General features: G+C 55.5%; 46 protein-coding genes and 1 pseudogene. 27 read left to right on the top strand and 20 right to left on the bottom strand.

Annotated features, from left to right (window positions below):
* Positions 1–232: 232 nt before the first annotated feature.
* The 3 genes from L977_RS06430 to L977_RS06420 all read right to left on the bottom strand — a co-directional run bounded on the left by L977_RS06430 (position 233) and on the right by L977_RS06420 (position 3556).
* Positions 233–946 carry a phosphatase PAP2 family protein gene (locus tag L977_RS06430; protein WP_014884583.1) on the bottom strand — a complete coding sequence of 238 codons (714 nt, stop codon included), beginning with the start codon at positions 944–946 and terminating at the stop codon, positions 233–235.
* 33 nt (positions 947–979) lie between these two features.
* Positions 980–1966 carry a CobW family GTP-binding protein gene (locus L977_RS06425; RefSeq protein ID WP_014884582.1) on the bottom strand — a complete coding sequence of 329 codons (987 nt, stop codon included), beginning with the start codon at positions 1964–1966 and terminating at the stop codon, positions 980–982.
* Positions 1967–2089: 123 nt separating this feature from the next.
* Positions 2090–3556 carry a mannitol dehydrogenase family protein gene (locus tag L977_RS06420; RefSeq protein ID WP_047625342.1) on the bottom strand — a complete coding sequence of 489 codons (1467 nt, stop codon included), beginning with the start codon at positions 3554–3556 and terminating at the stop codon, positions 2090–2092.
* Between the two features lie 205 nt (positions 3557–3761).
* Between L977_RS06420 and uxuA the strand changes: the two are divergent.
* A pseudogene (gene uxuA / locus L977_RS06415) lies at positions 3762–4952 on the top strand (mannonate dehydratase).
* A gap of 117 nt (positions 4953–5069) precedes the next feature.
* Here the strand turns inward: uxuA and yeiP are convergent.
* Complete coding sequence (yeiP, locus tag L977_RS06410) at positions 5070–5642, bottom strand: elongation factor P-like protein YeiP (RefSeq protein ID WP_014884579.1); 573 nt, start codon at positions 5640–5642, stop codon at positions 5070–5072.
* Between the two features lie 161 nt (positions 5643–5803).
* On the opposite strand from yeiP, the gene L977_RS06405 reads away from it, so the two are divergent.
* Complete coding sequence (locus L977_RS06405) at positions 5804–6058, top strand: YkgJ family cysteine cluster protein (protein WP_023330932.1); 255 nt, start codon at positions 5804–5806, stop codon at positions 6056–6058.
* Here L977_RS06405 and setB read toward each other — a convergent pair.
* Positions 6055–7236: a sugar efflux transporter SetB gene (gene setB / locus L977_RS06400; RefSeq protein WP_047625341.1), complete on the bottom strand. Its 1182-nt coding sequence runs from the start codon at positions 7234–7236 to the stop codon at positions 6055–6057. The two genes, L977_RS06405 and setB, sit on opposite strands and share 4 nt — an antisense overlap.
* A gap of 361 nt (positions 7237–7597) precedes the next feature.
* On the opposite strand from setB, the gene fruB reads away from it, so the two are divergent.
* Genes fruB through fruA form a run of 3 tightly spaced genes read left to right on the top strand, consistent with a single transcriptional unit; the run spans position 7598 to position 11374 of the window.
* Positions 7598–8728, top strand: coding sequence for a fused PTS fructose transporter subunit IIA/HPr protein (gene fruB / locus L977_RS06395; protein WP_047625339.1), 1131 nt, complete (start codon positions 7598–7600; stop codon positions 8726–8728).
* Positions 8728–9666, top strand: a complete 939-nt coding sequence (gene fruK, locus L977_RS06390; RefSeq protein ID WP_008500936.1) for a 1-phosphofructokinase — start codon at positions 8728–8730, stop codon at positions 9664–9666. Before fruB ends, fruK begins: the two co-directional genes overlap by 1 nt.
* Positions 9667–9682: 16 nt before the next feature.
* Entirely contained in the window at positions 9683–11374 is a 1692-nt protein-coding gene (gene fruA / locus L977_RS06385; RefSeq protein WP_047625337.1) for a PTS fructose transporter subunit IIBC, read from the top strand.
* A 45-nt stretch (positions 11375–11419) separates the two neighbouring features.
* On the opposite strand, the gene nfo is transcribed toward fruA, so the two are convergent.
* Together nfo and L977_RS06375 are read right to left on the bottom strand one after the other, a co-directional pair.
* Positions 11420–12277 (bottom strand): deoxyribonuclease IV, encoded by an 858-nt coding sequence (nfo, locus tag L977_RS06380; protein WP_014884574.1) that lies wholly within the window; start codon positions 12275–12277, stop codon positions 11420–11422.
* A gap of 64 nt (positions 12278–12341) precedes the next feature.
* The gene (locus tag L977_RS06375; protein ID WP_047625336.1) at positions 12342–13388 is read right to left on the bottom strand and encodes a YeiH family protein; all 1047 of its coding nucleotides are present in this window, start codon (positions 13386–13388) and stop codon (positions 12342–12344) included.
* 97 nt (positions 13389–13485) lie between these two features.
* On the opposite strand from L977_RS06375, the gene yieE reads away from it, so the two are divergent.
* Positions 13486–14352, top strand: a complete 867-nt coding sequence (gene yieE, locus L977_RS06370) for a DNA-binding transcriptional regulator YeiE (protein ID WP_047625335.1) — start codon at positions 13486–13488, stop codon at positions 14350–14352.
* Positions 14353–14522: 170 nt separating this feature from the next.
* On the top strand, positions 14523–15992 hold the full coding sequence (lysP, locus tag L977_RS06365) for a lysine-specific permease (RefSeq protein ID WP_014884571.1): 1470 nt from the start codon (positions 14523–14525) through the stop codon (positions 15990–15992).
* A gap of 54 nt (positions 15993–16046) precedes the next feature.
* Here the strand turns inward: lysP and L977_RS06360 are convergent, their stop codons facing one another.
* Positions 16047–18032: a ligand-gated channel protein gene (locus L977_RS06360; RefSeq protein WP_047344814.1), complete on the bottom strand. Its 1986-nt coding sequence runs from the start codon at positions 18030–18032 to the stop codon at positions 16047–16049.
* A 259-nt stretch (positions 18033–18291) separates the two neighbouring features.
* Positions 18292–19119: an S-formylglutathione hydrolase gene (gene fghA / locus L977_RS06355; RefSeq protein ID WP_014884569.1), complete on the bottom strand. Its 828-nt coding sequence runs from the start codon at positions 19117–19119 to the stop codon at positions 18292–18294.
* A 138-nt stretch (positions 19120–19257) separates the two neighbouring features.
* Here fghA and L977_RS06350 point away from each other — a divergent pair, with 138 nt between their 5' ends.
* The 7 genes from L977_RS06350 to mglC all read left to right on the top strand — a co-directional run bounded on the left by L977_RS06350 (position 19258) and on the right by mglC (position 27451).
* Positions 19258–20406: a YbfB/YjiJ family MFS transporter gene (locus tag L977_RS06350; RefSeq protein WP_047625332.1), complete on the top strand. Its 1149-nt coding sequence runs from the start codon at positions 19258–19260 to the stop codon at positions 20404–20406.
* 102 nt (positions 20407–20508) lie between these two features.
* Positions 20509–21177, top strand: a complete 669-nt coding sequence (folE, locus tag L977_RS06345) for a GTP cyclohydrolase I FolE (protein ID WP_014884567.1) — start codon at positions 20509–20511, stop codon at positions 21175–21177.
* Positions 21178–21195: 18 nt separating this feature from the next.
* A complete protein-coding gene (yeiB, locus tag L977_RS06340) occupies positions 21196–22353 on the top strand; it encodes a DUF418 domain-containing protein YeiB (RefSeq protein ID WP_023337545.1) in 1158 nt (385 codons plus the stop codon).
* A gap of 155 nt (positions 22354–22508) precedes the next feature.
* Positions 22509–23531 carry an HTH-type transcriptional regulator GalS gene (gene galS, locus L977_RS06335; protein WP_047625330.1) on the top strand — a complete coding sequence of 341 codons (1023 nt, stop codon included), beginning with the start codon at positions 22509–22511 and terminating at the stop codon, positions 23529–23531.
* Positions 23532–23826: 295 nt separating this feature from the next.
* A complete protein-coding gene (gene mglB, locus L977_RS06330) occupies positions 23827–24825 on the top strand; it encodes a galactose/glucose ABC transporter substrate-binding protein MglB (protein ID WP_014884564.1) in 999 nt (332 codons plus the stop codon).
* Between the two features lie 79 nt (positions 24826–24904).
* Entirely contained in the window at positions 24905–26425 is a 1521-nt protein-coding gene (mglA, locus tag L977_RS06325; protein WP_014884563.1) for a galactose/methyl galactoside ABC transporter ATP-binding protein MglA, read from the top strand.
* 15 nt (positions 26426–26440) lie between these two features.
* Positions 26441–27451: a galactose/methyl galactoside ABC transporter permease MglC gene (mglC, locus tag L977_RS06320; RefSeq protein ID WP_013097952.1), complete on the top strand. Its 1011-nt coding sequence runs from the start codon at positions 26441–26443 to the stop codon at positions 27449–27451.
* Positions 27452–27490: 39 nt separating this feature from the next.
* Here the strand turns inward: mglC and L977_RS06315 are convergent, their stop codons facing one another.
* The 6 genes from L977_RS06315 to L977_RS06290 form a co-directional block, all read right to left on the bottom strand.
* Positions 27491–27928 (bottom strand): helix-turn-helix transcriptional regulator, encoded by a 438-nt coding sequence (locus L977_RS06315; RefSeq protein WP_047625327.1) that lies wholly within the window; start codon positions 27926–27928, stop codon positions 27491–27493.
* Positions 27925–28212, bottom strand: coding sequence for a hypothetical protein (locus L977_RS24435; protein WP_047625326.1), 288 nt, complete (start codon positions 28210–28212; stop codon positions 27925–27927). Before L977_RS24435 ends, L977_RS06315 begins: the two co-directional genes overlap by 4 nt.
* Before the next feature lie 296 nt (positions 28213–28508).
* The gene (gene sanA, locus L977_RS06305) at positions 28509–29222 is read right to left on the bottom strand and encodes an outer membrane permeability protein SanA (protein WP_032636024.1); all 714 of its coding nucleotides are present in this window, start codon (positions 29220–29222) and stop codon (positions 28509–28511) included.
* A gap of 127 nt (positions 29223–29349) precedes the next feature.
* Entirely contained in the window at positions 29350–30234 is an 885-nt protein-coding gene (gene cdd / locus L977_RS06300) for a cytidine deaminase (RefSeq protein ID WP_047625325.1), read from the bottom strand.
* Between the two features lie 129 nt (positions 30235–30363).
* Entirely contained in the window at positions 30364–31059 is a 696-nt protein-coding gene (locus tag L977_RS06295; protein ID WP_014884559.1) for a CidB/LrgB family autolysis modulator, read from the bottom strand.
* A complete protein-coding gene (locus L977_RS06290) occupies positions 31056–31451 on the bottom strand; it encodes a CidA/LrgA family protein (RefSeq protein WP_014884558.1) in 396 nt (131 codons plus the stop codon). Before L977_RS06290 ends, L977_RS06295 begins: the two co-directional genes overlap by 4 nt.
* Before the next feature lie 168 nt (positions 31452–31619).
* Here L977_RS06290 and dusC point away from each other — a divergent pair, with 168 nt between their 5' ends.
* The 3 genes from dusC (at position 31620) to L977_RS06275 (ending at position 34937) form a co-directional block, all read left to right on the top strand.
* Positions 31620–32552 (top strand): tRNA dihydrouridine(16) synthase DusC, encoded by a 933-nt coding sequence (dusC, locus tag L977_RS06285; RefSeq protein ID WP_023330920.1) that lies wholly within the window; start codon positions 31620–31622, stop codon positions 32550–32552.
* 151 nt (positions 32553–32703) lie between these two features.
* On the top strand, positions 32704–34122 hold the full coding sequence (gene mdtQ, locus L977_RS06280) for a multidrug resistance outer membrane protein MdtQ (protein ID WP_047625323.1): 1419 nt from the start codon (positions 32704–32706) through the stop codon (positions 34120–34122).
* Positions 34123–34172: 50 nt separating this feature from the next.
* Entirely contained in the window at positions 34173–34937 is a 765-nt protein-coding gene (locus L977_RS06275) for an SDR family oxidoreductase (RefSeq protein WP_080286613.1), read from the top strand.
* Positions 34938–34997: 60 nt separating this feature from the next.
* Here the strand turns inward: L977_RS06275 and L977_RS06270 are convergent, their stop codons facing one another.
* Positions 34998–35570, bottom strand: coding sequence for a DedA family protein (locus L977_RS06270; protein WP_047625321.1), 573 nt, complete (start codon positions 35568–35570; stop codon positions 34998–35000).
* A gap of 157 nt (positions 35571–35727) precedes the next feature.
* Between L977_RS06270 and L977_RS06265 the strand changes: the two genes are divergently transcribed.
* Both L977_RS06265 and pbpG read left to right on the top strand, forming a co-directional pair.
* Positions 35728–36315, top strand: a complete 588-nt coding sequence (locus tag L977_RS06265; protein ID WP_014884553.1) for a Yip1 family protein — start codon at positions 35728–35730, stop codon at positions 36313–36315.
* Between the two features lie 167 nt (positions 36316–36482).
* Positions 36483–37406 carry a D-alanyl-D-alanine endopeptidase gene (gene pbpG, locus L977_RS06260; protein WP_014884552.1) on the top strand — a complete coding sequence of 308 codons (924 nt, stop codon included), beginning with the start codon at positions 36483–36485 and terminating at the stop codon, positions 37404–37406.
* 93 nt (positions 37407–37499) lie between these two features.
* Here the strand turns inward: pbpG and L977_RS06255 are convergent, their stop codons facing one another.
* Both L977_RS06255 and dld read right to left on the bottom strand, forming a co-directional pair.
* Positions 37500–38054 (bottom strand): GNAT family N-acetyltransferase, encoded by a 555-nt coding sequence (locus L977_RS06255; protein WP_047625319.1) that lies wholly within the window; start codon positions 38052–38054, stop codon positions 37500–37502.
* Positions 38055–38166: 112 nt separating this feature from the next.
* Positions 38167–39915, bottom strand: coding sequence for a D-lactate dehydrogenase (dld, locus tag L977_RS06250; protein WP_047625317.1), 1749 nt, complete (start codon positions 39913–39915; stop codon positions 38167–38169).
* A gap of 187 nt (positions 39916–40102) precedes the next feature.
* Between dld and bglX the strand changes: the two genes are divergently transcribed.
* The 5 genes from bglX (at position 40103) to L977_RS06225 (ending at position 46299) form a co-directional block, all read left to right on the top strand.
* Positions 40103–42400, top strand: coding sequence for a beta-glucosidase BglX (gene bglX / locus L977_RS06245; RefSeq protein WP_023337541.1), 2298 nt, complete (start codon positions 40103–40105; stop codon positions 42398–42400).
* Between the two features lie 147 nt (positions 42401–42547).
* Positions 42548–43465: a glycine betaine ABC transporter substrate-binding protein OsmF gene (gene osmF, locus L977_RS06240; RefSeq protein WP_014884549.1), complete on the top strand. Its 918-nt coding sequence runs from the start codon at positions 42548–42550 to the stop codon at positions 43463–43465.
* Positions 43466–43477: 12 nt separating this feature from the next.
* Positions 43478–44635 (top strand): ABC transporter permease, encoded by a 1158-nt coding sequence (locus tag L977_RS06235; protein WP_014884548.1) that lies wholly within the window; start codon positions 43478–43480, stop codon positions 44633–44635.
* The gene (locus tag L977_RS06230) at positions 44628–45578 is read left to right on the top strand and encodes an ABC transporter ATP-binding protein (protein ID WP_047625316.1); all 951 of its coding nucleotides are present in this window, start codon (positions 44628–44630) and stop codon (positions 45576–45578) included. Before L977_RS06235 ends, L977_RS06230 begins: the two co-directional genes overlap by 8 nt.
* Positions 45562–46299, top strand: coding sequence for an ABC transporter permease (locus L977_RS06225; RefSeq protein ID WP_014884546.1), 738 nt, complete (start codon positions 45562–45564; stop codon positions 46297–46299). The genes L977_RS06230 and L977_RS06225 overlap by 17 nt, the downstream gene beginning before the upstream one ends.
* On the opposite strand, the gene L977_RS23620 is transcribed toward L977_RS06225, so the two are convergent.
* A complete protein-coding gene (locus L977_RS23620) occupies positions 46274–46387 on the bottom strand; it encodes a protein YohO (protein WP_010433613.1) in 114 nt (37 codons plus the stop codon). The genes L977_RS06225 and L977_RS23620 overlap by 26 nt on opposite strands.
* A gap of 69 nt (positions 46388–46456) precedes the next feature.
* Positions 46457–47197, bottom strand: a complete 741-nt coding sequence (gene mlrA / locus L977_RS06220) for an HTH-type transcriptional regulator MlrA (protein WP_014884545.1) — start codon at positions 47195–47197, stop codon at positions 46457–46459.
* Between the two features lie 217 nt (positions 47198–47414).
* On the opposite strand from mlrA, the gene L977_RS06215 reads away from it, so the two are divergent.
* Genes L977_RS06215 through L977_RS06205 form a run of 3 tightly spaced genes read left to right on the top strand, consistent with a single transcriptional unit; the run spans position 47415 to position 50330 of the window.
* Positions 47415–49100: a sensor histidine kinase gene (locus L977_RS06215; protein WP_047625315.1), complete on the top strand. Its 1686-nt coding sequence runs from the start codon at positions 47415–47417 to the stop codon at positions 49098–49100.
* A complete protein-coding gene (gene btsR, locus L977_RS06210; RefSeq protein WP_014884543.1) occupies positions 49094–49813 on the top strand; it encodes a two-component system response regulator BtsR in 720 nt (239 codons plus the stop codon). The genes L977_RS06215 and btsR overlap by 7 nt, the downstream gene beginning before the upstream one ends.
* A gap of 46 nt (positions 49814–49859) precedes the next feature.
* Complete coding sequence (locus L977_RS06205; protein WP_014884542.1) at positions 49860–50330, top strand: DUF1456 family protein; 471 nt, start codon at positions 49860–49862, stop codon at positions 50328–50330.
* The last annotated feature ends 82 nt before the right edge of the window (positions 50331–50412 follow it).

The following is a 50412-nucleotide window of genomic DNA, read 5'->3' as shown; positions in this document are numbered from 1 at the left end:
CGATTGCCTGGGGTATTGCGAGTAAAAAAACCGTTTTTTTTATAAGAAATTGTGATACAGAAAGTAAAAATGGGCAATTGCTCAAAATAGCGGCAGATCCGCAGCGTTATCGCGCAATTGCTTCATTTTTATCATGAATACGATGACGAGAATATGACAGCGTGAAAGGATCGGGGGACGTGATCTATCAGGGATCGCAATGATCCCTGACGGTTAACGTTAAAAACGGTAGTTATTTGTTTAATACTTGTTGCTTTCTGCGCGGGAGATAGCGATCAAAAACGGCAATCAGGCGATCGCTCAAGGGGGTCATCAGCACCCACGGCAGACCAATCAGCACTGCTGAAAGAGAACCCACGACAATATCCGTCAGCCAGTGAGCGCCAATCATCACGCGCGGGAAGGCAAATATCACCACAATAAGCAGGGCAATAGTGAATGCCTTCTTGCCGAAATAGCGCAGCATGAAACCCGAAAAAATAAGCAGCATCATGCCGTGATCGCCCGGAAAACTGTCTTTCGACGCATCTTTCGTTGGAATATGCAGCAATTCGCTGACGCGGTAAATATTCGGGAAAGAGAGCGACGGGCTGGCGCGTTTTACCGGCATCAGATGTTGCGCCAGCTGATTAATAACCACCGCAGCCAGAAGCATCACCAGACCGATGATCAGGATACGGCGACGCCCTGTGCCATCCTCTTTGAGCCAGAAAGAGAGCATCAGACCACCCATCGCCAGCAAGGAAATGCCGTCGAAGGCGCGGTTGTTGGTGATTGCCACCAGCCACAGGAACGCATCGCTCTTCACCAGCGCCTGGTTGAAGAAATGAAACAGGCCTGAATCCAGCGGGAACCAGAAACCGTGATTCGCCGGGATATACCAGGAGAAAAAGAGCGCCAGACCGGCGACATTAAGCAGTAATATCAGGGGAAATCGAGTTGTCATAACGTTCAGCATAGAGTGAAAACTGGGGCAACGTTAGCCGCCTGAACTTAAACGAAGCTTCAACAGGCTGGACTGCAGGGCATTCCAGTCGGCGTTAACCGCACTAATTAACTCTATTCGGCTATCCGGCGGCGCGACGTTTTGCGTTTCGATAAAGAAATCCTCGCCCTGACGGTTGATCCGCACCAGCCCGTCTGGCGTGCGCATAATGCCTTTTACGCGATCAACCGGCGCAAGTCTGGCCCACTCAAGGATGCCTATGGTGTCGAAAACCGTATCGGCATCGAAAATCCATCCGCAGGCCTGATATCCCTGGCCGCTGTTCAGATTACGTCGCCAGCGCTGGTGCTCTGGCAGGCTAAGCGCCGCCAGTCCCTGTTTAACGGGATGGTGATGAGCATGCTCTGCGCTGGCCGGGAGTTCCGCCAGATTCTGGCGAGGCAGGTCGAGCAGGGCGCTATCGATTTTTCCCTGGGTGGTCTGCACGCGGGTACGATTGCCGCCGAAATGTTGCCACCACGCCTCAAGCGCGGCCTGGCTTTCCGCCGTGGCGCGATCTTCTTTATTAGCGACAATAACGTCCGCCGAGGCGAGCTGATCGCGGAAGTTCTCATTGGCCACCGCTTTTTCATCAAGCAGCAGACGCGGGTCGAGCAGGCACAGGGTGGCGCGCAGATCGATCCACGGCTCGTAGACCGGTGCGGTCAGCAAATCGAGGATCTGCTTCGGATGGCCCAGACCGGTAGGCTCAATCAGCAGGCGGTCCGGTTTACCCTGACGCAGCAGCGTATTGAGCCCGACCTGCATCGGCAGGCCATTGACGCAGCACATGCACCCGCCGGGGATCTCTTTAATCATTGCGCCACTCTCTGACAGCAGCGCACCATCAATGCCCACTTCGCCAAATTCATTGACCAGTACGGCCCATTTCTCTGCAGGATCTTTATTCGCCAGCAGATGGAGAATTGAGGTGGTTTTACCGCTGCCGAGAAAACCGGTGATGAGGTTCGTTTTGGTCACATGCACTCCAGACGAGAATTGTGATGCTATAACACTATTCTCTTATCCTGGCGAAAAACGTACCCAATGAGAAGGGGAAGGGCGAACGGCGGCGACGTCCGTTCGCGTTAAGCGCAATAATCGTTAAAAATTTAACGTTTCTATAACAGCATGACGGGCGCCGCGGCGGGTGATGCGCGCGTATGCCTCGCTTACCGCCTCAACAAATACGCTATTCTGGGGGAGATCGTGGCCAAAGACCTCGCTCAGCCCCAGCAGCGCGTTAACGCGGTCAGCGTCGTGGCTGGCCCCGACAATCGCGCGAATTTTATCGCTGAGGGGATCGCGAACATCAATCGCGTTGCCGCGTTCGTCGGTACCGCTGACGTACCGTATCCAGCCGGCAACGCCCAGTGCCAGAAGAGGCCAGTCGGTATTTCGCTCAAGGTGGATGCGGATGCCATCCAGCATCCGTTGCGGCAGTTTCTGGCTACCGTCCATCGCAATCTGCCAGGTCCGGTGTTGCAGCGCCGGGTTGGCGAAGCGCGCAATCAGGCTGTCGGCATAGGCGGTCAGGTCCACATCCTTTATACGCAGCGTAGGCGCCTGCTCCTCCAGCATTAACCGCCGGGCGGCTTCACGGAAGGCGGCATCCTCCATACATTCATTAATATGCGCGTACCCGGCGAGGTATCCCAGATACGCCAGGAAAGAGTGGCTGCCGTTGAGCATGCGTAATTTCATCTGTTCCCACGGCAGAACGTCCTGCACCATCTGGACACCTGCCACTTCCCACTCCGGACGCCCGGCAACAAAATTATCTTCCACCACCCACTGAATAAACGGCTCGCAGCTGATGGCACACGGATCGTCGACGCCGAGCGCATCGGCGATTTCTGCAAGCGAGGCCTCCGTCGCCGCGGGAACAATTCTGTCGACCATCGTGCCCGGAAAACTCACGTGGCCTTCGATCCACTCCGCCAGGGCCGGGGAACGTTTCTGCGCCATGCCAAGCACGGCATTTTTCACCACGTGGCCATTGTCAGGAATATTGTCACAGGAAAGCACGGTAAACGCTGGCAAACCTCGCTCGCGGCGGCGATGTAGCGCCTCGACCAGGATCCCAGGCGCAGAATGCGGTTCGGCGGGGTTGTCCAGGTCGTGCTGGATCCGCGCGTTTTGTCGATCCAGCTTACCGGTCGCGGGATCGATGCAGTAGCCTTTCTCGGTGATGGTGAGCGATACAATCGCCACCTGGGGCTCACAAAATTTCTCAATAATGGCGGACAGGGAATCAAGCTTTGCATTCAGGCATTCATGAACGGCGCCGACAATGATTGGCTGATTTCCTTCAGCACCTTTCTCCAGCACGGTAAACAGATGATCCTGCGCGCGCAGCTGGCCCATCAGCACATCACCGCTAAAGAGGCTAATCTCACAAATCCCCCAGTCGCCGCCTTTTTCATTCAGCACCCGGTTTGTTAACAGCGCCTGGTGCGCGCGGTGAAATGCGCCAAAGCCAAAATGGACGATCCGGGAGCGTAATTGCTTGCGATCGTAGCGAGGTTGCTGAACATGGGCAGGAAGCGAGGTGGAGGCAATTGTCTTCATGAAATACACACCTGATTAACCATTAATTAACAATGCCAGTGTAAAGTTATATGACAGCAAATAAAATTGGTGAGCCGTAAATATCCCCGTTCTGTGAGTTGGATCAATCAACGTGTGGCGGTATGTTGACCCTGTACGCTAAACATGTATGGTAGTCGTCATTGCGGTAACACATATTGGTATAACAACTTTAGAGGGTGAGGCAATGGAACAAACCTGGCGTTGGTACGGGCCGAACGATCCGGTTTCTCTTGATGATGTGCGTCAGGCTGGCGCAACGGGTGTCGTGACGGCGCTGCATCACATTCCTAACGGCCAGGTCTGGCCGGTTGAGGAAATTCAACAGCGCCAGGCGCTGCTGGCGGAGAAGGGATTAACCTGGTCTGTCGTGGAGAGCATTCCGGTCCACGAAGATATCAAAACCCATTCCGGGGATTACCAGACCTGGATTGCGAACTACCAGCAGAGCATTCGCAACCTGGCGGCCTGCGGCATTGATACGGTTTGCTATAACTTCATGCCTATTCTGGACTGAACGCGGACCGATCTGGAATACCCGATGCCGGACGGCTCAAAAGCGCTGCGTTTCGACCAGATTGCCTTTGCGGCATTTGAGCTGCACATCCTGAAACGCCCTGGCGCCGACGCGGATTACACCGCTGAAGAGCAGCAGCAGGCGCTTCAATGGTTTAATGACGCGAGTGCAGCGGATATTGAAAAGCTGACCCGCAACATCATTGCGGGCCTGCCGGGCGCAGAAGAGGGATACACGCTGGACCAGTTCCGCGCGCGTCTGGCGGAATACGGCGATATTGATAAGAACCAGCTGCGTGAAAACATGGCTTATTTCCTGCGCGCTATCGTACCGGTTGCGGAAGAAGTCGGCGTGCGTCTGGCCGTGCATCCGGACGATCCACCGCGTCCTATCCTCGGTCTGCCGCGCATCGTTTCCACTATCGAAGATATGCAGTGGCTGAAAGAGACGGTCAACAGCATCTATAACGGCTTTACCATGTGTACGGGTTCCTACGGTGTTCGCGCGGATAACGACCTGGTGCAGATGATTGAAGCCTTTGGCGATCGCATTCACTTCACGCATTTGCGCGCAACCTGCCGGGAGGATAATCCTAAGACCTTCCACGAAGCCGCGCACCTGGGCGGAGACGTCAATATGGTCGCGGTGGTCGATGCCATCCTGGCAGAAGAGGCGCGTCGTAAGCAGGCTGGCGATGTCCGTCCTATTCCGTTCCGCCCGGACCACGGGCACCAGATGCTGGACGATCTGCGCAAGAAAACCAACCCAGGCTATTCGGCCATAGGCCGACTGAAAGGGATGGCGGAAGTGCGCGGCGTTGAGCTGGCGCTGAAGATGACGAAATACCCGGAGCTTCTTTAAGTTCTGTTGCCCGGTGGCGCTACGCTTACCGGGCCTACAAAAAAACCGGCCTGAGAGCCGGTTTTTGTGTTTTTGTAGGTCGGGTAAGGCGAAGCCGCCACCCGACAAACGCCGCGATCAGTCAGCGCGACCCATATAGCGTTTTTCTTCGATATGGATGCGGATTTTCTCGCCTGCGGAGAGGTATTCCGGCACCTGCACAACCAGACCGGTGGTCAGAGTGGCAGGTTTGTTGCGGGCACTTGCGGATGCGCCCTTGATGCCAGGTGCCGTCTCAACGATTTCCAGATCGACGGTCTGAGGCAGTTCCAGCGCCAGCAGCACGCCATCCCATGTCAGAACCTGCATGTCAGGCATACCGCCTTCAGGGATGAACAGCAGCTCTTCTTCAATCTGATCTTTGGTGAAGATATACGGGGTGTAATCTTCTTTATCCATGAACACGTACTCGTTGCCGTCGACGTAAGAGAAATCAACATAGCGACGGGTCAGGGTCACGGTATCGACAATATCGTCACCTTTAAAGCGCTCTTCCACTTTCAGGCCGGTACGCACATCGGCAAAACGCATTTTGTACAGCGTGGCAGCACCACGGGCGCTGGGAGCCTGAATGTCGATGTCTTTCACAATCAGCAGTTTGCCGTTGTAATTCAGTACCATACCTTTCTTAATTTCGTTCGCTCTTGGCATTGCAATAATCCTGTTTACGGGAGGTAAAAAATATCGCGCCAAATTACTCGTGCGCGGCCTTTCAGGCAAGCGGAATTCGTGGCTTTTGCTATCAACGCACAAAAGGTGTTACTGTGCGCCCGATGCCCGACTGCACGGGCTTCGTCACTGAGAGAGCATGTATGGATTGTCGTCCAGATTGCGGCGCGTGCTGTACCGCTCCGTCCATTTCAAGCCCGATACCCGGAATGCCGGAGGGCAAGCCCGCCAATACCCGCTGTGTTCAGCTCTCTGAATCCAACCTGTGTATGATCTTTGGTTCGCCCCTGCGCCCGAAGGTCTGCTCCGGGCTACAGCCTGGGGTCGAGATGTGCGGCAGTTCGCGTGCGCAGGCGATGCTCTATCTGCTTGAGCTGGAAGCGCTCACCGCGCCTTAAACGTCTTTGATTCTCGCCAGACAGCCAATGGTCAGCGTACACATCACCAGCGCAATCCAGAACACCGTGTGGTAGTTCCAGATCTCAGCAACGACCCCGGCCATGGAGCCTGCAATAATCCAGCCCACGCGCGTGGTATTAGTATAAAGGGTGGTCGCTGAGCCTGCCTGGCCCGGCATCAGATCCTGGAAGTAGAGCATGCCAATCCCCGCCAGAATCCCGATATAGATGGCGTTCAGCAGCTGTAAAGCCAGCAGCAGCCCCGGCGTATGGACCGTCAGCATACCAACGTAGAACAGCAGCCCGGCGACGGCCGCGATGCGCATCAAAAAACGTTTTCCGAAACGCTTCGCGTAATAGCCCGCTATCAGCATGGTCGGGATCTCCAGACCGGCAGCGGTGCCCATCATTATGCCGGCCAGTTTCTCCGGCAGATGCAGTTCATCAATAATAAACAGCGGCATGTTAATGATATACAGGCTGTTGGTGCCCCACATCAGCGTGCAGATAACAAACAGCAGCAGGGCATCGCGTCGATTACGGCGCGGGGCCTCCAGGACGCCTGTCGCCACTTTGGGCTCTTTGCGCATTGACGGCAGGAAGCACCACACCATCGCACCGCACGCCACAAACGCGACCGCCGCGCTCAGGTACATCACCGTAAAGCCAAACCCCATCGCCAGCGCGTAAGCCAGCGGCGGGCCAATCACCCACGCCAGCGACACCTGAGCACGTAGGACCGAGCTGAACATCACCGCTTCACGCCCGGTATGGTCGGCATGCTCGCGGGCGAGGGCAAACAGCTGCGGGTTGGCGGTTGAGCCAAAGCTGCTCAGAAAAACCCCCACGAACAATAAAATGAAGTAGCTACGGTTCCAGGCAAACAAAACGCAGGCCAGGACGCCCATCAGGCAGCAGAAAACGATCAGGCTTTTACGATCGCCTTTTCGGTCGGAACGGCCCGCCAGGAACTGGCTTACCAGGATGCCGATAATGGCGCTCCCGGTAAAAAAGAAGCCAACCATCGCAGGACGGGCGTGAACCTCGTTGGTCAGGAATAAGCTCAGCGTTGGGGTTTGCAACGCGCCAGCAATGCCCGTGAAGAAGGCAACAATCAGGAACGCCGTTGACGTCAAATCGAAGGGCTTCGGCGAGGTGGCCGCAGGGGTGTTATGCATGTTTTATAATTAGCGAGTAACAGAGAGGGGCGGAGTTTACGCCGTTAGCTAAAAAATAAACAGTGGACGAGGTCAATGATGCCACGAAAAATCAAAATGGCATTTCAACTTCTCACCCTGCTGGCTGAACTTAGCTGAAACTGATTTGCTGAACTTCAGCAAAATTCAGCTGAATGCGGAAGAAATGTGCTGCATCTCTAAATTCTGAGATCGGAAATACGACTTTTCTTGCAAGACATTGCAGAAAGCGCAAGACTTTTTGAAACGTTTCAGCGCTATCTTGTTTTAGCAAACGGAGCAGGCTAGCGTATTTTTTCTCATGTAAGCTGAAACGATTCACTTTCAGCAGGAGAGGAGAACCATGTTCCAGTTATCTGTTCAGGATATTCACCCGGGCGCTCAGGCCGGGGATAAAGAAGAGGCTATTCGTCAGGTTGCCGCTGCCCTTGTGCAGGCAGGCAACGTCGCGGACGGCTACGTAAACGGTATGCTGGCGCGCGAGCAGCAGACCTCCACCTTCCTCGGTAATGGGATTGCCATTCCGCACGGTACAACAGACACTCGCGACCAGGTGCTGAAAACCGGCGTGAAGGTTTATCAGTTCCCGCAGGGCGTGCTCTGGGGCGAAGGTCAGGTAGCGTATGTGGCTATCGGCATTGCGGCCAGCAGCGACGAACATTTGGGTCTGCTGCGTCAGCTAACGCATGTCCTGAGTGATGACGCCGTGGCGGAACAGCTGAAGTCTGCGACAACCGCTGAAGAGCTGCGTGCCTTGCTGATGGGTGAAAAACAGAGTGAAGCGCTGAAACTGGATAATGACACGCTGACGCTGGATGTTGTGGCTTCGGATCTGGTCACGCTGCAGGCGCTGAACGCGGGTCGTCTTAAAGAAGCCGGGGCGGCTGATGCCACCTTCGTGACGCGCGTGATTAACGACAAACCGTTGAATCTTGGCCAGAGTATCTGGCTGAACGACAGTGCTGAAGGCAACCTGCGCAGTGCTATCGCGGTGAGCCGTGCAGCCACAGCGTTTGACGTTGAGGGTGAGCCTGCCGCCATGCTGGTCACCGTGGCGATGAACGATGAGCAGCCAGTGTCGGTGCTGAAGCGTCTGGGCGATCTGCTGCTGAATAATAAAGCTGAAAAATTGCTGAACGCGGATGCTGCCACCGTGCTGGCTCTGCTGACCAGTGATGATGCGCTGACGGATGACCTGCTGACCGCTGAGTTCGTGGTACGTAACGAACACGGCCTGCACGCCCGTCCAGGCACCATGCTGGTGAATACCATTAAACAATTCGAAAGTGAGATCACCGTGGCTAACCTTGATGGCACGGGCAAACCGGCCAACGGCCGTAGTCTGATGAAAGTGGTCGCGCTGGGCGTGAAGAAAGGTCACCGTCTGCGTTTCACCGCGCAGGGTGCTGATGCTGAACAGGCGCTGAAAGCGATTGGCGACGCCATCGCGGCAGGTCTGGGGGAGGGCGCATAATGAGCAGACGTGTTGCGACTATTACGCTGAACCCGGCATATGACCTGGTGGGGTTTTGCCCGGAGATTGAGCGCGGCGAAGTAAACCTCGTGCGTACCACTGGCCTGCATGCTGCGGGCAAAGGGATTAACGTCGCGAAAGTGCTCAAGGATCTCGGTATCGATGTCACCGTGGGTGGATTCCTCGGTAAAGATAACCAGGACGGTTTCCAGCAGCTGTTCAGCGAGCTGGGCATTGCTAACCGCTTCCAGGTCGTTCAGGGCCGTACCCGTATCAACGTCAAGCTGACGGAGAAAGACGGTGAAGTGACTGACCTGAACTTCTCTGGCTTCGAAGTCACCCCGTCAGACTGGGAGCGCTTTGTTAACGACTCTCTCACCTGGCTCGGTCAGTTCGACATGGTGTGCGTCAGCGGCAGCCTGCCGTCTGGCGTGAGCCCGGAAGCGTTTACCGACTGGATGACGCGCCTGCGTAGCCAGTGCCCATGCATTATTTTCGACAGCAGCCGTGACGCACTGGTTGCGGGTCTGAAAGCGTCTCCATGGCTGGTGAAGCCGAATCGCCGCGAACTGGAGATTTGGGCTGGCCGTAAGCTGCCAGAATTAAAAGATGTGATTGATGCAGCCCATGCGCTGCGTGAGCAGGGTATCGCTCACGTCGTGATCTCGCTGGGTGCAGAAGGCGCGTTGTGGGTTAACGCTTCTGGCGAATGGATTGCCAAACCGCCGTCAATGGAAGTTGTGAGTACCGTTGGCGCTGGGGATTCGATGGTTGGCGGCCTGATTTACGGCCTGCTGATGCGTGAATCCAGTGAACATACGTTACGTCTTGCCACCGCCGTTGCAGCCCTGGCCGTGAGCCAGAGCAATGTCGGTATTACCGATCGTACCCAGTTAGCCGCGATGATGGCGCGCGTTGACTTAAAACCTTTTAACTAACAGCAGGAGAGGAATAATGAAAACGCTGCTGATCATTGACTCCGGTCTCGGACAGGCTCGCGCCTATATGGCGAAGACCCTGCTGGGCGCGGCGGCACAAAAAGCACACCTGGACATCATTGATAACCCGGGTGATGCTGAACTGGCGATTGTTCTGGGTGATAAAATCCCTGCGGACAGTGCGCTGAACGGTAAAAAAGTGTGGCTGGGCGATATTAATCGCGCGGTGGCACATCCAGACCTGTTCCTGAGTGAAGCGAAAGGCCACGCGTCGGTTTACAGCGCACCTGTCGCGACAGCACCGACCGCGGCTGCGGCCACCGGGCCGAAACGCATTGTGGCGGTAACGGCGTGTCCAACTGGGGTAGCGCATACCTTTATGGCGGCTGAAGCCATTGAAACCGAAGCGAAAAAACGCGGCTGGTGGGTAAAAGTCGAAACCCGTGGCTCCGTGGGTGCCGGTAACGCCATCACCCCGGAAGAAGTGGCGGAAGCCGATCTGGTGATTGTGGCGGCCGATATCGAAGTCGATCTGGCGAAGTTTGCCGGTAAGCCGATGTACCGCACCTCAACCGGCCTGGCGCTGAAAAAGACCGCTCAGGAATTTGATAAAGCGCTGGCGGAAGCCAAACCTTACCAGGCTACCGGTGCGGCTAAAACCGCCACCGAAGGGAAGAAAGAGTCTGCGGGGGCCTACCGTCACCTGCTGACGGGTGTGTCTTACATGCTGCCGATGGTGGTGGCGGGTGGTCTGTGTATCGCGCTGTCGTTTGCGTTTGGTATTACAGCATTTAAAGAAGAAGGTACGCTTGCGGCTGCGCTGATGCAGATCGGCGGGGGGTCAGCGTTCGCGCTGATGGTGCCGGTTCTGGCAGGCTTTATCGCTTTCTCCATCGCTGATCGTCCTGGTCTGACGCCGGGTCTTATTGGCGGTATGCTGGCCGTCAGCACCGGTTCCGGCTTTATCGGCGGTATCATTGCTGGCTTCCTGGCCGGTTACGTCGCGAAGCTGATCAGCTCGAAGCTGAAGCTGCCGCAGAGTATGGAAGCGCTGAAACCGATTCTCATCATCCCGCTGATTTCCAGCCTGGTGGTGGGTCTGGCGATGATTTACCTCATCGGTAAACCGGTAGCGGGCATCCTGACGGGTCTGACCCACTGGCTGCAAACCATGGGTACGGCGAACGCGGTTCTGCTGGGCGCAATCCTCGGCGGTATGATGTGTACCGATATGGGCGGTCCGGTGAACAAAGCGGCATACGCGTTTGGCGTTGGCCTGCTGAGTACCCAGACCTACGCGCCGATGGCGGCGATCATGGCGGCCGGTATGGTGCCACCTCTGGCGCTCGGCCTGGCGACCATTATCGCCCGTCGTAAGTTCGACAAAGCGCAGCAGGAAGGCGGTAAAGCGGCGCTGGTGCTGGGTCTGTGCTTCATTACCGAAGGTGCAATCCCGTTCGCGGCGCGTGATCCAATGCGTGTGCTGCCATGCTGTATCGTGGGCGGTGCGGTGACGGGGGCCATCTCCATGGCGATTGGCGCGAAGCTGATGGCACCACATGGTGGTCTGTTCGTCCTGCTGATCCCAGGCGCAATCACCCCGGTACTGGGTTACCTGCTGGCAATCATTGCCGGTACGCTGGTGGCGGGACTCTCTTACGCGGTGCTGAAACGTCCGGAAGCGGAAGTGGTTGCAAAAGCAGCGTAAGCGATAAGCAACAAAAAAGCCGGGTGCGAAGCAACCCGGCTTTTTTTATGCCGCCTGTTCAGCGGTCTGCTGTGCCTTGAGCCAGGCGATCTCTTCCGCCCAGATATCCGGATTAATGGTTTCCAGCACCATGGGGATACCGTCGAAACGGGCATCCTGCATAATAAAGCGAAATGCATCGTGACCGATATTGCCTTCGCCCAGGCTATGGTGGCGGTCAACCCGGCTACCAAAGGCGCTTTTCGCATCGTTGAGGTGCATACCGCGCAGGTACTTGAAGCCAACGATGCGCTCAAACTCATCGAACGTGTTTTTCGTTGCCTCGGTTGTACGCAGATCGTAACCGGCCGCAAACGCGTGACAGGTATCAATGCACACGCCCACGCGGGATTTATCTTCCACGCCGTCGATGATCGCCGCCAGATGTTCGAACTTAAAGCCGAGATTGCTGCCCTGACCGGCGGTGTTTTCGATCACCGCGGTCACGCCGTTGGTTTTCTCCAGGGTGATGTTGATGGACTCAGCAATACGCGCCAGACAGGCGTCTTCGTCGATCTGCATCAGATGGCTACCCGGATGGAAGTTCAGCAGCGTCAGCCCCAGCTGTTCACAGCGCTGCACTTCATCAAGGAACGCCTCGCGGGATTTATCCAGCGCTTCCTGAACCGGATGACCGAGGTTAATCAGATAGCTGTCGTGGGGAAGGATCTGGCCCGGCCCGTAGTGGTATTTTTCACAGGCGGCTTTGAAATCATCAATCACGTCGGTGGTGAGCGGTGCGGCGCGCCACTGGCGCTGATTTTTGGTGAACAGGGCGAAAGCGGTTGCCTCGATTTCGGCGGCGCGAATGGCGGCGTTTGCAAGGCCACCTGCAGCGCTGACGTGCGCTCCAACATATTTCATAAAAAGACTCCTGTTAACCCGAAACGCTTATCATAACGGGTTAACAGGAGAACGACGAGAGGGTTTATGCCATCAGGCTGTGTACGGCGAGGTTAATCGCGCCGCCGCCCACAATCAGCCAGATAAAGAGCACCAGCGCCATCAGCAGCGGTTTTGCACCGGCTTTTTTCAGGGCGCTGACGTGCGTGGTCACACCCAGAGCCGCCATCGCCATGGCCAGCAGCACCGTATCCAGCGTCACCAGCATATCCACGACCGCTTTTGGCAGCAGGTGGAACGAGTTAAAGATAGCGACCACGATGAACAGGATCGCAAACCACGGGATGGTGATTTTGCTTTTCTCGCTGCTACCTGCCGGAGCCAGTTGCTTAACCCGCGCGGCCAGGAAAATCAGGAACGGGGCCAGCATCATGACGCGCAGCATTTTGGCGATGACCGCGGCATTTTCCGCTTCCGGATTGATGGCGTGACCTGCTGCGACCACCTGTGCCACCTCGTGCATCGTCGAACCGATATAGATGCCGTAGGTTTCCGGGCTAAACCAGTGCGCCACCAGCGGATACATAGCCGGATAAAGGAAGATCGCCAGCGTACCGAAGATGACCACCGTCGCGACGGCCACCGTCACTTTACTGGCTTCAGCTTTAACGACCGGTTCCGTTGCCAGTACCGCTGCCGCACCGCAAATGCTGCTGCCTGCGCCAATTAACCAGCTGGTCTGCTTGTCCAGGCCAAACACCTTCTGGCCGATAAAGCACGCCAGCATAAAGGTGCTCGAAAGGGTCAGGACATCAATGGCAATCCCGCTCACGCCGACATCCGCAATCTGCGAAAAGGTCAGGCGGAAGCCGTAAAGAATAATGCCCAGACGTAATAAATGTTGTTTGGCGAAAATGACGCCCCCGTCGCAGGATTTCCAGATGTGCGGGTAGACGGTATTCCCGACCACCATGCCGAGCAAAATAGCCAGCGTTAATGCACTAAACCCGGCGCCGGCCACTGCCGGTATACTGCCGCCCCATAAGGCCACACCGGTGACGACGGCGCTGAGCGCGAGACCCGGCAAGAAGTGCCACACTGTACGATGATGTTGTAAGGTGAGTTCTGACATAACCTTCTCCTTTGTCTGGCTAAAGGTTACGGCGATCTGGCTTAAAAATAAAATTGATTATATACTTATAATCAATCTATATAAGTGGTAAGTGACCATGCACATTACATTGCGTCAGCTGGAAGTGTTTGCCGAAGTGCTGAAGAGCGGCTCTACGACTCAGGCGTCACAAATGCTGGCGCTCTCTCAGTCTGCCGTTAGCGCGGCGTTGACCGATCTCGAAGGACAGTTAGGCGTTCAGCTTTTCGACAGGGTAGGGAAGCGTCTGGTGGTCAATGAGCATGGCCGCCTGCTTTACCCGCGCGCGCTGGCTCTGCTGGAGCAGGCTATCGAAATTGAACAGCTGTTCCGCGAAGACAACGGCGCGATCCGCGTTTTTGCCAGCAGTACCATCGGTAACTACATCCTGCCGGAAGTGATTGCCCGCTATCGCCGGGATTTTCCCTCGTTGCCGCTGGAGATGAGCGTGGGTAACAGCCAGGACGTCATCAACGCGGTGATCGATTTTCGCGTGGATATCGGTCTCATTGAAGGTCCGTGCCACAACGTCGATATCATCGCTGAGCCCTGGCTGGAAGATGAGCTGGTGGTGTTTGCCTCCCCGGCCTCTTCTTTATTACAGGGCGAGGTGACGCTGGAGCGCCTGGCGCAGGCTCAGTGGATCCTGCGCGAGCAGGGTTCCGGCACGCGTGAAATTGTCGATTACCTGCTGCTGTCTCATTTGCCGCATTTCCAGCTGGGAATGGAGCTGGGTAACTCGGAGGCGATTAAGCATGCGGTGCGTCATGGACTGGGGATCAGCTGCCTTTCCCGACGCGTGATTGTCGAACAGCTTGAGACGGGATCGCTGGTGGAAATTCCTGTTCCATTGCCGAAACTGGTGCGCACGCTGTGGTGCATCCATCATCGTCAGAAACACCTTTCCAGTTCGCTGCAGCGTTTTCTGCGCTATTGCGAGATGTGAAATTGCCCCTCATCCTGGCCCTCTCCCCAAAAGGGGGAGGGAAAAATGATGCTTTACTTATAATCCTGGCCGCGTCATGAAGCTCTCTTATAACTGAGTATTTCTGCCGGAAGGAACGCCGATCGTCTGCTACAATCGCGCCTCATTTATTGAATGGACAGCATTTTCACATGGTTTCAGAAACTAAAACCACAGAAGCGCCCACGCTACGTCGTGAACTCAAGGCGCGTCACCTAACGATGATCGCCATTGGCGGCTCCATCGGTACAGGTCTTTTCGTTGCCTCTGGCGCAACGATTTCGGCAGCCGGCCCGGGTGGGGCATTATTCTCTTATATCCTGATTGGCCTGATGGTCTACTTCCTGATGACCAGCCTGGGTGAACTGGCGGCATACATGCCGGTATCCGGTTCGTTTTCGACCTACGGACAAAAATATGTGGAAGAAGGCTTCGGCTTCGCGCTGGGCTGGAACTACTGGTACAACTGGGCTGTTACCATCGCCGTTGACCTCGTCGCCGCACAGCTGGTGATGACCTGGTGGTTCCCGGACACGCCGGGCTGGATCTGGAGCGCGTTGTTCCTGGTCGTCATTTTCCTGCTGAACTACATCTCCGTACGCGGGTTTGGTGAAGCGGAATACTGGTTCTCTTTGATCAAAGTGGCAACCGTCATCATCTTTATCGTCGTCGGTGTGGCGATGATCGTTGGTATTTTCAAAGGGGCAGAGCCTGCGGGCTGGAGCAACTGGACAATAGGCGATGCGCCGTTTGCCGGTGGGTTCTCGGCCATGATTGGCGTGGCGATGATTGTCGGCTTCTCTTTCCAGGGCACTGAGCTGATTGGTATTGCGGCCGGTGAATCTGAAAACCCGGAGAAGAACATTCCTCGCGCGGTGCGTCAGGTCTTCTGGCGTATCCTGCTGTTCTACGTGTTCGCGATCCTGATTATCAGCCTGATCATTCCGTATACCGATCCAAGCCTGCTGCGTAACGATGTGAAAGACATCAGCGTTAGCCCGTTCACTCTGGTCTTCCAGCACGCGGGACTGCTCTCTGCGGCGGCGGTAATGAATGCGGTGATCCTGACGGCAGTGCTGTCTGCGGGTAACTCCGGTATGTACGCGTCCACCCGTATGCTTTACACCCTGGCCTGCGACGGTAAAGCGCCGCGCATCTTCGCTAAACTGTCTCGCGGTGGTGTGCCACGTAACGCTCTGTACGCCACCACGGTGATTGCCGGTCTGTGCTTCCTGACCTCCATGTTCGGCAACCAGACGGTTTACCTGTGGCTGCTTAACACCTCCGGGATGACGGGCTTTATCGCCTGGCTGGGCATTGCCATCAGCCACTATCGCTTCCGTCGCGGTTACGTGATGCAAGGTCATGATCTGAACGACCTGCCGTATCGCTCAGGGTTCTTCCCGCTGGGGCCAATTTTCGCCTTCATTCTGTGTCTGATTATTACGCTGGGCCAGAACTATGAAGCGTTCCTCGCGGATACTATCGACTGGGGCGCCGTCACGGCAACCTACATCGGTATTCCGCTGTTCCTGATCATCTGGTTTGGTTACAAACTGACGAAAGGAACACACTTCGTTCGCTACAGTGAAATGGAATTCCCGGAACGATTTAAACAATAACCGCAATTCCTCTCTTTCAGCCCGCTCAACTGAGCGGGCTTTTTTATGGGGCGGTTAGAAGCTGTAAGTCATGCCCACGGTATAACGACGTCCATCAAGCACGGTGTCATACGTATCGTAATCAATTTGCTTATCGAGCACGTTATACACACCGGCAGTCACAAGCAGGTTTTTGTTCGCGTTGTAGCGCAGACCCACATCCACCTGGGTATAGGACGGTGTACCCTGGGACATTGATGTACGGCTCAGATACTCAGACGTTTTACCGCGCAGGTTCAGACGACTCCAGAAGCCGACGTCTGGTGTCGCCTGCCAGTCCAGGGTGGTATTGAACATATGTTTTGGCATTTTGTTCAACGGCTTACCGGAGAACTGGCCGCTCTTCTGCTCGGATTCCGTATAAGTGTAGTTTGCAGTCCAGTTCACATCGCGCGTGATTTTCCAGCCGAAGGTAGACTCCACGCCGCGCATGTTGGCTTTGTCCACGTTGACGCGGTCGCTCACGAAATCATAGCTATGATCGCCAATCGTACAGGCGGGATCGGAACTGCTGTTACAGCGGCGAACTTCAGTAATTTTGTCTTTGAAGTCGGTATTGAACAGCGTCACACCGGCATTAAGATTGTCGTTATTATCCCAGAGCAGGGCGATCTCTTCACTCAGACTCTTCTCTGGTTTCAGGTCCGGGTTGCCAACGATGATACCGTCAAGACGGCCACCACCCGTTACCTGCCCCCAGCTGGCAGACGACTGACGCAGGTCCGGTGCACGGTAGCCCGCAGAAACCCCGCCTTTTAATGTCCACTGGTCGGCGAGGTGCCATACACCGTAACCACGTGGCGTCCAGTTAGTACCATAGTTTTGGTCTTTGTCCATGCGCAGGCCGCCGGTTAACGTAAAGCTTTCCGTCATTGCCCATTCATCTTCGGCAAACAGTGCCCAACTCCAGCGTGTCAGTTTGTTCAGGCCATCGGCAGCCTCCAGTTGATTGCCGTTGTCGCGCAGTTTCTCATAGCGATATTGCCCGCCGAGAGTCAGGGTATGATCGGCGAGGAAGATCTGGTTCTGGTTGTTGAAGGTGGTGTTGTACGAGCGCATTTCACGATCCGGGTTATTCGTCTCTTCCTGTTGGATGTAGCTGGTGGTATTGAAGTCGTCGTAATAACCGCTGTGGGTTAATGAGTAGGTGGTATGTTCATAGCGGGTTTCGCTTTTGGTATTTGGCGTACAGGTCGTTCCACGGCAGGTTTCCGTCGCTTTCGACATCCCCGGCGTGCTGTTTCTGTCCTGAAGTTCACGGGTAAAGTCGAGGTCGAAATCATTTTGCTCGTCCGGCGTGAAATTCAACGTAATACCGCCGTTACGCATTTTCTGCTCGTTATACCCGTTCACAATCTTATCTTCTGCGCGGCGTGACAAAAGCCCCGTCACTTTTGCGCCAAGCAGCCCGTCAATCAGGGGACCTGAAGCGTAGGCGTTGGTCTGAAAGATATCACCGGAATCATTGTTTTCCTGGAAGGTTGCATCGCCATGCAACGAACCTGTCCAGGCTTTGGTGTTCGACACTTTTTTGGTAATGACGTTGATGACTCCACCCATAGCATCAGAGCCGTAAAGTGAGGACATCGGGCCACGGATAACCTCGATACGCTCAATGGACTCCAGCGGCGGCAGCCAGCCTTGTTCAATGCCCGAGTTGTCGCTGTTTGGGCGGGTACTGCGCGTACTCACGCGTTTGCCGTTCACCAGGAACAGCGTGTACTGCGACGCCATGCCGCGAATACTGATATCACTGCTGCTCCCGCCGCCAGTAACGACGACGCCCGGGACGTCTTTCAGGGCATCGGTGACATCACGGTAGGCTTTATCTTCAATCTGCTGTTTTGAAATCACCGAGATGGAGGCGGGGGCATTCTGGATTTTTTGTTCAAAACCCGTCGCAGTGACGACAACGGTGTCCTGATCGGCTGCGTGAACGAAGGAGGAAAGTGTGGCGGCGCCAATGGCAGCGGCCAGCAATTTAACGCGTGGTATTGTCATTTGTACATTCCATATAAAAAGAAAAAAACTCCATCGGGATAACCCTGAGAACTGTATGTATTTGTCTTGTAAGCACTCTTTGTGATGGAGAAGAGTCTGGAATTGTACAAAAGAATGTATAATTGTAAACACAAATGATAATTGAAATCATTTGTGTTTGATGTGTTGGCAAGAAAATAGCCTGGATTCAAGCGGATAGGATTATGTCAATAAGGGTAAAAGCCCGACAGGCGAGAGGCTATCGGGCAAATAGCGAAAATTACGCGAACAAATGCGCCGCGTGGAAGCGGAGATGATCCTCAATAAAGGAGGCCATAAAGTAATAGCTGTGGTCATATCCTGGCTGAATGCGCAGCGTGAGCGGCCAGTCCTTCTGGCGTGCCGCTTCAGCTAAAACGGCGGGCTGGAGTTGCCCGGCGAGGAACTGATCCGCATCGCCCTGATCGATAAGCATCGGGATCGCATTTGCTGAGTCGCTCGCCAGCATCAGCGCACAGCTGTCCCATTCCTGCCATTTCGTTTCATCTTTGCCCAGATAGTGGGTGAAGGCTTTTTGTCCCCACGGTACCTGCGTTGGGTTAACAATCGGCGCGAACGCAGAGACGCTGGTATATTTCCCGGGGTTTTTCAGCGCCATGATTAGCGCCCCGTGTCCGCCCATGGAATGTCCGCTGATGGCGCAGCGATCGTTTACCGCGAATTCGGCCTGAATCAGCGCAGGCAGCTCGTCACGGATGTAGTCATACATACGATAATGACTCGCCCACGGCTGCTCGGTCGCATTCAGGTAAAACCCGGCGCCTTTACCCAGGTCGTATCCTGCATCATCCGCCACATCGTCCCCACGGGGGCTGGTATCGGGCATCACCAGCGCGATACCCAGCTCGGCCGCAATACGCTGCGCACCGGCTTTGGTTGTGAAGTTTTCGTCGTTGCAGGTCAGGCCAGAAAGCCAGAACAGAACAGGCGGATTCTCTGCCGGAGGCAGGAAAATACTGAACGTCATGGCGCAGTTCAGCGTGGTGGAGTCGTGCCGCCAGCGCTGCTGTCGACCTTCAAAACAACGGTGCTCTTCGAGCAGTTCCATGCAAGGCTCCTTAATGAGAATAGCTATTCATTAGCATCATAATACAGCGTTTTCATTTACCTGTGAGCAACTTTCACTTTCGCGGAACGGCAAGATGCTGCATCATAAATTTACTTTTCTTTAACAATTGGAGCGGTCATGGCGCTGCGTATTGCGCTTAGTGGGTTTGTCGTTCTGGTGGTGGCGATGGGGATAGGGCGCTTTGCCTTTACGCCTCAGGTACCGCTGATGATTGCCGCCGGGCAACTCACGCTCACCAGCGCAGGCCTGGTGGCGGCGATGAATTATCTTGGCTATCTGGTGGGAGCATGGGATGCCATGCGCGCGCACCGCTTTGTTGAAACGCGGCTCTGGCTCGGCATTACGGGTGCGGTTGCATTGACGCTGTTCTCCGCGGCGGCGGATAACGCCGTCATACACGGCCTGCTGCGCTTTGCGATCGGCTGCATGAGTGGCTGGTCAATGGTACTCATTGCCGCCTGGACCAACGAGCGGCTGGGGCAACTGGGTAAACCGGGGCTCAGTGCTGCGGTGTTTGCCGGCCCCGGCGCGGGTATCGCCCTGAGCGGCCTGCTCGCGGTCTATATTCAGGCGAAATCCCTTTCGGCCGGTGCGGCGTGGCAGATCTACGGCGTGCTGGCGCTCGTGTTGATTGCGCTGGTGGCACGCTATCTGCCGCGTGCGGGTCAGCTTCATCGCCCGGGGACTGCGCCTGAGCCGCTGCGGCTGACCGCGGATTTAAAGCGCCTGGTCTGGAGCTACAGCCTGGCGGGATTTGGCTATATCCTTCCGGCGACCTTTTTATCGCAAATGGCCGCCGTGCGCTTTCCTGGCAGCCTGTTTGCCCAGTTTGTCTGGCCGATTTTTGGTCTCGCCGCTGTGGTGGGGATTGCGCTCAGCATTGCCTTGCGACATATCTCCACGGCTAACCGCAGGCTGGCTATCGTGCTGTGGCTTCAGGGCGCGGGTGTCCTGGCGGCCTGGCTGCTGCCGGGCATCGGCGGTTTGCTGACGGGCGGGCTGCTGGTAGGTGGTGGGTTCCTTTGCGCCGTGCAGCTCTCTCTTTTATACGGCCGAGAGCTGGCACCGAACCACACGCGTTATATGGCGGGACTGCTCACCACCGGGTATGCCATCGGGCAGTTGATTGGCCCGGTGACGTCGGCGTTATCGACCTGGCTAACCCACCGGCTGGAGCCTGCGCTGGGGCTGGCGGGCGTCGCGTTGTTCATCGGCGGCGCGCTGGTCTGGAATCGTCACGCTGAAAGGCAACAGCAATTGCAATAATTATCGTCGTGAATACTGGATTATGTGCGTCGCCTCACGCACAATGAGCGCATACTTTTGCCACAACGAGGGCGAAAGACGCCACACCTGCAGGAGAAGAAAATGTCATCACTCAGTAAAGAAGCTGCCCTGGTCCATGAAGCCCTGCTTGCGCGCGGTCTCGAAACGCCATTGCGTCCGCCCGTTGAGGATATGGACAATGAAACCCGTAAAAGTCTGATTTCCGGGCATATGACCGAGATCATGCAACTGCTGAATCTCGATCTGAGCGATGACAGTCTGATGGAGACGCCTAAGCGCATCGCGAAAATGTACGTCGACGAAATTTTCTCTGGCCTGGATTACGCCAACTTCCCGAAAATTACCGTTATCGAGAATAAGATGAAGGTGGACGAGATGGTCACGGTACGTGATATCACGCTGACCAGCACCTGCGAACATCACTTCGTCACTATCGACGGTAAAGCGACCGTGGCTTACATCCCGAAAGATACGGTGATTGGTCTGTCGAAGATCAACCGTATTGTGCAGTTCTTCGCGCAGCGTCCTCAGGTTCAGGAGCGTCTGACGCAGCAGATCCTGATTGCCCTGCAAACGCTGCTGGGCACCAATAACGTGGCGGTCTCCATCGATGCCGTTCACTACTGCGTGAAAGCCCGCGGCGTACGTGATGCGACCAGTGCAACCACCACCACTTCGCTGGGCGGTCTGTTTAAATCGAGCCAGAACACCCGCCAGGAGTTCCTGCGCGCCGTGCGTCACCACAACTAATCTCACAGGGCAGGGACCATGGAGCGAAACGTCACGCTCGATTTTGTTCGCGGCGTCGCCATACTGGGTATCCTGCTGCTGAATATTAGCGCCTTCGGTCTGCCGAAGGCCGCTTATCTCAATCCCGCCTGGTACGGCGATATCACCCGAAGCGATGCCTGGACCTGGGCAATCCTTGATCTGTTTGCCCAGGTTAAATTCCTCACGCTCTTTGCCCTGCTGTTTGGCGCAGGACTACAGCTTCTGCTTAAACGCGGCACCCGCTGGATCCAGTCGCGCTTAACCCTGCTGGTGATCCTCGGTTTTATCCACGGTCTGTTCTTCTGGGACGGCGATATTCTTCTCGCGTATGGGTTAGTCGGGCTTATCTGCTGGCGTCTCATTCGTGATGCGCACAGCGTTAAAAGCCTGTTTAACACCGGCGTGATGCTCTATCTCATGGGGCTTGGGGTGCTGCTGCTGCTGGGGATGATCTCTGGCGAAGCGACCAACCGTTCCTGGATCCCGGATGCTGCAAACCTCCAGTATGAGCAGTTCTGGAAGCTAAAAGGCGGTACGGAAGCCATTAGCAACCGGGCGGATATGCTGGGGGATAACCTTCTTGCGCTGGGGGCGCAATACGGCTGGCAGCTGGCAGGGATGATGCTGATGGGGGCGTCATTGATGCGCACCGGGTGGCTGAAAGGGGAGTTCAGCCTGCGTCATTATCGTCGCACCGGGGCAGGGCTGGTTCTGCTCGGCGTGCTGATAAACCTCCCGTCGGTGATGATACAGTGGCACATTCACTGGGATTATCGCTGGTGCGCTTTCCTGCTCCAGGTACCGCGTGAACTGAGCGCGCCATTCCAGACCATCGGCTACGCGGCGCTAATATATGGCTTCTGGCCGCAGCTTTCTCGCCTGTGGCTTGTCAGCGCAGTCGCCTGCGTCGGGCGCATGGCGTTAAGCAATTACCTCCTGCAAACGTTGATATGCACCACGATTTTCTATCGCTTTGGCCTGTTTATGAAATTCGACCGCCTCGGGCTGCTGGCGTTTGTTATTCCGATCTGGGCGGTTAATCTGGCGTTTTCCGTTATCTGGCTGCGTTATTTCCGTCAGGGGCCGCTGGAGTGGGTGTGGCGTCAGTTAACCGCACATGCTTCAGGGGTATCATTGAGTAATACATCCAGATAACGATCTGGATCACAATCATTAACAAAACGGATGTAAGCGTTTTCATGACTGTGAGCTTCTTCACGTAGTCCCTTTTCTCTCGCTGCCAAAATAGCCACCTTGCTAAACACAGGGGGTGTCTGTGAGTTGCTGCAATCCTTTGAAGGATGGTGAATATGATCACCATTCGTGATGTCGCCCGTCTGGCGGGCGTTTCTGTGGCTACCGTCTCCCGCGTACTGAACAACAGTGCGCTGGTGAGCCCTGAAACCCGTGAAACCGTAATGAAAGCCGTGACCCAGCTCGGGTACCGGCCAAATGCCAACGCGCAGGCGCTTGCCACGCAGGTCAGCGATACCATCGGCGTGGTGGTGATGGATGTCTCAGACGCCTTTTTCGGTGCGCTGGTGAAAGCGGTCGATGTGGTTGCCCAGCAGCATCAAAAATATGTGCTGATTGGCAACAGCTATCATGAGGCGGAGAAAGAGCGTCATGCCATCGAAGTACTGATTCGCCAGCGCTGTAACGCCCTGATTGTTCACTCCAAAGCCTTAAGTGATGAAGAGCTTGCCGGGTTTATGGAACAGATTCCGGGCATGGTGCTGATTAACCGGATTGTGCCGGGCTATGCCCACCGCTGTGTTGGGCTGGATAACGTCAGCGGCGCCATGATGGCCACCAAAATGCTTATCAATAACGGCCATCAGCGGATCGGTTATCTTGCCTCCAGCCATCAAATTGAAGATGACGCGTACCGGCGTGAGGGCTGGCAAAACGCCCTGAAAGAACACGGCATTATCGCATCAGAGAGCTGGATCGGCACCGGTACGCCTGACATGCAGGGCGGTGAGGCGGCAATGGTGGAGTTGCTGGGCCGCAATCTGCAGCTTTCTGCGGTGTTTGCGTATAACGACAGCATGGCAGCGGGCGCGCTGACGGCACTGAAAGATAACGGCATTGCGGTGCCGCAGCATTTGTCGTTGATTGGCTTTGACGACATTCCGATCGCCCGTTACACCGACCCGCAGCTGACCACGGTACGCTATCCCATTGCTTCTATGGCAAAACTGGCTACTGAACTGGCGTTACAGGGAGCTGCAGGGCTGCTGGATCCTGGGGCGACGCATTGCTTCATGCCAACCCTGGTGCGTCGACATTCCGTCGCGTCGCGGCAAATTGTGGCTCCGATCACTAACTGATTACGTGAGGTGATGTAACCGTTTTCAATCTGTGAGTAAATTCACAGTATCTTAACAAGGCGCTGACTATGATGTCAGCGTTTTAGCAGCTGAAACGCTATGTAACGGTGACTATTCACTTTAACAGTAGCCAATGTGCCGCAAACAACGAATAAAACGCATTTCTGGAGCGTTACCGACCACGGAAGAGAGAAATTTTATAAGTGAACGTCGGCTGTCAGTAACGTTTTATTAACATCTGCCTGCCGCTCGTTATTCACCAGAACTACCCTGCATAAAAAAAACCGGAGATACCATGAATAAGAAGGTGTTGACCCTGTCTGCTGTAATGGCAAGCATGCTTTTTGGTGCAGCAGCGCACGCTGCAGATACCCGTATTGGTGTGACGATTTATAAATACGACGACAACTTCATGTCTGTTGTACGTAAAGCTATCGAGAAAGATGCGAAAGCAGCGCCAGACGTACAGCTGCTGATGAATGACTCCCAGAATGACCAGTCCAAACAGAACGACCAGATCGACGTTCTGCTGGCGAAAGGCGTGAAAGCCCTGGCGATCAACCTGGTTGACCCGGCTGCAGCAGGCACGGTAATTGAAAAAGCGCGCGGCCAGAATGTGCCAATCGTCTTCTTCAACAAAGAACCTTCCCGTAAAGCGCTGGATAGCTATGACAAAGCGTATTACGTCGGTACTGACTCCAAAGAGTCCGGCATTATTCAGGGCGATCTGATCGCGAAACACTGGGCAGCGAACCCGAACTGGGACCTGAACAAAGACGGTCAGATCCAGTTCGTTCTGCTGAAAGGCGAACCTGGTCACCCGGATGCTGAAGCGCGTACGACTTACGTTATCAAAGAGCTGAATGATAAGGGCCTGAAAACCCAGCAGCTGGCATTAGATACCGCGATGTGGGATACCGCCCAGGCGAAAGATAAGATGGATGCCTGGCTGTCCGGCCCTAACGCGAACAAAATCGAAGTGGTTATCGCCAACAACGATGCGATGGCAATGGGTGCGGTAGAAGCGCTGAAAGCCCACAATAAATCGTCCATTCCGGTATTCGGTGTGGATGCCCTGCCAGAAGCGCTGGCGCTGGTTAAATCTGGCGCGATGGCCGGTACCGTTCTGAACGATGCCAATAACCAGGCGAAAGCCACCTTCGATCTGGCGAAAAACCTCGCTGACGGTAAAGGCGCGGCAGATGGCACCAGCTGGAAAATTGACAACAAAATCGTTCGCGTACCTTACGTGGGCGTAGACCAGTCCAACCTGGCTGAGTTTATCGGTAAATAAGTGAGTTAACCTGTCTCCACTGGGCGCAATTCGTTGCGCCCTTTTATAACGCGATATGCGAGGCCAACAAGGTATAATTATGGTCAGCACAACTACTCAGTCAACCGGTGAATACTTGTTGGAAATGAACGGTATTAACAAGTCATTTCCCGGTGTTAAGGCACTCGATAATGTTAATTTAAAAGTCCGTCCTCACTCTATTCATGCATTAATGGGGGAGAACGGTGCGGGTAAATCAACATTATTAAAATGTCTTTTTGGGATCTATCAAAAAGATTCTGGCAGCATTCTTTTTCAGGGGAAAGAGATCGATTTCCATTCAGCGAAAGAAGCACTGGAAAACGGTATCTCGATGGTTCACCAGGAATTAAACCTGGTACTGCAACGTTCCGTTATGGATAACATGTGGTTGGGGCGTTATCCAACCAAAGGTGTCTTTGTCGATCAGGACAAAATGTATCGTGACACCAAAGCGATTTTTGATGAGCTGGATATTGATATCGATCCGCGCGCTCGCGTGGGAACCTTATCCGTCTCACAAATGCAGATGATCGAAATTGCCAAAGCGTTCTCCTATGATGCGAAAATCGTCATCATGGACGAACCGACATCGTCATTAACGGAAAAAGAGGTTAATCACCTTTTTACCATTATTCGTAAGCTGAAAGAACGCGGCTGCGGCATTGTCTACATCTCTCACAAAATGGAAGAGATCTTCCAGCTGTGCGATGAGATTACCATCCTGCGCGACGGCCAGTGGATTGCCACGCAGCCGCTGGAAGGGCTGGATATGGACAAGATCATCGCCATGATGGTTGGCCGCTCCCTTAACCAGCGCTTCCCGGACAAAGAGAACAAGCCGGGTGAAGTGATTCTTGAAGTGCGCAATCTCACCTCGCTGCGTCAGCCGTCCATCCGCGATGTCTCCTTCGACCTGCACAAAGGCGAAATCCTAGGGATTGCCGGTCTGGTGGGGGCAAAGCGAACCGACATTGTGGAAACCTTGTTTGGTATCCGTGAGAAGGCCCAGGGCACCATTACGCTGCACGGAAAGAAAATTAACAACCACAATGCCAACGAAGCCATTAATAACGGTTTTGCGCTGGTAACGGAAGAACGTCGTTCGACGGGTATTTATGCTTATCTGGATATTAACTTTAACTCGTTAATTTCTAATATTCGTAATTACAAAAATAAAGTCGGACTGCTGGATAACTCCCGCATGAAGAGCGATACCCAGTGGGTGATTGACTCCATGCGCGTGAAAACGCCTGGCCACCGCACGCAAATTGGTTCGCTTTCGGGGGGTAACCAGCAAAAAGTCATTATCGGACGTTGGTTATTAACCCAGCCAGAAATTCTGATGCTGGATGAACCTACCCGTGGCATTGACGTCGGCGCGAAGTTTGAAATTTATCAGTTGATTGCCGAGCTGGCGAAAAAGAATAAAGGGATCATTATTATTTCTTCCGAAATGCCGGAACTGTTAGGGATCACAGACCGTATTCTGGTTATGAGCAATGGTCTCGTTGCCGGTATTGTTGACACCAAAACGACAACGCAAAACGAAATTTTGCGTCTTGCGTCTTTGCACCTTTAAGATCAGGGGCTCCTCATGAGTGCGTTAAATAAAAAAAGTTTTCTCACTTACCTGAAAGAAGGCGGAATTTACGTTGTTCTTTTAGTCCTGCTGGCCATTATCATTTTTCAGGACCCTACGTTCTTAAGTCTGCTGAACCTGAGTAACATTCTGACCCAGTCTTCCGTGCGTATTATCATTGCACTGGGCGTGGCGGGCCTTATCGTCACCCAGGGTACTGACCTTTCTGCCGGTCGTCAGGTCGGCCTGGCGGCGGTTATTGCGGCCACCCTGCTGCAGTCGATGGAAAACGCCAACAAGGTCTTCCCGGAAATGGCGACCATGCCGATTTTCGTGGTGATACTGATTGTCTGCGCCATCGGCGCGGTGATTGGTCTGATCAACGGTATCATCATCGCTTACCTGAACGTGACGCCATTTATCACCACGCTGGGTACGATGATCATCGTTTACGGTATCAACTCCCTCTACTACGACTTCGTGGGCGCGTCTCCTATCTCGGGCTTTGACAGCGGCTTCTCAACCTTCACGCAAGGGTTTATCGCGCTGGGCAGTTTCCGCCTGTCGTATATCACCTTCTATGCGCTGATCGCGGTGGCGTTTGTCTGGATCCTTTGGAACAAAACGCGCTTTGGTAAAAACATCTTTGCTATCGGCGGTAACCCGGAAGCGGCGAAAGTCTCCGGCGTCAACGTGGCCCTGAACCTGCTGATGATCTATGCCCTGTCCGGGGTGTTCTACGCCTTCGGTGGGATGCTGGAAGCGGGGCGTATCGGTTCTGCAACCAACAACCTCGGCTTTATGTACGAACTGGATGCGATTGCAGCCTGTGTGGTCGGCGGCGTCTCCTTCAGCGGCGGCGTGGGTACCGTACTCGGTGTGGTCACCGGTGTGATCATCTTCACCGTGATCAACTACGGCCTGACCTACATCGGCGTGAACCCGTACTGGCAGTACATCATTAAAGGCGCGATTATTATCTTCGCTGTTGCGCTGGATTCACTGAAGTACGCACGTAAGAAGTAAGCTCAACAATGAAAAACCCGCAGCGATGCGGGTTTTTTTTTATGAGAAAAGTGTGGCTATCAGCGATTTTGAAATGGGCACCAGCCCGGTTTGAAGCCCGAAGGGTTTAAAGATTTTGTTAATGATGTCAGCGGAATAGTTGCCTCTGTTATTTTCTACATCTGACAATGTTTTTCGGGATACGCTGACTAATTTTGCATATTCATCCTGTTTTAGCCCCAACACCTCGACCCTGAGTTTCCTCAGTGCTTCTCCTTGCGTGATTTTACCCAACAATATGTCCCGAATGGCTGCGTGCAAGAGATCCTGACGATCGCGTGTATCGACACGTGTTAAGCCTGGTGAAACGCGTTGCCTGTTTACCTGCGTTAATTTGTCAGGATCCTCTGCGTCGTCATGATGTCTCCTTCCATTTGCGCTGCGTATACGGGCTAATGTTTGCAGAAACTCTGACTCTGTCTTATCGGGTGTTTTCATAATAAGCCCCAGCGGGAAAGTTTGTCTGGAATAAAGCGAAAACCGATTGCAGGCATTTCCAGTATCTGTTTTGGAACACCGCGCGCCGCCAATCTTTCCGGTAGGTCGACGAGTTGAACGGCTGTCTCATGCAGGGCGTTAAGCAACGTCGAAGGGGGAATCCACTCCGCCAGCTCCGGTTGCGCCACCTGCCGCGGCGCCTCTTTCCTGGGCATAATCCAGAAAGTCGGCTGCCCGCTCGATGACGTCCGTAACCGTAAACGTTTTAGCGCTTGCGAATTCATTCCATTCCGGTACGGATTCTTTAATGCGTAAATTCCCAACAGGGGACATTGTGCCAAATTTTAGCAATAAAAAATTTTGCTGGCTGAGTGGTAATTCACTGATACCAAGCGCATTTATCCAGTAGCGACGACTGGCGCCGGCGGGAATGATATCGTCGATGAATCGCAGCCAGCCTGGATTTCCGTGGTCATTAAAAAAAGTGATACGGGGTGATTAAGGCAAGTAATGCCACTTATATCTCACATTATCCGTTTTTTGAGAGGTTAATGAGTAATATATTACTCATTGTGCAAATTTATTTTTTCTTCTGCAGATCAAGCAGTTGCTCCGGTGTCACAGCCGGGTAACCCTGCGCGTCTTCCGGTACTTCATGCATCGCCGGAATCGGCACCAGCGGGCCTAAAAAGCGCGGTTCACGTTTGAAAATGTAGAGGTCCGCCAATGCGCCAAAGCGCGCGCCAAATTCGCGCACGCGCACGCTCAGCATATCTTTAGGCGACGGCACCGCGTAGCACTGCGCCTGAATACCCATATGCAGCGCAATAAACAGCGCGCGCTCGCAGTGGAAACGCTGGGTGATGATGATGAAGTCGTTGGTGTCGAACACTTTGCGGGTGCGCACGATGGAGTCGAGGGTGCGGAAGCCTGCGTAGTCGAGCACGATGTCGGCAGGATCCACGCCTGCGGCAATCAGGTCCTTACGCATCGTCACCGGTTCGTTATAGCTTTGCAGCGCGTTATCACCGCTTAACAGCAGATAGTTCACCTTGCCGCTGTTGTAAGCGTTCAGCGCGCCCTGAATTCGGTAACGATAATACTGGTTGATCACCCCGGTGCGGTAATACTTGGCGGTGCCGAGCACCACGCCCACCTGGCGATAGGGCAGGTCCTGCAGGTCATCAAAGATGTAAGGGGCGGTTTTCCAGCTCATCCAGCGGTCGAGACCCAGCACGATCAACAGCAGTATGCCGACCAGGACAGACAGGCTGTAAAAAACGCGCTTTAACATGGAGATGGCTCGTTCGTGGATGAAAGTTCACTCAGGCTACTTTACCCGTCTGGTTAGCGCAAGAAACAGCGACTCAACTGAGGGGTTTTTCAGCAATGTGGCGGACATTTCAGTCCGCCGGAAGGATTTATGCCAGCAGTACGCGGTCGATCGTCGTGCAGCCTAACGCCTTGAGCGTCGCAGCGGTAGCATCCCACTGAATCAGTGGCGCATCGGCCTTTTCGGCCAGAATTGCGCGCTGAATGTCGGGGTAGTCGTAGCCGTTCAGGCTCAGCAGGTTGAGCGCACCCTGCAGCGGCGGCAGCGTTGGGTTAAACGCGGCGTTTTCCGCATAGCTGCCGGTGAAGATACGGCCATCGCGGCACTGCAGTGCTACGCCGCTTGGGGCGTTACTGTACGGAGTGTGGCTCTTGTTAGCCGCACGAATGGCCGCTTCGCTCAGGTCATCGCCGGACAGGGCGAAACCATGATCCTGCTCGTCCATCAGCAGCGTTTTAATGTTCAGATCTTTCGGGCCGAAGGCATCCGGCAGGTAATCGCCCAGCGTGTGTGGCGCACGTCCCGGCAGGTTGATGCGCAGTTGCAGCCCGCTGTTCAGCTCGTTCATAAACTGACGGCAGTGGCCGCACGGCGTGTAGTTCACGGTGATGGCGCTCAGGGCCTTTTCACCGCGCAACCAGGCGTGGCTGATGGCGCTTTGCTCCGCATGAACGGTTTGCTGCATGGTTGCGCCCAGGAACTCCATGTTTCCACCGAAGTACCAGGTTCCGCTGACGCCGCGCGCAATAGCGCCGACGTTGAAGTGGGAGAGATCGGCACGCGCGCAGGCGGCAGCCAGGGGCAGCAGTGCGAAAGCCAGCGCGTCTTCATCCAGTCCCGCTGCTTGTTTCAGCATGGTGACCTGCTCTGCCGTCAGCAGGGCGGGGAAATGTGCATCTGCCAGGACGGGAGCAAGGGCTGATTGCAAATTCTCTGCAAGCTGAGCGAAGGCAGCTTGAAAACGTGGGTGCATGGCGTTTGCCTCATAAAGGTTAATGGATCGGTAGTTTACGGAGCCGCTGGGGCTTTATATGTGATCCACTTCTCATTATGTATGCAACTTATGAAATCAAAATGAAATTTGCGCGACGCATCGCAAATTTTAGCCCATCACCGCCAGAATCAACGGGAAAATGAACGGGGCGAGCAGGGAGGTGATAATCCCGCAGATCACCAGCGCCAGGGAGCTAAAAGCCCCTTCCTGATAGTCCAGCTCCGCGCAGCGGGCGGTACCCAGGGCGTGCGAGGCGGTACCCATCGACAATCCCCGCGCCGCTTTAGTATGGATCCGCATCGCGTTCAGGAGGGTGTGACCAAACACCGCGCCGAGAATACCGACGAAAATGACGCACATCGCGCTGATGGCCGGGATCCCGCCGAGGCTGCCGCCTACCGCCATTGCGATAGGTGTGGTCACCGATTTAGGCAGAATAGAGGCCGCAATTTGTGGCGAAGCGCCCATCAATAGCGCCACCGACGTGCCGGTGATCATCGCCACCAGGCTGCCCACAAAACAGATCGTAATGATGGATTTCCAGCGGGCGCGGATCTGGTGCAGCTGCTCATATAAAGGAAAGGCGAGGGCCACAACGGCGGGCTGCAACAGGTCGTTTAAAATTTTGCTGCCGGCAAAGTAACGTTCGTAAGGGATGCCGGTGAGCAGCAGGAAAGGAATAATTACCACCATCGCCACCAGCAGGGGGTTGAGCAGCGGCATTTTGAAGCGTGCGGCAAGTTTGCGCGCGGCGAAGAAGACCAGCAGGGTTAACGGCAGAGACCACCAGATATTAGCCATCATTTTTTTGTTTTCTCCCCGATGACGTTACGTTCGCCATGTACCAGATGTGAACTCCAGCTCACAACAAGGAAAACCACCAGCGTGCTAACCGCGCAGGAGACCACAATCGGGCCGAACTGGGCTTTGAGCAAATCAAAATACTGCATGACCCCGACGCCGATGGGCACGAAAAGCAGCGCCATATAGCGGATGAGGACGAAACAGCCGGGGTTAACCCACTTTGCGGGCAGAATTTGCAGCGCCAGTAAAACAAAGAGGATCAGCATGCCGATAATGCTGCCAGGAATGGTGATAGGCAGCAGCGACGCGATAAAAATCCCGGCATACAGGCAGGCGTAAATCAGGACGAATGCGCGCAGATATTGCCAGATAATGTTCAATGATTTGCTCATGGTGATAGTCCTTGATGAAACGCATTCATCATACAATTAAACCTGAAAATGTGCCACGGATCACATCATGAATTTTGAGCATACCAGACATTCCGGAATGGAACGCCGGGCTTTCCACATACATACAGAGCAGCTACTATAGCGCGTCTTTTTTCACAGGTACTCAGAATGCGTGTTTTACTGGCCCCGATGGAAGGCGTGCTCGACTCACTTGTGCGCGAGCTGCTTACCGAGGTGAACGATTACGATCTCTGCGTGACGGAGTTTTTGCGCGTGGTCGATATGTTGCTGCCAGAAAAGTCATTCTACCGTCTCTGTCCTGAACTGCACCGCCAGAGCCGGACGCCTTCCGGTACGCTGGTGCGGATCCAGCTGTTAGGCCAGTATCCTGAATGGCTGGCGGAAAACGCAGCCAGGGCCGTGGCGCTGGGTTCTTATGGCGTCGATCTCAACTGCGGCTGTCCGTCAAAGCTGGTCAACGGCAGCGGCGGCGGGGCAACGCTACTCAAGGATCCTGAGCTGATTTATCGCGGCGCAAAAGCCATGCGCGAGGCGGTACCCTCGCATCTGCCGGTCACTGTGAAAGTTCGTCTGGGCTGGGACAGCGGAGATAAGCAGTTTGAAATTGCCGATGCGGTGCAGCAGGCTGGTGCCACCGAGCTGGTGGTGCATGGCCGCACCAAGGAAGATGGTTATAAAGCTGAGCGGATTAACTGGCAGGCGATTGGCGAGATCCGCAAACGGCTCACTATTCCGGTGATCGCTAACGGCGAAATCTGGGATTATGAAAGCGCGCAGGCATGCCTGAAAGAGACGGGCTGCAATGCGGTGATGATTGGCCGCGGTGCGCTGAACGTGCCCAACCTCAGTCGCGTCGTGAAATATAACGAACCGCGTATGCCATGGGCTGACGTGGTGACGCTGCTGCAAAAATACAGCCGTCTGGAAAAGCAGGGTGATACCGGTTTGTATCACGTCGCGCGCATCAAGCAGTGGCTGAGCTATTTACGTAAAGAATACAGCGAAGCGCTGGGGTTATTTCAGGCGATCCGCACGCTCCAGACGTCGGCTGAAATTGCGCGGGTCATTCAGTCAAAATAACTAGCGGTAATATTTAAATTTAAATAATTCACTGGGTGAATATTTTTCTGATTATGTAAATGTATAACAATTTGCGGATTGCCACGCGTTACTAAAAAACGGAAAGTCATCAAGCGTAAGTTGCGCCTTTATTTTTTGAGTGCATGGCGTAATGAAACGTTTTCTTATTTTATCTCTGAGTGCTCCCCTTGTTTCTATGCTGGCTGCGTGCGCACCGGAACATTCCACGGTAGCGCCAATAAAAACGCAGGCGACAGCTGCATCTGTAAATACCCGACTTAACCATGCGGACTGGCCGAAAAACGAATGGTGGAAAGAGTATAACGACCCGCAGCTGAATGCGCTTATTGCGAAAGCGATAGCGTATGCCCCGGATATGCAAATTGCCCGGCAACGTATTACGCTCGCGGAAGCACAGGCGAAGGCCGCTATTGCTGCCAATGGCCCACAGCTGGATTTTTCTGCGGATGTTGAACGACAGAAAATGTCGGCAGAAGGCCTGATGGGCCCGTTCGCGCTGACCGATCCGGCAGCGGGAACGACCGGCCCATGGTACACCAATGGCACTTTTGGCCTCACGGCGGGGTGGGATCTGGATCTGTGGGGGAAAAATCGCGCCCGGATTGCCGCGCGTATCGGTAAAGTGAATGCGCAAAAAGCGGAGCTGGAGCAGACTCGCCAGCTGCTTGCCAGCAGCGTTGCGCGCCTTTACTGGGCGTGGCAGACCCAGGCCGCTGCCGGGGATGTCCTTTCCCAAATTAAGCAGGAGCAGAAAAATATTATCGATGCCGATCGTGAACTGTATCAGCACGGTATTACCTCCTCGGTGGAGGGCGTCGAAACCGATATTTATGCCAGCAAAACGGATGAACAGTTAGCGGACGTGAAGGGCAAAATGAAGGCCATTGAGGCGCGACTGACTGCGTTGACCGGTACATCGCCCATAGCGCTTACGCGCCATGCGTTGCCTGCGACAGAAGCCTCGCTCCCTTCAACGCTGGGATATGAACTGCTGGCGCGCCGCCCGGATCTTCAGGAGGCGCACTGGTATATAGAAGCCTCCCTGAGCGAGGTGGAGGCCGCCAGAGCAGCATTCTATCCTGACGTGAATCTGATGGCCTTCTTACAGCAGGATGCCCTGCACCTCAGCGATCTGTTCCGCTCTTCCGCTCAGCAGATGGGCGTGACCGCCGGTTTGACCCTGCCGATTTTCGACAGCGGCAGGCTGAACGCCAATCTGGATAGTGCCCAGGCGCAGAATAACCTCTCTGTCGCGAACTACAACAAAGCGGTGGTGGAGGCGGTGAATCAGGTGGCGCGTACGGCCAGCGAAGTCGAAACCCTGACGGCAAAAAACCGTCACCAGCAGCAGGTCGAAAAAGACGCGGCACGTGTAGTGGCGCTGGCGCAGGCTCGTTTTAGGGCAGGTATCCTTGCGGGGTCGCGGGTCAGCGAAGCCAGAATCCCGGCGCTTAAAGAACACCTTGAGACGGTCATGCTGAAAGGACAGTATATCGACGCCACGCTGCAACTAACGTCGGCGCTGGGGGGCGGCTATCATCACGGCTAAAAAGATGCGTTATCTATACTTATCTCTTTGCTGTTTTTCAGGAGGTGAGTATGACCAGAGTAGCGATTGTTACCGCATCGGATTCCGGGATTGGTAAAACCACGGCCCTGATGCTGGCAGAGCGTGGGTTTGATATTGGCATTACCTGGCATTCTGATGAAAAAGGTGCGCTGGAAACCTGCCGTGAAGTGGAAGCGAAGGGGCAGCGAGCAGAGGCTGTCCATCTCGATTTAAGCACGCTCCCGGAAGGTGCTGAAGCCATTGACGTGCTGATTGCGCGTTTCGGTCGGCTGGACGTGCTGGTTAACAATGCCGGGGCGATGACCAAAGCGCCCTTCCTGGAGATGCCGTTTGACGACTGGCGGAACATCTTCACCGTCGACGTGGACGGTGCGTTTCTCTGTTCGCAGATTGCGGCGCGGCAGATGGTGAAGCAGGGGGAAGGAGGGCGAATTGTCAACATTACCTCGGTGCATGAGCACACGCCGCTGCCGGAGGCCAGCGCCTACACCGCTGCGAAACATGCGCTCGGCGGCCTGACCAAATCCATGGCGATAGAACTGGTTAAGCACAACATTCTGGTGAACGCCGTTGCGCCGGGTGCCATTGCCACACCCATGAACGATATGGACGACAGCGAAGTGAAAGAAGGCTCAATGCCGGAAATCCCGCTGGCGCGCCCCGGGCATACGAGAGAAATCGCCAGCCTGGTGGCGTGGCTGTGCGACAGCGACGCCAGCTATACCACCGGGCAATCGTTTATCGTTGACGGGGGTTTTATGCTGGCGAATCCGCAGTTTAAGCCGGAGGGGTAGCTACTTTTTGCCCTCTCCCTGTGGGAGAGGGTGAGGGTCAGGGCATCAGGTCGCACCCGGCTACGCCTCATCCCGCGCCTTTTCCCGATGTTTCAGCCACAGCCTGACGCCAATCACCGCCACAACCACGACAAGCAACCATGCCCAGTGCTTCAGATGCTGGTCGAGATTATGCAGCCACGGACCTATCACCTCGCCTCCCACGTAACCGAGCGTCGTAAAGATCAGCGCCCAGGCAATGGCGCCAAGAATATTCAGCGGCAGGAAAATTTTCGGCGGCAGACGGCTGGCGCCAATCAGTATCGGCCCGATTATCCTGAAGCCGTACATAAAACGGGTGCCTATAACGAACAGGTAAGGGTGGCGCTGGATCATGCGCTGCGCGCGGTTAATTTTCTTTTTGTGTTTAGCGAAACGCTTGAGAAGCGTCGGACCAAAGCGCAGACCCAGAAAGTAGAGTAGCTGATCGCCAATCATGCCGCCCAGCGCGACCGCAGCGACGACCAGCGGAAATTTCAGTAAGCCCTGATGCGCGGCGACGCCGCCTAACAGCGTGATGGTTTCACCTTCTGCCACGCTACCAATGACCAGCGCGGCATAGCCATATTGTTCAATGAGTGCGTTAATATCCATTACGTAAATGTTATCTCCCTCAGCGTACCTCGTTTAATCATATACCCCATGAATCAACAGCGGGGAAATCAACGGAAATTTCCCACTGTACATAAAATAATCTAAAGCCTGCATTATACTTAAGGTATCGCTGACGGGCCGACAACAAGGGGGCGCTATGAACCATGTCTGGGGACTTTTCTCCCATCCCGATCGTGAAATGCATGTCATCAAAAGTGAGAACGAAACGGTCTCGCATCATTACACCCACCATGTGCTGCTGATGGCCGCGGTGCCGGTAATATGCGCGTTTATTGGCACAACACAAATCGGCTGGAATTTCGGTGACGGCACCGTGGTTCAGCTTTCCTGGTTTACCGGGCTTTATCTTGCCATTCTCTTTTATGGCCTGATGCTGGCGGGCGTGGCGGTCATGGGGCGTGTCATTCACTGGATGGCACGTAACTATCCGCAACGTCCATCGCTGGCGCGCTGTATGGTCTTCGCTGGATACGTCGCGACCCCGCTGTTCTTAAGCGGTATTGTTGCACTGTATCCACTGGTCTGGTTGTGCGCACTGATCGGTACAATTGCTCTCTGTTACACAGGTTATCTGCTGTATCTGGGGGTTCCAACCTTCCTGAATATCAACAAAGAAGAGGGGCTGAGCTTCTCCAGCTCCACACTGGCTATCGGTGTGCTGGTGCTGGAGGCGTTACTGGCACTGACGGTTATTCTTTGGGGTTATGGATACCGTCTCTTCTAAGCTCACTGCATTGCTGGCGTAAATGCCAGCAATGCAGCATCTGTTCACGATTATCCGCTGGCGACAAAGCACTGTGACGGCTATGATGCCGAAGCCAGCCTGCGTTTATCCGTCGACGCAGGCGGTGTACGTCATTACGTGCGTGAATAATTATCAGAAGTCTCACCATGCTGAAATTCCGAGTCTCTTTACTTAGCCTGGCGCTGTTGCTGGGGGCGTCCGCTGCTGTGCCAGCCGTCGCTAAAACGCCCGCGGTGACCACTGCTGCTGCCCAGCCGCAAATTGCATCCGGCAGCGCGATGATTGTCGACCTCAACACCAATAAGGTGATTTACGCCAGCCATCCGGACCTGGTGCGCCCGATCGCTTCAATAACCAAATTAATGACCGCGATGGTGGTGCTTGATGCCCATCTGCCGCTGGACGAAAAACTGAAAGTGGATATCAGCCACACGCCAGAGATGAAAGGGATCTACTCTCGCGTGCGCCTGAACAGCGAAATCAGCCGTAAAAACATGCTGCTGCTGGCGCTGATGTCATCCGAAAACCGTGCGGCCGCGAGCCTGGCACACCACTATCCTGGTGGTTACGACGCGTTTATTCGCGCGATGAACGCCAAAGCCAAAGCGCTGGGGATGAACAATACGCACTATGTTGAACCGACGGGTCTGTCGATTAACAACGTCTCGACGGCCCGCGATCTGACGAAACTGCTGATTGCCAGCAAGCAGTATCCGCTGATTGGCCAGCTCAGCACGACCCGTGAAGAGATGGCGACCTTTGCCAACCCGGCCTATACGCTGCCGTTCCGCAACACTAACCATCTGGTTTACCGGGATAACTGGAACATTCAGCTAACGAAAACCGGATTCACCAACGCGGCAGGACACTGTCTGGTGATGCGTACCGTGTTTAACGGTAAGCCGGTGGCGCTGGTGGTGATGGATGCCTTCGGGAAATATACTCACTTTGCGGATGCGAGCCGCCTGCGGACCTGGATTGAGACCGGGAAAGTGCAGCCTGTACCGGCCGCGGCTTTGACGTATAAAAAGCAGAAAGCGGAGCAGATGGCGACGGCGCAGAACGATTAGGTACCTCTGCGCGCTGATGCCCTCACACCAACCCTCTCCCACAGGGAGAGGGAGAACACACTAAAAACGGTAACCCAGGTTACCGTTTTGCTTTTATTCCGGCAGCGTCCAGTCCCCGTCGTTGAGCGGGCGCTGCATAATCAACGTATCCCGCCAGTCGCCTTTCTTGTATCCCACGCTGCGCAGCTGACCGACAATCTCGAAGCCATGCTTTTTATGCAGCCGCAACGAACCGGCGTTGTTATTGCCATCTCCCACTACGGCAATCATCTGCCGCCACGGGCCTTGTTCGCAGCGTGCGATAAGCGCATCCATTAATGCCGTGCCAAAACCGCGGCCGGTGGTGCTGGCGTCCACGTAAATCGACTCTTCCAGGGTATAGCGGTAGGCGTGTCGCGGTCGGTAAGGACTGGCATAGCAGTAACCCACCACGATGCCGCGATACAGTGCGATGAGCCACGGTAAACCGTTCTCAGCCACGCTTTTCATACGCTGGCGCATTTCGTCGATAGTCGGGGGGACTTCTTCAAAGGACGCGCGTCCGTGAAGCACATGCCAGGCATAAATTGCGGTGATGGCATGCACATCATCGGGAAGGGCGTCGCGCACTTCCAGTTCGGTTTCGGATAAAACGTCAACAGCCGACATGATGTGCCTGCTCCTCGTGATGGCATGCCGGAGAAACGTTTCTCCGGCGACAGACCGCTACTCTATTACGATTAACAAGCGCTAAACAATCTCTCAAATTTGGCTGTAGGAATTAATCAGACGCTTGCGTTAAGTGCTGCTCCGCGTCTGGGCTCTCTTTCCAGTATTTCTTCCGCGTTGTTTTACCAATGCCGGGGTTCATGCTGTTTGTAGGGTCATTCTCGCGATAAAACTGCTTAAGTGCGTCAGGAGCTTTATAAAGATGCCCGACGTTGTGTTCCGCAGGATATTGTGCGCCACGCTCGTGAAGAAGGGCGAGCATCTGCTCTTTCAGTTCGTGGGCATCAACTCCTTTTTTGACAATGTAATCCTGATGGAAGACATAGCACATAAAATGGCCGTAATAGAGCTTATGCACCAGCTTGCTGTCAATTTCCGGCGGCAAATGCTCAAACCACTCGGTGTCGTTACGGCGCAGGGCAATATCCAGCGCCAGGATATCTTCCACCTCGTCAGAGTGTACTGCCTGGTAACGGATAGCGGCTCCCGCCGCGGCAAAACGGTGCAGGAAGGCTTTGCTGCCCTCTTCAGGGGTACAGGCGAAGAAATCCCCTTCGGCGGTTTTGAAGAAGTCGGTCAGCCAGGCCTGCGCTTCGGCAATCCCGTCCCCGGCCATTTTCAGCAGCAGATGATGTTCGTACTTATCACGCCAGGTTTTCATTCGCTCCGGCAAATGCGCCGGGAAAACGTTGCCCAGCTTCTGCATAAAGCGGTCGGTGAAGTGAGGTTTGAACAGCGACACTTTCTCCAGCATCGCATCGGTGCGGCCCTTCATGGTGAAGAAGAACGGCATTTTGTCGGTGCCGAGCTTGTCGATCATCAGGAACGTATCTTTGCCGTAACGCTCGGCAATGTCGTAAATGTCCCGATGCATATATTCGCCCGCCACCGGCAGGTGGGTGAATTCGCCCAAAATATGACGACGGATTTCGGTTAACACTTCAGGCTGGTTGGTGCCGATATAAAACACCTGCTGCTTTTTCTCTGCCGGGAAGGTGTCAAGACGCACCGCGAAAACGGCAAGTTTGCCCGCACAGCCGGAGGACTCAAACAGACGGTCAGGGTCGGCGTTATAGCGCGCCGGCGTATCGGCGTCGATATCGCGCACGCGGATAATGTAGTCATGGTCGTGCGCGTGGCGGCCGTCGTGCTGCACGTCTTCGTCCTTCACGCGATCGTCGTCGAGCTTGCTGAGGATCTGCTCTGGCGTTACGCCGAGATCGATACCCAGATGGTTCACCAGCGTCAGCTTGCCGTCTTCATTGATACGGGCAAACAGCGACATCTCGGTGTAAGCCGGGCCGCGCTGCACCAGCGAGCCGCCGGAGTTATTGCAGATCCCACCGACGACCGAGGCGCCAATGCAGGAGGAGCCGATCACCGAATGCGGTTCTCGTCCCAGCGGCTTAAGCGCTTTTTCCAGCGAGTAAAGAGTGGTACCAGGGAAGGCGAGTACCTGCTCGCCTTTATCCAGCAGATGCAGCTTGTCGAGGCGCAGAGTGCTGATAATCACGATGTCACGATCGTAATCGTTGCCGTTCGGCGTAGAACCTTCGGTCAGGCCGGTGTTGGCCGCCTGCATTAATATAATCTTGTCGGCGGCAACGCAGGCGCTCAGCACGCGCCACAGTTCCAGCAGCGTGCCCGGAAAGACCACCGCCAGCGCCTCGCCCTGACCGGAGCGGAAACCCTTACGGTAGCGGGCGGTTTTAGCCGGGTCGGTAAGCAGGTGAGAGGAGCCAACCAGGCGCGACAGTTCGTTAATGAATGTTTTGTTATCGTCAGTTCGAACAGAAGACATCTTCCACTCCTTGTGGTGGGGCAAATTTCTCGCTGTAAAGCATAGCGCGATTAACAGTTTCGCGGTCTACTATTCATGAGAAAAATCAGAGAATAACCCTGCAAGCAAAAGAGGGTTTATGGCACACTGCGCTTTTCGCCCGGACCGGTGGCCTTCTTCCGGCGGTTAATGATGAGAGAGTAACGACATGAGATGGATATGTTCTTTAGGTGTCGCCGTCAGCCTGGCGCTGCAGCCTGCGCTGGCAGATGAGTTGTTTGGCAATCACCCGCTTACGCCTGAAGCCCGGGACGCATTTGTCACGGAACTGCTTAAAAAGATGACGGTTGATGAGAAGATCGGCCAGCTGCGTCTGATAAGCGTCGGCCCGGATAACCCGAAAGAGGCCATCCGGGAGATGATCAAAGAAAGCCAGGTGGGCGCCATCTTTAACACCGTCACCCGCCAGGATATCCGCAAAATGCAGGATCAGGTGATGGCGCTTAGCCGCCTGAAGATCCCTCTCTTCTTCGCCTATGACGTGGTACACGGCCAGCGCACCGTCTTCCCTATCAGTCTCGGCCTGGCCTCCTCCTTTAACCTCGATGCGGTGAAAACCGTCGGTCGCGTGTCGGCTTATGAAGCGGCGGATGACGGCCTGAACATGACCTGGGCTCCGATGGTCGATGTCTCGCGCGATCCGCGCTGGGGCCGCGCATCGGAAGGCTTCGGTGAAGATACGTATTTAACCGCCACGATGGGCAAAACCATGGTGGAAGCGATGCAGGGCAAAAGCCCGGCAGACCGCTATTCGGTGATGACCAGCGTCAAACACTTCGCGGCCTATGGCGCAGTGGAGGGCGGTAAAGAGTACAACACTGTCGACATGAGCCCGCAGCGCCTGTTCAACGACTATATGCCGCCGTACAAGGCAGGGCTGGATGCAGGCAGCGGCGCGGTGATGGTGGCGCTTAACTCGCTGAACGGCACGCCGGCGACCTCCGATTCGTGGCTGCTGAAAGACGTGCTGCGTGACCAGTGGGGCTTTAAGGGCATCACCGTGTCTGACCACGGCGCGATTAAAGAGCTGATCAAACACGGCACTGCATCCGACCCGGAAGACGCCGTGCGCGTGGCGCTGAAGTCTGGCATCAACATGAGCATGAGCGATGAATACTACAGCAAATACCTGCCGGGGCTGGTGAAGAGCGGCAAGGTGACGATGGCGGAGCTGGACGATGCCACGCGCCACGTGCTGAACGTGAAATATGACATGGGGTTGTTTAACGATCCTTACAGCCACCTGGGACCAAAAGATTCCGACCCGGCGGACACCAATGCTGAAAGCCGCCTGCACCGCAAAGAAGCGCGTGATGTGGCGCGCGAAAGCCTGGTGCTGCTGAAGAACCGCCTCGACACACTGCCGCTGAAAAAATCCGGCACCATTGCCGTGGTGGGCCCACTGGCTGACAGCAAACGCGACGTGATGGGCAGCTGGTCTGCGGCAGGCGTCGCCGATCAGTCCGTGACCGTGCTGACCGGTATCAAGAGCGCCGTCGGTGAAAACGCCAAAGTGGTGTACGCCAAAGGGGCAAACGTCACTAATGATAAAGACATCGTCACCTTCCTCAACCAGTACGAGGAAGCGGTGAAGGTCGATCCGCGCACGCCGAAAGAGATGATCGACGAAGCGGTAAACGCGGCTAAGCAGTCGGACGTTGTTGTCGCGGTCGTGGGCGAAGCGCAGGGAATGGCGCATGAAGCTTCCAGCCGTACCGATATCACTATTCCGCAGAGTCAGCGCGATCTGATTGCCGCCCTGAAAGCCACCGGCAAGCCGCTGGTGCTGGTGCTGATGAACGGTCGTCCGCTGGCGCTGGTGAAAGAAGACCAGCAGGCAGATGCCATTCTGGAAACCTGGTTCGCCGGTACCGAAGGCGGTAACGCTATCGCCGACGTGCTGTTTGGCGATTACAACCCGTCCGGCAAGCTGCCGATGTCCTTCCCGCGCTCCGTCGGGCAGATCCCGGTTTATTACAGCCACCTGAACACCGGTCGCCCGTACAACGCCGACAAGCCGAACAAGTACACGTCACGTTACTTCGATGAAGCCAACGGCCCGCTGTATCCGTTTGGTTATGGTCTGAGCTACACCACCTTCAAGGTCTCCGAGGTGAAAATGTCGGCCCCGACCCTGAAGCGTGATGGCAAAGTGACCGCCAGCGTCGAGGTGACCAACACCGGCAAGCGCGAAGGGGCAACGGTGATTCAGATGTACGTGCAGGATGTCACTGCGTCGATGAGTCGTCCCGTGAAGCAGCTGCGTGGTTTCGAAAAGGTTGACCTGAAGCCGGGTGAAACCAAAACCATCAGCTTCCCGATTGACGTGGATGCGCTGAAGTTCTGGAACCAGCAGATGAAATACGATGCGGAACCCGGCAAATTTAACGTCTTTATCGGGGTGGACTCCGCTCGCGTGAATAAAGGCGAGTTCGAACTGCTGTAACCTTTCCTGCCTTTGCATCCCCCCGTCCTGCGGGGGATGCATCTTACCTTATGCTAAAAAGGCATTTTGACGGTTAATTCTGCCGTTTTAAGCTACGCTTTTCTCTCAAGCCTCTGAAAAAGGCAGCAAAAAAATGAGGATAGCGGAATGACGATTATTAAGGGGATGTTGGGATCGGCGGCATTACTGGCGGCGCTGAGTGTGCCGTTACAGGCGGCGGAGCCGGTAAAAGTGGGTTCCAAGATCGATACCGAAGGCGCGCTGCTCGGGAATATTATTTTGCAGGTGCTGGAAAGCCACGGTCTGAAAACCGTCAATAAAGTCCAGCTCGGCACCACGCCCGTGGTGCGCGGGGCGATTACCTCCGGCGAACTGGATATCTACCCGGAATACACCGGCAACGGGGCATTCTTCTTTAAAGATGAAAACGATCCAGCATGGAAAAACGCCAAAGCCGGGTATGAGAAAGTCAAAAAACTCGACGCGGAACAGAACAAACTGGTCTGGCTGACCCCGGCTCCTGCCAACAATACCTGGACCATCGCTGTGCGCAAAGATGTGGCGGAGAAAGGTAAGCTGACCTCACTGACGGATCTTAGCCGCTACCTGAAAGAGAAGGGTGATTTTAAGCTTGCGGCGTCCGCAGAGTTTATCGAGCGTCCTGACGCGCTGCCCGCGTTCGAAAAAGCCTACGGTTTCAAACTCGACCAGGCGCAGCTGCTCTCTCTGGCGGGCGGGGATACTGCGGTGACCATCAAAGCCGCAGCGCAGCAAACCTCGGGTGTTAATGCGGCCATGGCCTACGGTACCGATGGCCCGGTGGCGGCGCTCGGCCTGCAGACCCTGACCGATCCTAAAGGCGTTCAGCCGATTTACGCCCCGACCCCGGTCGTGCGTGAGGCGGTGCTGAAAGCCCATCCGGAGATTGCCGACTGGCTCAAGCCGGTCTTCGAAAAGCTGGATGAAAAAACGCTGCAGCAGCTGAATGCCAGCATTGCCGTCGAGGGACTGGATGCCAAAAAAGTGGCCGCCGACTTCCTGAAACAACAAGGGCTTGTGAAGTAACGGGAAAGGGCTGTGCCAATAAAATGTCATAACCGCGTACTGCTGCTGTTGGCCTGCACGGCCATCGCGGCGGTCGCGTTACCGTTTGTGAATGTCGCCCCTAACCGCCTGATGTCGGGGGAGGGAAAAGCGCTCTGGCAGGTCTGGTCGTTTACGCCGGGGTGGCTGGCGGCGTCGCTGGGCGCGTGGGTGATCCTGTCGCTCTGTCAGGGACGCCCGGCGCAGTGGCTGACGCTGCTCCTCTCCGAAGGGCTGTTTATTCTCCTGTTCTGGAGTGCCGGACTGGCGGCGACGCATATGGCGTCGGCGGAAAGTCCACTGGCGAGGACCTCTATAGGCAGCGGCCTCTGGCTGTGGCTGGCGCTCTGTTTGCTGGCCTGCAGCGATGCGATTCGTCGACTCATCTCCAGTGCCGTCTGGCGCTGGGTACTGAATGCGCAGATTTGGTGTATACCCTTGTTCCTGCTGTTCAGCGGGGAGCTGAACAATCTCTCGCTGTTAAAAGAGTACGCCAACCGCCAGGAGGTATTTGATGATGCCCTGGCGCAACACCTGACGATCCTCTTCGGCACGCTCCTTCCGGCGCTTCTGCTCGGGATTTCGCTGGGCATGTGGTGTTACCGCCATCCTTCCCGCCAGGGCAGCATTTTTGCCGTGCTCAACGTCATCCAGACGATTCCTTCCGTTGCGCTGTTTGGCCTGCTGATTGCCCCGCTGGCCGGGCTGGTGAAGTCGTTTCCGGTGCTGGGCGCGGCAGGCATCGCCGGAACGGGATTAACCCCGGCGCTTATCGCGCTGGTGCTCTATGCACTGTTGCCGCTGGTGCGCGGTGTGGTCGCGGGGTTAAGCCAGGTCGCGCCGGATGTGCTGGAAAGCGCCCATGCCATGGGGATGAGCGCGCGGCAGTGTTTCTGGAAGATACAGCTCCCGCTGGCGCTACCCCTGCTGCTGCGCAGCCTGCGGGTAGTCGCCGTTCAGACCGTGGGCATGGCGGTGATCGCTGCGCTGATTGGCGCGGGTGGCTTTGGTGCGCTGGTGTTCCAGGGGCTGCTGAGCAGTGCTCTCGATTTGGTGTTGCTGGGCGTGGTGCCCACGATTGCGCTGGCGGTGGTTGTCGACGCGCTGTTTGCCTTATGGCTCGCGCTGCTCAGGAGAAGCGCCAATGATTGAATTTCATGATGTCAGTAAAACCTTTGCGGGTCGCCCGGCGGCGAGCCATCTCAACCTGAACTTTGCCGAAGGCGCGTTTTCCGTGCTGATTGGTACGTCAGGGTCGGGAAAATCCACCACGCTGAAGATGATCAACCGTCTGGTCGAGCATGACAGTGGGCTGATCCGCTTTGCCGGGGAAGAGATCCGCAGTCTGCCGGTGCTGGAGTTGCGCCGTCGGATGGGCTATGCCATTCAGTCCATCGGACTGTTTCCCCACTGGACGGTGGCGCAAAACATTGCCACTGTGCTGCAGCTGGAGAAATGGTCGCGGGCTAAAACGGCTGACCGGGTGGAGGAACTGATGTCTCTGCTGGGGTTAGAGCCTGCCTTGCGCGACCGCTATCCGCACCAGCTTTCCGGTGGGCAGCAGCAGCGCGTGGGCGTGGCGCGCGCGCTGGCGGCCAATCCGCAGGTGTTGCTGATGGACGAACCCTTTGGTGCGCTGGATCCGGTGACGCGCGGGGCGCTGCAGACGGAAATGACCCGTATTCACCGCATTCTCGGAAGGACGATTGTCCTCGTGACGCACGATATTGATGAAGCTCTGCGCCTGGCCGACTATCTGGTCCTGATGGATCACGGCGAAGTGGTGCAGCAGGGCGCGCCGCTCGCGCTGCTGACCAGCCCGAAGAACGACTTTGTGCGTGAGTTTTTTGGCCGCAGCGAGCTGGGCGTCAGGTTGCTCTCCCTGCGCACGGTCGGTGATTATATGCGTCGACAGGATACGTCGCTCGCCGGTGAACCGCTACAGGCGCAAATGACCCTGCGGGATGCTCTCTCCGCGTTTGTGGCGCGCCAGTGTGAAGTGCTACCCGTTTCGGATGCCCGGGGGGCACCGTGCGGAAGCTTACATTTTCGCGATCTGCTGGCCGGGGAGGTGACGCGTGAAGGCTCTGCGTGATCCGCTCCTCTGGCTGGTAGCGCTGTTTGTCGCCTTACTGTTTTTGATGCCTCACAGCGCGGTACTGTTCAGCGCACTTTTCCCTGGGCTGCCGCGCCCGGTGTACCAGCAGGAGAGCTTTATTAATCTCGCCGTGGCGCATCTCTGGCTGGTGGCGATCTCCAGTTCTGTCGCGATTGTGCTGGGCACAGGTGCGGGTATCGCGGTGACCCGGCCTGCCGGGCGGGAGTTTCGTCCCCTGGTGGAAACCATCGCGGCTATTGGACAGACGTTTCCGCCGGTGGCGGTGCTGGCCATTGCGGTGCCGGTCATGGGATTTGGTCAGCAGCCTGCGCTTATCGCGCTGATTTTATACGGGGTGTTGCCCATTCTGCAGGGCACGCTGGCGGGTATTGCGGCTGTCCCGGCATCGGTGTTAAGCGTGGCAGAAGGTATGGGGATGAGTCGCTGGCAGCGGCTGCGCAAGGTGGAACTGCCGCTTGCAGCACCGGTTATCATTGCCGGGATCCGCACGTCGGTGATTATTAACATCGGGACGGCGACCATTGCGTCTACGGTGGGGGCCAATACGCTGGGAACGCCGATCATTATCGGCTTAAGCGGGTTTAACACGGCTTATATTGTGCAGGGGGCGGTGCTGGTCGCGCTGGCGGCTATCGTCGTCGACCGCCTTTTTGAGCGGCTGGCGATGTACCTCAGCCGACACCGCCACGAACAATAAACGAGTACCCTGCCAGCATTACGCCGCCGATACCGCTTACGGCCATCAGGACAAAAAGGGTAATCACGGCCAGTTTGGTTGCCTTCATCATGTGCTCCTGTTGTTAACGGAACAATTATACGGTGAAGCGCAGCTGTTAATGAACCATTAAATGCCGTTATGGCTCATCCGGGCCAAGGGAATAAACCGGATACCCATTCTCACGCCATTCCGTCAGCAGCTGTTGCTGCGTGGCGGACGGCACTTCGCCACACCAGACCAGCAGAGTCTGGCCGTCGAAAAACTCAGGCTTAAGCTGCGCCAGCGAGTGCGCAAGGACATCCACGCGCCAGCCCTGTTGAGTGGCAATCCACGCTTCCAGCCACAGGCGGGTGGTGTCGTGCACGTTCCAGCCGACCACCAGCGCATCTTTTCCGGCCTTGTTCTTCGCCGAGGCGAGGCAGACGGCAATGTAGTTAATCAGCACACCGTCGAGCATGCTGAGCAGCGCCTGCAGGGTGGACTGCTGGCATTGCAGGCGTCGACGGAGTGGAATGAAAAGATGGGCGATGAGCGTCTGTGCCGGATAATCGCGGCCCTGCTCTTTGATCCATGCGCGCAGGCGCTGCACATTACCCGCCTGCAGGAGCCGCAGCAGGGTTTCCTGCTGTTCGCGCCAGAGGTGCTGCGTGTCCGGGTCGTCGTGGCTCAGCAAGGACTTCACTTTACCGACCTGCACGCCGTTGTCTATCCAGCTTTTAATTTCGCGGATCCGGTCGATATCGGCATCGTTGAACAGGCGATGTCCGCCGTCCGTTCTCTGCGGTTTAAGCAATCCATACCGTCGCTGCCACGCCCGTAGGGTAACGGGATTGATATCACAAAGGAGTGCCACTTCACCTATCGTGTAAAGCGCCATATTTGCCCCCTGGCTTACGCGTTCCCAGCTTAACTGTAGACCCACTTTGCCGAACCAGGAAGGATTGATTGATTTTTGAACAAATAATGCGCAGGATGCGCGATGATCGGAAAAAGGTGTGATAACGGACACGATTTTGCGCTTTTTTGGGATGCTTCAAAGAAAGCAAACCTGCAACAGTGTATGTTACGCGTTTTTAGCGTGTGCGGTTTTGAGTATGTACGAGTTTAATCTGGTGCTGCTGTTGCTTCAGCAGATGTGCGTGTTTCTGGTCATCGCCTGGCTGATGAGCAAAACGCGTCTTTTTATCCCGCTGATGCAGGTCACCGTACGTCTGCCGCATAAGCTGCTCTGCTACGTCACCTTCTCTATTTTTTGCATAATGGGGACTTATTTTGGTCTTCATATCGAAGATTCTATCGCCAATACGCGCGCGATCGGCGCGGTGATGGGCGGGCTGCTTGGCGGCCCCGTCGTCGGTGGCCTTGTGGGGTTAACCGGCGGGCTGCATCGTTATTCCATGGGCGGGATGACGGCGCTCAGCTGTATGATCTCTACGATCGTGGAAGGGCTGCTTGGCGGCCTGGTACACAGCTACATGATCAAGCGTGGTCGCCCGGATAAAGTCTTTAGCCCGCTCACTGCCGGGGCGATCACCTTTGTTGCCGAAATGGCGCAGATGGCGATCATCCTGCTGATTGCCCGTCCCTATGACGATGCGCTGCACCTGGTCAGCAGTATTGCGGCCCCGATGATGGTGACTAACACTGTCGGCGCGGCGCTGTTTATGCGCATTCTGCTTGATAAACGCGCCATGTTTGAGAAGTACACCTCGGCCTTTTCTGCCACGGCGTTGAAGGTTGCCGCCTCGACCGAAGGGATCCTGCGCCAGGGGTTCAACGAGGAGAACAGCATGAAGGTGGCGCAGGTGCTCTACAAAGAGCTCGATATCGGCGCGGTCGCCATCACCGATCGCGAAAAGCTGCTGGCGTTTACCGGCACCGGAGACGATCACCATCTGCCGGGCAAACCTATCTCCTCAACCTATACGCTGCGGGCCATTGAAACCGGCGAAGTAGTGTATGCCGATGGTAACGAAGTGCCTTATCGCTGCTCGCTGCATCCGCAGTGTAAGCTGGGCTCCACGCTCGTCATTCCGCTGCGCGGTGAAAATCAGCGGGTGATGGGCACCATCAAGCTGTATGAGGCGAAAAACCGCCTGTTCAGCTCCATCAACCGCACGCTGGGGGAGGGGATCGCTCAGCTGCTGTCAGCGCAAATCCTCGCCGGGCAGTATGAACGGCAGAAAGCCCTGTTAACGCAGTCTGAGATTAAGCTCCTGCATGCGCAGGTTAATCCGCATTTCCTGTTTAATGCCCTGAATACGCTTAAAGCGGTGATCCGCCGCGACAGCGATCAGGCCGCGCAGCTGGTGCAGTTTCTGTCGACCTTTTTCCGCAAGAACCTGAAACGTCCGTCAGAGATAGTGACCCTGTCCGATGAGATTGAGCACGTGAACGCCTATCTGCAGATTGAGCAGGCGCGTTTCCAGTCTCGCCTGCAGGTGTCGCTTTCCGTCCCGGATGACCTGGCGTATCAGCATCTTCCGGCCTTTACCCTGCAGCCTATCGTGGAAAATGCCATCAAACATGGAACTTCGCAGCTGCTGGGGATCGGAGAGATCACGATTGCTGCCAGCCGTTTTAACCATCATCTGGTGCTGGATATTGAAGATAATGCCGGGCTTTATCAGCCTTCCACGTCGGGCGGGCTAGGGATGAGCCTGGTGGATAAACGTCTGCGTGCCCACTTTGGCGACGACTGCGGTATTACCGTGGCCTGTGAGCCGGACCGATTTACCCGTATTACCGTTCGACTGCCGCTGGAGGAAAACGCATGTTAAGAGTGCTGATTGTGGATGATGAGCCGCTGGCACGGGAAAACCTGCGCGTTCTGCTGCAGGAGCAGCCAGATATTGAGGTTGTGGGAGAGTGTGCGAACGCCATTGAGGCCATTGGTGCCGTGCATAAGTTGCGCCCTGACGTGCTGTTCCTCGACATTCAAATGCCGCGTATCAGCGGGCTGGAGATGGTGGGTATGCTCGACCCGGCGCATCGTCCCTACATCGTGTTTCTGACGGCCTTCGACGAGTATGCCGTTAAGGCTTTTGAGGAGCACGCGTTTGATTATTTACTCAAGCCGATTGAAGAGAAGCGGCTGGAAAAGACCCTGAACCGGTTACGCCAGGAGCGAACCGTCCAGGATGTCACGCTGCTGCCAGAGAACCAGCAGCCGCTGAAATTTATCCCGTGCACCGGGCATAGCAGAATCTATCTTTTGCAGATGGATGATGTGGCCTTCGTGAGTAGCCGACTGAGCGGCGTGTTTGTCACCAGTGCAGAGGGAAATGAAGGGTTTACCGAACTGACTCTGCGCACGCTGGAGAGCCGCACGCCGCTGATCCGCTGTCATCGTCAGTATCTGGTGAACATGGCGCATCTGAAAGAGATCCGCCTGGAAGACAACGGCCAGGCCGAGCTGGTCCTGCGCGCCGGGCAGACTGTTCCCGTCAGCCGCCGCTATCTGAAAAGTTTGAAAGAGGCGATTGGCCTGTAAAGCTGGTACACTGCGCGCCATTGCAACATCGACATTCGAAGGCTCTATGCTCAGTAACGATATTCTCCGTAGCCTGCGCTACACCCTGAAAGCAAACAACAACGACATGGTGCGCATTCTTGCACTGTCCGACATGGAATCCACGTCTGCAGGCTTTGACACCTGGATGACCAAAGAGGATGAAGAGGGCTTCGTGCGCTGCCCCGACATCATTTTGTCGGGTTTCCTGAACGGTCTGATTTATGACAAGCGTGGCAAAGATGAGTCCGCCCCGGAGCTGGCGCTGGAGCGTCGCGTGAACAACAACACGGTACTGAAAAAGCTGCGCATCGCGTTCTCGCTGAAAACGGACGATATTGTGGCGATCATGACAGAGCAAAAATACCGCGTATCCGTGCCGGAAGTGACTGCCATGATGCGCGCGCCGGACCACAAAAACTACCGCGAGTGCGGCGATCAGTTTCTGCGTAATTTTCTGCGCGGGCTGACCCACCGGGTGCATCACCCTAAAGCGTAAAGGCAGCATGGGTGCGGCCTGATGCCCTCACCCCGACCCTCTCCCTGTGGGTGTACAGTCCGGGGACATAGTGAACACTTGT

It is taken from the genome of Enterobacter sp. ZOR0014 (assembly GCF_000798855.1).
GTDB classification, from domain to species: Bacteria; Pseudomonadota; Gammaproteobacteria; order Enterobacterales; family Enterobacteriaceae; genus Enterobacter; species Enterobacter kobei.
Note: the sequence above shows the minus strand (reverse complement) of the source record. Positions and strands in the feature narration are given on the sequence as shown.

Coding starts and splice junctions, on each gene's coding strand:
- L977_RS06430 (WP_014884583.1), bottom strand. CDS start 946: ATGACAACTCGATTTCCCCTGATATTACTGCTTAATGTCGCCGGTCTG.
- L977_RS06420 (WP_047625342.1), bottom strand. CDS start 3,556: ATGAAGACAATTGCCTCCACCTCGCTTCCTGCCCATGTTCAGCAACCT.
- yeiP (WP_014884579.1), bottom strand. CDS start 5,642: ATGCCAAGAGCGAACGAAATTAAGAAAGGTATGGTACTGAATTACAAC.
- L977_RS06405 (WP_023330932.1), top strand. CDS start 5,804: ATGGATTGTCGTCCAGATTGCGGCGCGTGCTGTACCGCTCCGTCCATT.
- setB (WP_047625341.1), bottom strand. CDS start 7,236: ATGCATAACACCCCTGCGGCCACCTCGCCGAAGCCCTTCGATTTGACG.
- fruB (WP_047625339.1), top strand. CDS start 7,598: ATGTTCCAGTTATCTGTTCAGGATATTCACCCGGGCGCTCAGGCCGGG.
- fruK (WP_008500936.1), top strand. CDS start 8,728: ATGAGCAGACGTGTTGCGACTATTACGCTGAACCCGGCATATGACCTG.
- fruA (WP_047625337.1), top strand. CDS start 9,683: ATGAAAACGCTGCTGATCATTGACTCCGGTCTCGGACAGGCTCGCGCC.
- nfo (WP_014884574.1), bottom strand. CDS start 12,277: ATGAAATATGTTGGAGCGCACGTCAGCGCTGCAGGTGGCCTTGCAAAC.
- L977_RS06375 (WP_047625336.1), bottom strand. CDS start 13,388: ATGTCAGAACTCACCTTACAACATCATCGTACAGTGTGGCACTTCTTG.
- yieE (WP_047625335.1), top strand. CDS start 13,486: ATGCACATTACATTGCGTCAGCTGGAAGTGTTTGCCGAAGTGCTGAAG.
- lysP (WP_014884571.1), top strand. CDS start 14,523: ATGGTTTCAGAAACTAAAACCACAGAAGCGCCCACGCTACGTCGTGAA.
- L977_RS06360 (WP_047344814.1), bottom strand. CDS start 18,032: ATGACAATACCACGCGTTAAATTGCTGGCCGCTGCCATTGGCGCCGCC.
- fghA (WP_014884569.1), bottom strand. CDS start 19,119: ATGGAACTGCTCGAAGAGCACCGTTGTTTTGAAGGTCGACAGCAGCGC.
- L977_RS06350 (WP_047625332.1), top strand. CDS start 19,258: ATGGCGCTGCGTATTGCGCTTAGTGGGTTTGTCGTTCTGGTGGTGGCG.
- folE (WP_014884567.1), top strand. CDS start 20,509: ATGTCATCACTCAGTAAAGAAGCTGCCCTGGTCCATGAAGCCCTGCTT.
- yeiB (WP_023337545.1), top strand. CDS start 21,196: ATGGAGCGAAACGTCACGCTCGATTTTGTTCGCGGCGTCGCCATACTG.
- galS (WP_047625330.1), top strand. CDS start 22,509: ATGATCACCATTCGTGATGTCGCCCGTCTGGCGGGCGTTTCTGTGGCT.
- mglB (WP_014884564.1), top strand. CDS start 23,827: ATGAATAAGAAGGTGTTGACCCTGTCTGCTGTAATGGCAAGCATGCTT.
- mglA (WP_014884563.1), top strand. CDS start 24,905: ATGGTCAGCACAACTACTCAGTCAACCGGTGAATACTTGTTGGAAATG.
- mglC (WP_013097952.1), top strand. CDS start 26,441: ATGAGTGCGTTAAATAAAAAAAGTTTTCTCACTTACCTGAAAGAAGGC.
- L977_RS06315 (WP_047625327.1), bottom strand. CDS start 27,928: ATGAAAACACCCGATAAGACAGAGTCAGAGTTTCTGCAAACATTAGCC.
- L977_RS24435 (WP_047625326.1), bottom strand. CDS start 28,212: ATGAATTCGCAAGCGCTAAAACGTTTACGGTTACGGACGTCATCGAGC.
- sanA (WP_032636024.1), bottom strand. CDS start 29,222: ATGTTAAAGCGCGTTTTTTACAGCCTGTCTGTCCTGGTCGGCATACTG.
- cdd (WP_047625325.1), bottom strand. CDS start 30,234: ATGCACCCACGTTTTCAAGCTGCCTTCGCTCAGCTTGCAGAGAATTTG.
- L977_RS06295 (WP_014884559.1), bottom strand. CDS start 31,059: ATGATGGCTAATATCTGGTGGTCTCTGCCGTTAACCCTGCTGGTCTTC.
- L977_RS06290 (WP_014884558.1), bottom strand. CDS start 31,451: ATGAGCAAATCATTGAACATTATCTGGCAATATCTGCGCGCATTCGTC.
- dusC (WP_023330920.1), top strand. CDS start 31,620: ATGCGTGTTTTACTGGCCCCGATGGAAGGCGTGCTCGACTCACTTGTG.
- mdtQ (WP_047625323.1), top strand. CDS start 32,704: ATGAAACGTTTTCTTATTTTATCTCTGAGTGCTCCCCTTGTTTCTATG.
- L977_RS06275 (WP_080286613.1), top strand. CDS start 34,173: ATGACCAGAGTAGCGATTGTTACCGCATCGGATTCCGGGATTGGTAAA.
- L977_RS06270 (WP_047625321.1), bottom strand. CDS start 35,570: ATGGATATTAACGCACTCATTGAACAATATGGCTATGCCGCGCTGGTC.
- L977_RS06265 (WP_014884553.1), top strand. CDS start 35,728: ATGAACCATGTCTGGGGACTTTTCTCCCATCCCGATCGTGAAATGCAT.
- pbpG (WP_014884552.1), top strand. CDS start 36,483: ATGCTGAAATTCCGAGTCTCTTTACTTAGCCTGGCGCTGTTGCTGGGG.
- L977_RS06255 (WP_047625319.1), bottom strand. CDS start 38,054: ATGTCGGCTGTTGACGTTTTATCCGAAACCGAACTGGAAGTGCGCGAC.
- dld (WP_047625317.1), bottom strand. CDS start 39,915: ATGTCTTCTGTTCGAACTGACGATAACAAAACATTCATTAACGAACTG.
- bglX (WP_023337541.1), top strand. CDS start 40,103: ATGAGATGGATATGTTCTTTAGGTGTCGCCGTCAGCCTGGCGCTGCAG.
- osmF (WP_014884549.1), top strand. CDS start 42,548: ATGACGATTATTAAGGGGATGTTGGGATCGGCGGCATTACTGGCGGCG.
- L977_RS06230 (WP_047625316.1), top strand. CDS start 44,628: ATGATTGAATTTCATGATGTCAGTAAAACCTTTGCGGGTCGCCCGGCG.
- L977_RS23620 (WP_010433613.1), bottom strand. CDS start 46,387: ATGAAGGCAACCAAACTGGCCGTGATTACCCTTTTTGTCCTGATGGCC.
- mlrA (WP_014884545.1), bottom strand. CDS start 47,197: ATGGCGCTTTACACGATAGGTGAAGTGGCACTCCTTTGTGATATCAAT.
- L977_RS06215 (WP_047625315.1), top strand. CDS start 47,415: ATGTACGAGTTTAATCTGGTGCTGCTGTTGCTTCAGCAGATGTGCGTG.
- btsR (WP_014884543.1), top strand. CDS start 49,094: ATGTTAAGAGTGCTGATTGTGGATGATGAGCCGCTGGCACGGGAAAAC.
- L977_RS06205 (WP_014884542.1), top strand. CDS start 49,860: ATGCTCAGTAACGATATTCTCCGTAGCCTGCGCTACACCCTGAAAGCA.